53 protein-coding genes and 2 tRNA genes (1 of these 55 only partly in view) are annotated in these 55,914 nt (G+C 69.8%); 16 read left to right on the top strand and 39 right to left on the bottom strand.

Annotated elements, in window-relative coordinates; genetic code table 11:
• Positions 1-39: 39 nt before the first annotated feature.
• The 6 genes from AB0D12_RS18095 to AB0D12_RS18070 form a co-directional block, all read right to left on the bottom strand.
• Positions 40-954, bottom strand: a complete 915-nt coding sequence (locus AB0D12_RS18095; protein WP_362683213.1) for a carbohydrate kinase — start codon at positions 952-954, stop codon at positions 40-42.
• Positions 951-1,943 (bottom strand): zinc-dependent alcohol dehydrogenase family protein, encoded by a 993-nt coding sequence (locus AB0D12_RS18090; protein ID WP_362683211.1) that lies wholly within the window; start codon positions 1,941-1,943, stop codon positions 951-953. Before AB0D12_RS18090 ends, AB0D12_RS18095 begins: the two co-directional genes overlap by 4 nt.
• Complete coding sequence (locus AB0D12_RS18085) at positions 1,940-2,821, bottom strand: carbohydrate ABC transporter permease (RefSeq protein WP_362683208.1); 882 nt, start codon at positions 2,819-2,821, stop codon at positions 1,940-1,942. Before AB0D12_RS18085 ends, AB0D12_RS18090 begins: the two co-directional genes overlap by 4 nt.
• Positions 2,818-3,765 (bottom strand): sugar ABC transporter permease, encoded by a 948-nt coding sequence (locus AB0D12_RS18080; RefSeq protein ID WP_362683445.1) that lies wholly within the window; start codon positions 3,763-3,765, stop codon positions 2,818-2,820. Before AB0D12_RS18080 ends, AB0D12_RS18085 begins: the two co-directional genes overlap by 4 nt.
• 23 nt (positions 3,766-3,788) lie before the next feature.
• The gene (locus tag AB0D12_RS18075) at positions 3,789-5,147 is read right to left on the bottom strand and encodes a sugar ABC transporter substrate-binding protein (RefSeq protein ID WP_362683205.1); all 1,359 of its coding nucleotides are present in this window, start codon (positions 5,145-5,147) and stop codon (positions 3,789-3,791) included.
• Positions 5,148-5,277: 130 nt separating this feature from the next.
• Positions 5,278-6,039 (bottom strand): DeoR/GlpR family DNA-binding transcription regulator, encoded by a 762-nt coding sequence (locus tag AB0D12_RS18070; protein ID WP_362683202.1) that lies wholly within the window; start codon positions 6,037-6,039, stop codon positions 5,278-5,280.
• A gap of 383 nt (positions 6,040-6,422) precedes the next feature.
• Here AB0D12_RS18070 and gndA point away from each other — a divergent pair, with 383 nt between their 5' ends.
• Positions 6,423-7,865, top strand: a complete 1,443-nt coding sequence (gndA, locus tag AB0D12_RS18065) for an NADP-dependent phosphogluconate dehydrogenase (protein ID WP_362683199.1) — start codon at positions 6,423-6,425, stop codon at positions 7,863-7,865.
• A gap of 306 nt (positions 7,866-8,171) precedes the next feature.
• On the opposite strand, the gene AB0D12_RS18060 is transcribed toward gndA, so the two are convergent.
• The 4 genes from AB0D12_RS18060 to AB0D12_RS18045 form a co-directional block, all read right to left on the bottom strand.
• Positions 8,172-8,804 carry an aspartate/glutamate racemase family protein gene (locus AB0D12_RS18060; protein WP_362683196.1) on the bottom strand — a complete coding sequence of 211 codons (633 nt, stop codon included), beginning with the start codon at positions 8,802-8,804 and terminating at the stop codon, positions 8,172-8,174.
• A gap of 28 nt (positions 8,805-8,832) precedes the next feature.
• Positions 8,833-9,177, bottom strand: coding sequence for a GNAT family N-acetyltransferase (locus tag AB0D12_RS18055; protein ID WP_362683193.1), 345 nt, complete (start codon positions 9,175-9,177; stop codon positions 8,833-8,835).
• A gap of 48 nt (positions 9,178-9,225) precedes the next feature.
• Positions 9,226-9,642: an aspartate 1-decarboxylase gene (gene panD / locus AB0D12_RS18050; RefSeq protein ID WP_362683190.1), complete on the bottom strand. Its 417-nt coding sequence runs from the start codon at positions 9,640-9,642 to the stop codon at positions 9,226-9,228.
• A 262-nt stretch (positions 9,643-9,904) separates the two neighbouring features.
• Entirely contained in the window at positions 9,905-10,453 is a 549-nt protein-coding gene (locus AB0D12_RS18045) for a DoxX family membrane protein (protein ID WP_362683187.1), read from the bottom strand.
• Between the two features lie 192 nt (positions 10,454-10,645).
• Here AB0D12_RS18045 and AB0D12_RS18040 point away from each other — a divergent pair, with 192 nt between their 5' ends.
• A complete protein-coding gene (locus AB0D12_RS18040) occupies positions 10,646-11,068 on the top strand; it encodes a DUF350 domain-containing protein (RefSeq protein WP_326653972.1) in 423 nt (140 codons plus the stop codon).
• A 128-nt stretch (positions 11,069-11,196) separates the two neighbouring features.
• On the opposite strand, the gene AB0D12_RS18035 is transcribed toward AB0D12_RS18040, so the two are convergent.
• From AB0D12_RS18035 to AB0D12_RS18015, 5 genes are all read right to left on the bottom strand, one after another.
• Positions 11,197-12,642, bottom strand: a complete 1,446-nt coding sequence (locus AB0D12_RS18035) for an AlkA N-terminal domain-containing protein (protein WP_362683184.1) — start codon at positions 12,640-12,642, stop codon at positions 11,197-11,199.
• An 86-nt stretch (positions 12,643-12,728) separates the two neighbouring features.
• Positions 12,729-13,673: a lytic polysaccharide monooxygenase gene (locus AB0D12_RS18030; RefSeq protein WP_362683181.1), complete on the bottom strand. Its 945-nt coding sequence runs from the start codon at positions 13,671-13,673 to the stop codon at positions 12,729-12,731.
• Between the two features lie 102 nt (positions 13,674-13,775).
• Positions 13,776-15,002 carry an FAD-dependent oxidoreductase gene (locus AB0D12_RS18025; RefSeq protein ID WP_362683178.1) on the bottom strand — a complete coding sequence of 409 codons (1,227 nt, stop codon included), beginning with the start codon at positions 15,000-15,002 and terminating at the stop codon, positions 13,776-13,778.
• The gene (locus AB0D12_RS18020) at positions 14,999-16,396 is read right to left on the bottom strand and encodes an FAD-dependent oxidoreductase (protein ID WP_362683175.1); all 1,398 of its coding nucleotides are present in this window, start codon (positions 16,394-16,396) and stop codon (positions 14,999-15,001) included. The genes AB0D12_RS18025 and AB0D12_RS18020 overlap by 4 nt, the downstream gene beginning before the upstream one ends.
• Positions 16,397-16,457: 61 nt before the next feature.
• A complete protein-coding gene (locus AB0D12_RS18015; RefSeq protein ID WP_362683172.1) occupies positions 16,458-17,903 on the bottom strand; it encodes an FGGY family carbohydrate kinase in 1,446 nt (481 codons plus the stop codon).
• Positions 17,904-18,203: 300 nt separating this feature from the next.
• On the opposite strand from AB0D12_RS18015, the gene AB0D12_RS18010 reads away from it, so the two are divergent.
• Positions 18,204-19,199, top strand: coding sequence for a hypothetical protein (locus tag AB0D12_RS18010; RefSeq protein ID WP_362683169.1), 996 nt, complete (start codon positions 18,204-18,206; stop codon positions 19,197-19,199).
• Between the two features lie 159 nt (positions 19,200-19,358).
• Complete coding sequence (locus AB0D12_RS18005; protein ID WP_362683166.1) at positions 19,359-20,888, top strand: amino acid permease; 1,530 nt, start codon at positions 19,359-19,361, stop codon at positions 20,886-20,888.
• A gap of 69 nt (positions 20,889-20,957) precedes the next feature.
• Here AB0D12_RS18005 and AB0D12_RS18000 read toward each other — a convergent pair whose 3' ends face one another.
• Entirely contained in the window at positions 20,958-23,060 is a 2,103-nt protein-coding gene (locus AB0D12_RS18000) for a PQQ-dependent sugar dehydrogenase (protein WP_362683163.1), read from the bottom strand.
• Positions 23,061-23,263: 203 nt separating this feature from the next.
• Between AB0D12_RS18000 and AB0D12_RS17995 the strand changes: the two genes are divergently transcribed.
• On the top strand, positions 23,264-24,013 hold the full coding sequence (locus AB0D12_RS17995; RefSeq protein ID WP_362683160.1) for an SDR family oxidoreductase: 750 nt from the start codon (positions 23,264-23,266) through the stop codon (positions 24,011-24,013).
• A gap of 60 nt (positions 24,014-24,073) precedes the next feature.
• Here the strand turns inward: AB0D12_RS17995 and AB0D12_RS17990 are convergent, their stop codons facing one another.
• Positions 24,074-24,790 carry a TetR/AcrR family transcriptional regulator gene (locus AB0D12_RS17990; protein WP_362683442.1) on the bottom strand — a complete coding sequence of 239 codons (717 nt, stop codon included), beginning with the start codon at positions 24,788-24,790 and terminating at the stop codon, positions 24,074-24,076.
• Positions 24,791-24,904: 114 nt separating this feature from the next.
• On the opposite strand from AB0D12_RS17990, the gene AB0D12_RS17985 reads away from it, so the two are divergent.
• Complete coding sequence (locus AB0D12_RS17985; protein ID WP_362683157.1) at positions 24,905-25,351, top strand: SRPBCC family protein; 447 nt, start codon at positions 24,905-24,907, stop codon at positions 25,349-25,351.
• Between the two features lie 19 nt (positions 25,352-25,370).
• On the opposite strand, the gene AB0D12_RS17980 is transcribed toward AB0D12_RS17985, so the two are convergent.
• Positions 25,371-26,549 carry an ROK family transcriptional regulator gene (locus AB0D12_RS17980; protein ID WP_362683154.1) on the bottom strand — a complete coding sequence of 393 codons (1,179 nt, stop codon included), beginning with the start codon at positions 26,547-26,549 and terminating at the stop codon, positions 25,371-25,373.
• Positions 26,550-26,697: 148 nt separating this feature from the next.
• On the opposite strand from AB0D12_RS17980, the gene AB0D12_RS17975 reads away from it, so the two are divergent.
• The 3 genes from AB0D12_RS17975 (at position 26,698) to AB0D12_RS17965 (ending at position 29,678) form a co-directional block, all read left to right on the top strand.
• On the top strand, positions 26,698-28,152 hold the full coding sequence (locus AB0D12_RS17975) for an APC family permease (RefSeq protein ID WP_362683151.1): 1,455 nt from the start codon (positions 26,698-26,700) through the stop codon (positions 28,150-28,152).
• A 150-nt stretch (positions 28,153-28,302) separates the two neighbouring features.
• A complete protein-coding gene (locus AB0D12_RS17970) occupies positions 28,303-28,929 on the top strand; it encodes an RNA polymerase sigma factor (RefSeq protein WP_362683148.1) in 627 nt (208 codons plus the stop codon).
• Positions 28,926-29,678 carry a hypothetical protein gene (locus AB0D12_RS17965; protein WP_362683145.1) on the top strand — a complete coding sequence of 251 codons (753 nt, stop codon included), beginning with the start codon at positions 28,926-28,928 and terminating at the stop codon, positions 29,676-29,678. Before AB0D12_RS17970 ends, AB0D12_RS17965 begins: the two co-directional genes overlap by 4 nt.
• A gap of 115 nt (positions 29,679-29,793) precedes the next feature.
• Here the strand turns inward: AB0D12_RS17965 and AB0D12_RS17960 are convergent, their stop codons facing one another.
• From AB0D12_RS17960 to AB0D12_RS17950, 3 genes are all read right to left on the bottom strand, one after another.
• Positions 29,794-32,484 carry an FG-GAP-like repeat-containing protein gene (locus AB0D12_RS17960; protein WP_362683142.1) on the bottom strand — a complete coding sequence of 897 codons (2,691 nt, stop codon included), beginning with the start codon at positions 32,482-32,484 and terminating at the stop codon, positions 29,794-29,796.
• 326 nt (positions 32,485-32,810) lie between these two features.
• Positions 32,811-32,884, bottom strand: a tRNA-Pro gene (locus AB0D12_RS17955).
• A 154-nt stretch (positions 32,885-33,038) separates the two neighbouring features.
• A complete protein-coding gene (locus tag AB0D12_RS17950) occupies positions 33,039-33,554 on the bottom strand; it encodes a helix-turn-helix domain-containing protein (protein ID WP_362683139.1) in 516 nt (171 codons plus the stop codon).
• Positions 33,555-33,661: 107 nt separating this feature from the next.
• Here AB0D12_RS17950 and AB0D12_RS17945 point away from each other — a divergent pair, with 107 nt between their 5' ends.
• The gene (locus AB0D12_RS17945) at positions 33,662-35,086 is read left to right on the top strand and encodes an MFS transporter (protein ID WP_362683136.1); all 1,425 of its coding nucleotides are present in this window, start codon (positions 33,662-33,664) and stop codon (positions 35,084-35,086) included.
• A gap of 52 nt (positions 35,087-35,138) precedes the next feature.
• The gene (locus AB0D12_RS17940; RefSeq protein WP_362683133.1) at positions 35,139-35,612 is read left to right on the top strand and encodes a DUF309 domain-containing protein; all 474 of its coding nucleotides are present in this window, start codon (positions 35,139-35,141) and stop codon (positions 35,610-35,612) included.
• On the opposite strand, the gene AB0D12_RS17935 is transcribed toward AB0D12_RS17940, so the two are convergent.
• Genes AB0D12_RS17935 through AB0D12_RS17925 form a run of 3 tightly spaced genes read right to left on the bottom strand, consistent with a single transcriptional unit; the run spans position 35,601 to position 38,391 of the window.
• Positions 35,601-36,254, bottom strand: a complete 654-nt coding sequence (locus tag AB0D12_RS17935) for an LUD domain-containing protein (RefSeq protein ID WP_362683130.1) — start codon at positions 36,252-36,254, stop codon at positions 35,601-35,603. The genes AB0D12_RS17940 and AB0D12_RS17935 overlap by 12 nt on opposite strands.
• Positions 36,251-37,669, bottom strand: a complete 1,419-nt coding sequence (locus AB0D12_RS17930; protein WP_362683127.1) for a LutB/LldF family L-lactate oxidation iron-sulfur protein — start codon at positions 37,667-37,669, stop codon at positions 36,251-36,253. The genes AB0D12_RS17935 and AB0D12_RS17930 overlap by 4 nt, the downstream gene beginning before the upstream one ends.
• Positions 37,666-38,391, bottom strand: a complete 726-nt coding sequence (locus AB0D12_RS17925; protein ID WP_362683124.1) for a (Fe-S)-binding protein — start codon at positions 38,389-38,391, stop codon at positions 37,666-37,668. The genes AB0D12_RS17930 and AB0D12_RS17925 overlap by 4 nt, the downstream gene beginning before the upstream one ends.
• Positions 38,392-38,463: 72 nt before the next feature.
• Here AB0D12_RS17925 and cobF point away from each other — a divergent pair, with 72 nt between their 5' ends.
• Entirely contained in the window at positions 38,464-39,219 is a 756-nt protein-coding gene (gene cobF, locus AB0D12_RS17920; RefSeq protein WP_362683121.1) for a precorrin-6A synthase (deacetylating), read from the top strand.
• Between the two features lie 37 nt (positions 39,220-39,256).
• On the opposite strand, the gene AB0D12_RS17915 is transcribed toward cobF, so the two are convergent.
• Both AB0D12_RS17915 and AB0D12_RS17910 read right to left on the bottom strand, forming a co-directional pair.
• Positions 39,257-40,030, bottom strand: coding sequence for a cobalt-precorrin-6A reductase (locus tag AB0D12_RS17915; protein ID WP_362683118.1), 774 nt, complete (start codon positions 40,028-40,030; stop codon positions 39,257-39,259).
• Positions 40,031-40,184: 154 nt separating this feature from the next.
• Positions 40,185-41,408: a cytochrome P450 gene (locus AB0D12_RS17910; protein ID WP_362683115.1), complete on the bottom strand. Its 1,224-nt coding sequence runs from the start codon at positions 41,406-41,408 to the stop codon at positions 40,185-40,187.
• A 222-nt stretch (positions 41,409-41,630) separates the two neighbouring features.
• On the opposite strand from AB0D12_RS17910, the gene AB0D12_RS17905 reads away from it, so the two are divergent.
• The gene (locus tag AB0D12_RS17905) at positions 41,631-44,051 is read left to right on the top strand and encodes a hypothetical protein (RefSeq protein ID WP_362683112.1); all 2,421 of its coding nucleotides are present in this window, start codon (positions 41,631-41,633) and stop codon (positions 44,049-44,051) included.
• A gap of 38 nt (positions 44,052-44,089) precedes the next feature.
• On the opposite strand, the gene AB0D12_RS17900 is transcribed toward AB0D12_RS17905, so the two are convergent.
• The 7 genes from AB0D12_RS17900 to AB0D12_RS17870 all read right to left on the bottom strand — a co-directional run bounded on the left by AB0D12_RS17900 (position 44,090) and on the right by AB0D12_RS17870 (position 48,767).
• Complete coding sequence (locus AB0D12_RS17900) at positions 44,090-44,269, bottom strand: hypothetical protein (protein WP_362683109.1); 180 nt, start codon at positions 44,267-44,269, stop codon at positions 44,090-44,092.
• Between the two features lie 414 nt (positions 44,270-44,683).
• Positions 44,684-44,757, bottom strand: a tRNA-Pro gene (locus AB0D12_RS17895).
• Positions 44,758-45,307: 550 nt separating this feature from the next.
• Positions 45,308-45,676 carry an MmcQ/YjbR family DNA-binding protein gene (locus AB0D12_RS17890; RefSeq protein WP_362683106.1) on the bottom strand — a complete coding sequence of 123 codons (369 nt, stop codon included), beginning with the start codon at positions 45,674-45,676 and terminating at the stop codon, positions 45,308-45,310.
• 121 nt (positions 45,677-45,797) lie between these two features.
• Positions 45,798-45,959 carry a hypothetical protein gene (locus tag AB0D12_RS17885; protein WP_362683103.1) on the bottom strand — a complete coding sequence of 54 codons (162 nt, stop codon included), beginning with the start codon at positions 45,957-45,959 and terminating at the stop codon, positions 45,798-45,800.
• A 56-nt stretch (positions 45,960-46,015) separates the two neighbouring features.
• Entirely contained in the window at positions 46,016-46,846 is an 831-nt protein-coding gene (locus AB0D12_RS17880; RefSeq protein WP_362683439.1) for an ABC transporter ATP-binding protein, read from the bottom strand.
• Positions 46,847-46,848: 2 nt separating this feature from the next.
• A complete protein-coding gene (locus AB0D12_RS17875) occupies positions 46,849-47,868 on the bottom strand; it encodes an ABC transporter substrate-binding protein (RefSeq protein WP_362683100.1) in 1,020 nt (339 codons plus the stop codon).
• Positions 47,869-47,903: 35 nt separating this feature from the next.
• Positions 47,904-48,767 (bottom strand): ABC transporter permease, encoded by an 864-nt coding sequence (locus tag AB0D12_RS17870; protein ID WP_362683097.1) that lies wholly within the window; start codon positions 48,765-48,767, stop codon positions 47,904-47,906.
• Between the two features lie 188 nt (positions 48,768-48,955).
• On the opposite strand from AB0D12_RS17870, the gene AB0D12_RS17865 reads away from it, so the two are divergent.
• Together AB0D12_RS17865 and AB0D12_RS17860 are read left to right on the top strand one after the other, a co-directional pair.
• Positions 48,956-50,002: a LacI family DNA-binding transcriptional regulator gene (locus AB0D12_RS17865; RefSeq protein ID WP_362683436.1), complete on the top strand. Its 1,047-nt coding sequence runs from the start codon at positions 48,956-48,958 to the stop codon at positions 50,000-50,002.
• A complete protein-coding gene (locus tag AB0D12_RS17860; protein ID WP_362683094.1) occupies positions 50,002-51,213 on the top strand; it encodes an enolase C-terminal domain-like protein in 1,212 nt (403 codons plus the stop codon). The genes AB0D12_RS17865 and AB0D12_RS17860 overlap by 1 nt, the downstream gene beginning before the upstream one ends.
• A gap of 327 nt (positions 51,214-51,540) precedes the next feature.
• Here AB0D12_RS17860 and AB0D12_RS17855 read toward each other — a convergent pair whose 3' ends face one another.
• Positions 51,541-51,732 carry a hypothetical protein gene (locus AB0D12_RS17855; protein ID WP_362683469.1) on the bottom strand — a complete coding sequence of 64 codons (192 nt, stop codon included), beginning with the start codon at positions 51,730-51,732 and terminating at the stop codon, positions 51,541-51,543.
• On the opposite strand from AB0D12_RS17855, the gene AB0D12_RS17850 reads away from it, so the two are divergent.
• Complete coding sequence (locus AB0D12_RS17850) at positions 51,700-52,896, top strand: acyl-CoA dehydrogenase family protein (protein WP_362683091.1); 1,197 nt, start codon at positions 51,700-51,702, stop codon at positions 52,894-52,896. The two genes, AB0D12_RS17855 and AB0D12_RS17850, sit on opposite strands and share 33 nt — an antisense overlap.
• Positions 52,897-52,974: 78 nt before the next feature.
• On the opposite strand, the gene AB0D12_RS17845 is transcribed toward AB0D12_RS17850, so the two are convergent.
• The 5 genes in view from AB0D12_RS17845 to AB0D12_RS17825 are tightly spaced (at most 7 nt apart) and all read right to left on the bottom strand, a layout consistent with a single transcriptional unit that may run on beyond the window.
• A complete protein-coding gene (locus tag AB0D12_RS17845) occupies positions 52,975-53,550 on the bottom strand; it encodes a GAF domain-containing protein (RefSeq protein ID WP_362683088.1) in 576 nt (191 codons plus the stop codon).
• Positions 53,547-54,161 (bottom strand): ATP/GTP-binding protein, encoded by a 615-nt coding sequence (locus tag AB0D12_RS17840; RefSeq protein ID WP_362683085.1) that lies wholly within the window; start codon positions 54,159-54,161, stop codon positions 53,547-53,549. Before AB0D12_RS17840 ends, AB0D12_RS17845 begins: the two co-directional genes overlap by 4 nt.
• Positions 54,139-54,510 (bottom strand): DUF742 domain-containing protein, encoded by a 372-nt coding sequence (locus AB0D12_RS17835; RefSeq protein WP_362683082.1) that lies wholly within the window; start codon positions 54,508-54,510, stop codon positions 54,139-54,141. Before AB0D12_RS17835 ends, AB0D12_RS17840 begins: the two co-directional genes overlap by 23 nt.
• 2 nt (positions 54,511-54,512) lie before the next feature.
• Positions 54,513-54,947 carry a roadblock/LC7 domain-containing protein gene (locus tag AB0D12_RS17830; protein WP_327327309.1) on the bottom strand — a complete coding sequence of 145 codons (435 nt, stop codon included), beginning with the start codon at positions 54,945-54,947 and terminating at the stop codon, positions 54,513-54,515.
• Between the two features lie 7 nt (positions 54,948-54,954).
• Positions 54,955-55,914, bottom strand: partial view of an ATP-binding protein gene (locus AB0D12_RS17825; RefSeq protein ID WP_362683079.1) — the 3' portion only. It continues 906 nt past the right edge of the window; the window shows 960 of its 1,866 coding nt (coding positions 907-1,866); its start codon lies beyond the right edge, outside the window — the gene reads right to left on this strand; the stop codon is at positions 54,955-54,957.

Below are 55,914 nucleotides of genomic sequence, written 5' to 3'. Positions count from 1 at the left end.
GGCTCGCCCCACCGGAGGGGGATCCGGCGGGGCGAGCGGTCACGCGTGGGCGGGGGCCGTCGGCTCGGTTCCCGTCTGGGTGACGACCGAAGCCGCCACTTGTGCCGCGCACTCGAGCATGCTCACCGCACGGTCCGGGCTCAGCGTGCGATCCCAGCCGGCCCTGGTGCCGAGCCAGGCGAGGACGCCCGCCATGAAGGCGTCCCCGGCGCCGATGGTGTTGACCACATCGACCGGGACGGCCGGTACGGAGACGGGCGCACCGGCCGGGGTGTAGGCGGCGGCGCCGCGGGCGCCGCGTGTCATCACCACCAGGCGCCCCTCCCCGGCAAGCCTGCGGCAGCTCTCGTCCGGATCCCTGTCCGGCCACAGCCGCAGCAGATCCTCGTCGCTCGCCTTCACCACATGGGCCAGCGCGCACAGATCACGGAGCAGCCCCAGGCCCCGGCGGGGATCGATGGTGCGGTCCGCGCGCACATTGGGGTCCACCACCAGCAGCGAGTGCCGGGCGGCCGCCTGCGCGGTCGAGGCGACGGCCTGCGCCGCCGGTTCGACGACCGCGGCCAGGCCTCCCACGTACACCGCGCCGAAGCGGCCGACGTCGGCCGCCCGGTCCGGGAACCGGAAGGTCGCGGTGGACTGGAGGTGGAAGTGGTAGCCGGTCCCCGTCTCCCCCGGATCGGCGACCGCCAGTGCCGTGGGGAGGTCGGAGCGGGCGCAGCGGGTGAGATCCACGCCGGCGTCCGCCAACCGCCGTTCGATGCTCCGCGCGAAGCCGTCACCGCCGAGCGCTCCGGCGAAGGCGACAGGCCTGCCGAGGCGCGCGAGGCCGACCGCCACATTGGCGGGTGCGCCGCCGGGCTGCGCGCGCCTGACGTCCGGCTCGCTCGGCACGGGGACGAGATCGACGAGCGCTTCGCCCAGTACCAGGACTCCGTCGGGCCCGTCGTTCACGGCTCCACCACGATCTTGCGGCCGATGCCCGCCTTGAACCGGTCGATGGCCTCGGGGTACTGGTCAAGCGGCAGCCGGTCGCTGATGAAGACGGACGGGTCGAGCACCCCGGTCGCGAAGAGCGCGGCGGCCCGCTCATAGCTGTGCAGCACCGCCATGGAGCCGGTGATGGTGATCTCTTGGTTGTAGATCCGGTACGGCTCGATCACCGCGGTCGTCGCATAGTCGGCGACCCCGAACTGCAGGAAGGTGCCTCCCTTGGCGACCCGTCCGAGGCCGTCCTGGATGGCCCCCGCATTGCCGGTCGCGTCGATGACGAAGTCCCAGCCGCCCGGCTGCTCCAGCTCCTCGGCGGTGGCCGCCGAGCGGGAGCAGCCGAGCAGCGAGGCCGTGGCGAGGCGGTCCGGATTGACGTCGAGGATGTCCACGCCCGCGGCGCCTGTGCGTTTGGCGAGCTCCAGCATCATCAGCCCCATGGTCCCCGAGCCGTAGATCAGCACCTTGGCGCCGAGGGTGCTGCTGTTGAGCACGTCGTATCCGCGGACCGCGCAGGACAGCGGCTCGATCAGCGCCGCGTCCCTGACGTCGATGTGGTCCGGCAGGCGTACGCAGTTCGCGACGGGGGCGACGGCGAACTCGGCCGCACCGCCGGGCACGGTGACGCCGATGGCGGCCCAGCGGTCGCAGAGATTGCCGCGTCCCGCCCGGCAGTAGCGGCATTCATGACAGTGCAGGGACGGGTCGACCGCGACCTTGTCGCCGACGGCCAGTTCGGTGACCTCCCTTCCGATGCCCACGATCTCACCGGCGAACTCATGGCCGGGCAGGATCGGCAGCGTGGGCGCGAACTCGCCCTGCAGAATGTGCAGATCGGTGCCGCACAGACCGCACGAGGCCACCGAGACGACGACCTCCCGCGGTCCCGGGGTGGGGTCGGGAACCGTCGTGACGGAGACCTTGCCGGGGGCTTCGACGATCGCTGCCCTCATTTAACAGCTCCAAGAGAAAGGCCCTGGACGAGCTTGTCCTGGGCGGCGTAACCGGCGGCGAGCACCGGCAGGGACACAACGACGGACGCGGCGCACAGCTGGGCGAGGAACAGGCCCTGGCTGGTGACGAATCCGGTCAGATAGACGGGCGCGGTCTGGGCGACCACGCCGGTGAGCACGCGGGCGAAGAGCAGCTCGTTCCAGCTGAAGATGAAGCAGATCAGGGCGGTGGCCGCGATCCCGGGAGCGGTCACCGGCGCGACGACCCGGGCCAGCACGGTCGGCAGCCGGGCGCCGTCGACCTGCGCGGCTTCGATGATGGAGACGGGCACGTCCGCCAGGAAGGACTGCATCATCCAGACCGCGATCGGCAGATTCATCGAGGTGTAGAGAATGACGAGGAGCCAGATGTTGTCCAGCATCCCGGCGTTCTTCGCGAAGAGGTAGACGGGCAGCAGACCGGCGACAACCGGGAGCATCTTGGTGGACAGGAAGAAGAACATCACGTCCGTCCACTTGCGTACGCGCCGGATGGAGAGCGCGTACGCCGCCGGGAGGGCGAGGACGAGCACCAGCAGCGTGGAGAAGGCTGACGCGGTCAGGGAGTTGATCAGGGACGGCCAGGGGCTGGGGCCGCCGCCCGCGCCGAAGAACTCCCGGTAGCCGGCGAGGGTCAAGGGCGCGCCGAGGGAGGGCGGATTGGTCGCCGCGTCCGGCTCCGAGTGCAGTGAGGTCAGCAGCATCCATGCGGCCGGCAGACAGAACCCGATGCCCGCCACCCAGGCCAGCAGGCCGAGCGCTGCGGTTCGGCGCCTGGCCCGGCGCGCGGCGGGTGGCAGCAGTGTCGAAGGAGCCGGAGCGGCCGTGGTGGCGGTCATGCGCGGTTCCCCTCCTCACGGAAGAGGGACGAGACCACCCGGAGCGCGAATGTCGCGATGATCATCGTGCCGATCACAACGACGACTCCCGCGGCGGACGCCAGTCCGTACTCGTGGGCTTGGTAGAAGGTCTGGTAGATCGTGTACGGGAGGTTGGCGGTGCCCAGTCCTCCGGAGGTGATCGTGAACACCGCGTCGAAGTTCTGCACGATGTACACCGAGCCGAGCAGGACGCCCAGTTCGAGGTAGCGGCGCAGATGCGGCAGGGTCAGATAGCGGAAGGTCTGCCAGGCGCTCGCTCCGTCGAGGCGCGCCGCCTCCATCATCTCGGCGGGCCTGCTCTGCAGTCCCGCGAGCAGGATCAGCATCATGAACGGCGTCCACTGCCAGACGAGCGCCGCTTCGACGGCCATGAGCGGCATGCCGGATATCCAGTCGGGCTGGGCCGGGGACGTATCGCCGAACAGCTCGCCGATCCAGGTCAGTGCTCCGTTGAGCAGTCCGTACTCCGGGTTGTAGAGCGCGTGCTTCCACAGCAGCGCCGCGGAGACGGGCACGATCAGGAAGGGCGTGATGAGCAGGGTGCGCACCATGCCGCGGCCGAAGAAGGAGCGGTCGAGGAGCAGGGCGAGCAGCAGTCCGAGCACCACGGTGGCGACGACGACGCTCGCGGTGAGCAGGACGGTGGTGAAGACCGAGTCGCGCAGCTCGGGGTCGGTGACCACGGAGGTGTAGTTGGACAGTCCGGCGAAACTGCGCGCGCCGGGGTTGAGGGAGTTCCAGTCGAAGAGCGAGATCACCAGCGTTGCCACGAACGGCAGTTGGGTGACCGCGATCAGGAAGACGAGGGCAGGCAGGAGCGGGGCCCGGGTGGCCCAGGCCCGTACGCCCCCCTTCCGCTCCTTCGGCTGCCGCGCCGGCTTCGACCGGACCTGAGGGTTCAGCGGCTGTGTGGTGACGGAGGCACTCACTGCTGCTCCTTGCCGACCTTCTCGGCCAGCTTCTGGGAGGCGGCCAGGGCCTGGTCGACGGACTGGCGGCCGGCGATGGCCGCGCTGATCTCCTGCGAGACCTTGGTGCCGAGGTCGGTGAACTGGGGGATGCCGACGAACTGGATTCCGGCCGCGGGGCGGGGCTGGGTACCGGGGTTCTCCGGGTTGGCGCTCGCGATGGCCTTCTCGGTGATGTCCGCGAAGGCACCCGCGGCCTTGCGGTACTCCGGGTTGGCGTAGGTGGAGGCCCGCTTGCCCGCGGGCACATTGGCCCAGCCGCTCTTGCCGCCGACCAGTGCCTCGTACTTCTTGCTGGACGCCCAGGAGATGAACTTCCAGGCGCTGTCGGACTTCTTGGACGCCTTCTGCATGCCCCAGGCCCAGGTGTAGAGCCAGCCGGAGCTCTTGGTCTTCTCCACCGGCGCCGGTACGTATCCGATCTTGCCCTTCACCGGGGATCCGGCGGCCTCCAGGGAACCGGCTCCGGCCGTGGCGTCGTACCACATCGCGGTTTTGCCCTGGGTCATGTTGTTGAGGCACTCGGCGTACCCGGACTGGGCCGCGCCCGCCTCACCGTGCTTGCGCACGAGGTCGACGTAGAACTGGGTGGCCTTCTTGAACTCCGGGGAGGTGAGCTTCGCCTGCCAGTCCTTGGTGAACCAGGTACCGCCCATAGTGTTGACGACGGTGGTGAGCGGGGCGATGACCTCGCCCCAGCCGGGGAGCCCGCGCAGACAGATGCCCTTCATGCCGCTCTCGGCGCCGTCCGCCTTGGCCGCGAGATCGGCCACCTGCTGCCAGGTGGGCTGCGCCGGCATCGTCAGTCCCTTCCTCTCCAGGACGTCCTTGCGGTACATGAGGAAGGACGACTCGCCGTAGAAGGGTTCGGCGTAGAGCTTTCCGTCCTTGGCGGTGAGCGAATCCCGCAGCGGCTTGAGGATGTCCTCCTGGTCGAAGGCGGAGTCCTTCGCCGCGTACTCGCCGAGCTCGTGCAGCCAGCCGTTCCTGGCGTAGAACGGCACCTCGAAGTTGCTGATGGTGGCGACGTCGTACTGGCCCGCCTGGTTGGAGAAGTCCTGGCTGATCTTGTCGCGGACGTCGTTCTCCGGGAGCACGGTGAAGTTGACCTTGATGCCGGTCTCCTTGGTGAAGTTGTCCGCGGTCAGCTTCTGCAGCTCGACCATCTGCGGGTTGTTCACCATGAGTACGTTCACCGCCTCGCCCCCGCCGGAGGAGGAGGCACCTGCTCCGCTGCACCCCGCGAGCAGGGCCATGGCGGCCGTGCACGCCCCCACACTCAGGCGGATTCCACGTGGTCGTCGCTGGAGGGGCATGATTTCTCCTGATCGGTCGTAGCGGCACGGTGATCGGTGGTTCAGGGCATGACTGCCCTGCCTCGGCCGGGCTGCTGGTTATCAATACGCTTATGGGGTACGGCAGTTGGGCACCAAGGGCGCGTTGGGGTCAGACGCGGATGACCTGGGGGCCGAGGAGGGAGTAGCGCTGCGCCTCGGCCGAGGGCAGGCCCACGTCGGTGACGATCGCCTCGAAGTCGCCGACGTCGGCGAAGCGGCAGAAGCTCGCCGCGCCGAACTTCGTATGGATTCCGGCGAAGACCCGACGGCGGGCACTGCGCATGGCCTGTGCCTTGACCTCGCTGACCGCGGGGTCGGGTGTGGTCAGTCCGTGTTCACGGGAGATACCGTTCGCGCCGACGTAGGCCAGATCGATGACGAAGTCGGCGAGCATCCCGGTGGCCCAGTGGTCGACCGTGGCCATGGTGCCGCCGCGGACACGTCCGCCGAGCAGCAGCACCGAGGTCTTCTCGGCGTCGGCGAGGACGGTCGCCACCGCCAGGGACGCGGTGACGACGGTCAGTGGCCGGTCCCGCGGCAGCGCTTCGGCGACGAGCTGCGGGGTGAAGCCCTCATCGACGAAGACCGTCTCGGCGTCACCGAGCAGATCGGCGGCGGCCGCCGCGATCCGGGACTTCTGCGGCACATGACGGGTGGTGCGCACGGCGAGCGTGGTCTCGAAGCCGGCGGACTCGACGGGGTAGGCCCCGCCGTGCGTACGCCGGACCAGGCCGTGCTCCTCCAGGGTGTGCAGATCCCGTCTGATGGTCTCCTTGGCCACCCGGAACTGGTCGGAGAGCCGGTTGACGTCGACCGACCCGTCCCGCCGGGCCGTCTCGAGAATTCCTCGTCGGCGTTCCTCGGTGTCCACGGCACACTTCCTTGCTTCTGCTTCTGCCGGTGCTGCGAGCCCGGCGTCCGTTCGGGCTCATGCGTCGTTTGTACAAGCAGGCACGGCCGCTCGACCAGGCTCTTCGCTGAATCTGCTGTGCCCGAATCTGCCCGTTTCAGCGAAGCCGTCGGCGCTGGTCGGGCACCATCGGGCCGGAAACGCGGTGGACGGCGCTGCCCGCTTTCCGCCCTGACGGCGTCCGAACCCTGCCCGCGGGCAGACAATTGAGCCGTGGCGCGATGTGGCCGACCCGGAATGCGGAACAATCCGGAGGGCTTGAGGATCAATGAATGGCTGGCTCCGCCCGTACGTATGTGCAGAGGCGGAGATGGATTTTCCGACGGACATCCAGGAGCACAAGCATGAGTGGAACAGCCCAGATCGGCGTCACGGGGCTCGCGGTGATGGGCCGCAACCTCGCCCGTAACTTCGCCCGCAACGACTTCGCGGTGGCCGTGCACAACCGGACAGCGGCGAAGACGCGGGCGCTGGTCGAGGAGTTCGGTCACGAGGGCACCTTCGTGCCCGCCGAGTCGGCCGAGGAGTTCGTCGCGGCCCTGGAGCGCCCGCGCCGCCTGGTCATCATGGTCAAGGCGGGCGATCCGACGGACGCCGTGATCCAGGAGTTCGCGCCGCTGCTGGAGGAGGGCGACGTCATCATCGACGGCGGCAACGCCCACTTCGCCGACACCATCCGCCGCGAGAAGGAGCTGCGGGGGCGCGGCATCCACTTCGTGGGCGCGGGCATCTCGGGCGGCGAGGAGGGTGCGCTGCACGGGCCGAGCATCATGCCGGGCGGGTCCCCCGAGTCGTACGCTTCCCTGGCCCCGCTGCTGGAGAAGATCGCCGCGAAGGCCCCCGACGGCACGCCCACCGTCGCGCACATCGGGCCGGACGGAGCCGGTCACTTCGTGAAGATGGTGCACAACGGCATCGAGTACGCCGATATGCAGCTGATCGCCGAGGCGTACCACCTGCTGCGCGCGGTCGCGGGCTACTCCCCCGCGCAGATCGCCGAGACCTTCCGCACCTGGAACACCGGACGGCTCGACTCGTATCTGATCGAGATCACGGCCGAGGTGCTGGCCCATACGGACGCGGCGACCGGAAAGCCCTTTGTCGACATCGTCGCCGACCAGGCGGAGCAGAAGGGAACGGGCCGCTGGACGGTGCAGATCGCGCTCGATCTGGGTGTGCCGGTCTCCGGTATCGCGGAGGCGGTCTTCGCGCGCTCACTGTCGGGCCACGCCGAGCTGCGCAACGCCTCGCGCGCCCTGCCGGGCCCGACGGCCGAGCCGCTGAGCGAGGCCGAGGCAGCACGTTTCGCCGACCAGGTCGAGCAGGCGCTGTACGCATCCAAGATCGTGTCGTACACCCAGGGCTTCCACCAGATCCAGGCGGGCAGCGACGCGTACGACTGGGACATCGACCTCGGCACGGTCGCCGCGATCTGGCGGGCCGGCTGCATCATCCGGGCGGCGTTCCTGGACCGGATCCGCGGCGCGTACGACGCGCAGCGCGACCTGCCGAGCCTGCTGTCGGACAAGCAGTTCGCCGAGGAGATCGGCGCGGCGCAGGACGACTGGCGCGAAGTGATCGCGTCGGCCGCCCGGCAGGGCGTGCCGACGCCGGGCTTCTCTGCGGCCCTCGCGTACTACGACGCCCTGCGCGCCGAACGGCTGCCCGCGGCGCTCACCCAGGGCCAGCGCGACTTCTTCGGCGCGCACACCTACCGGCGGACCGACCGGGAGGGTTCGTTCCACACCCTCTGGGGCGGTGACCGCTCGGAGGTGCGCACCGACTGATCCGCGGCTACGCCGGGCGGGTCAACGGCGGGCGGTCAGCCCGCCGGTCCCGGCGCGGGCTCCGGCTCCGGTACGGGGTCGGGGCTCGGGCCCGGCGGCCTCGGAATGGGGTCCGGCGCGGGCCCCGGCGGGGGCGAGGGCGTCGGCACCGGGCCCGGCAGCGGGCCAGGATCGGGTCCGGGCGGGCCCGGCGTCGGGACGGGCGAAGGGGGGACGGGTGGCTGGGTCATGCCGGACCTCCAGAGGTACGGAGTCGCGTTCCCAATGTCTCCCGTTGCGCGTGCCCACGCGCGCCGGGTCCACGCGTCATGATCCGGACGAGGCCACCTCGGCGGCCGCCCGCAGCCCTTGCCGAGGACTGGAGAGGACCGGGACAGCGGTCCTCGTACGGTCGGCGGCGTCCGCCATCGAGGCTTGGGCCAGAACGATGACATCCGCCTCGCGCACCGCGTCGACGGCGGCGGCCACCGTGTTCAGAAAGCCGTCGCGGTCGCCCGACTCGAAGCGCTCCCAGGCGCCGTCGACGAGCAGCGTGCGCAGGTCGATGTGCCGGCCTGCGGCCTCTTCGCGGATCAGCGCGGCTGTCGGCTCCAGGGTGCTGTGCACGGTCGCGACCACGACGACGCGACGCTTCCCGGCTGCCTCCGCGGCCATCGGACGGTCGACGCGCAGCACCGGTACACCCAGCTCGGCGGCGCATGCCTCGGCGACGCCGCCGATGCTGGAGCAGGTGCACAGCACCGCGGTCGCACCCTCGGCGACGGCACCGGCCAGCACGGCGGCGACCGCGGAGGCGACCGCCGCGGGGCCTTCCTCGCGAGCCCTTGCCAGTAGCTCCTCGTGGACGAGGTGACGCAGCGCGAGCCCCGGGTGGTCCTCGTCCCGCAGGTTCTCGAAGACGGGGACATGGACCGGGGAGGTGTGCAGCAGCGCCAGCATGACAGGGATGCTAACGCCGCTGCGGGAGTCACCAGAGCCGGGGATCCGCCTTCAGCTGCTCCTGCGCGGCCCGCACCAGTTCGGCCGGGGCCGCGGGGGCCTCGTCGGGGTGGCGGAGGGCCCACTCGGCGGCGTACTGACACAGCGGTACAACGGGAACGCCCTCACGCGCCGCCATCGCGTAGAACTCCCGCACCAGCGCGCCCGCGATGCCCTTGCCCTCGTGCTCCGGCTCCACCACGGTGTGCACGGCGACCAGGGCGGCCGGGGTCGCATCGAGGGTGAAGTAGACGATGCGGCCGGTGACCTGGCCGTCCTCGTACGCCTCGAGGAGTCCTGCCGGACGGTTGTCGCGGATATCGGGATCTGCCATGGCAGATGTCTCCTTCGGGCGGGCCCGACGCGGACGACGCTCTGCGGATCAGACGGCAGCGTGCGGGCTGCGTTCCGTACGGCTGCCAGGCACGGGCGCGGAGGCGTCCGAGCCGAGGGCGACGATCCGGTTCTCCGCGTCGACATGGACAACGCTGGGCACCAGACTGCGCGCCTCGGCGTCGTCGACCTGGGCGTAGCTGATCAGGATCACCAGATCGCCGGGGTGCACAAGGTGGGCGGCCGCGCCATTGATGCCGATGACTCCCGAGCCGCGCTCGCCCTCGATGACATACGTCTCCAGCCGGGCGCCGTTGGTGATGTCGACGATGTGGACGAGCTCGCCGGGGAGCAGATCGGCGGCGTCCATCAGCGCGGCGTCGACGGTGACGGAGCCGACGTAGTGCAGATCGGCCTGGGTCACGGTGGCCCGGTGGATCTTGGACTTGAACATGGTACGCAGCACGGCGGCACTCCCGGATCTTGGCTCCCTGCCTGCTTTTTGCAGGTCAGGGGCGGTTTCCATACCCAACTGTCTGTCGCATCTTCGGGCAGCCTCGGCAATCAGGGCTGATGCTGACCGATCGCTGACTGGTCCGACACCACGTCAGTTGAGTACAGAGGCGCTTTCGGCAGCCTTCCGCCCCACCCCACGTGGACCGCACCAGACTACGCAACCACTCCCCGCCTGCCCACCCGAGGGTGCGAGCGGGCGACCGGGGTACGGGCTACTCCCCGGAGGCGTCAGTGGAGGCCTCGCCGGACTGCGCGGCGGGCTGCTTCTTGGCCCGTTTGCCGAGGACCGCGGCCGCGGCGAGCGCGCTGCCGAGGAAGGCCACGGCCACGACCCACGGCTGGTCGAAGCGGTGATCGGTCGCGTGGTCGAGGGAGTAGCGCCCGGCCCCGGCGAGTCCGATGGCGGCTGCGGTGAAGCCCAGGAAGGCCGGGTACTCAAAGCCTCCGCCCTGGTTGAAGAACCCGGCGGGCATGTGCACGGCCACCGCACCGGCCATGGCTCCCGCGGCCGCGGCACCGGCCGCCGGGGTGGCCAGGCCCAGAGCGAGCAGTGCGCCACCGCCCGCCTCGCCGAGCCCGGCGGCGATGGCGCTCTCCCGGCCGGGGTGGAATCCCATGGCCTCCATCCCCTTCGCGGTGGCGTCCAGACCGCCGCCCCCGAACCAGCCGAACAGCTTCTGCGAGCCGTGTGCCGCGAGGACCGCGCCGGTGCCGGTGCGCAGAACGAGCAGTCCGAGGTCACGACGGTTGATGCAGGCCATGGAGGGCTCCCAGTGCGGACGAGGTCGGGTGAGGGTGTACGGGATCCACTCTGGCCCGGGTGGGGCCTCCACCCGCTGTGCTGCTGCGCCGTGCGGGTGATGCGGACACCTGATCCACTGACTGGAACTGTGCGGTAGATTTTGCGCGCCCTTGACCAGCGTGAACTACTCGACACGGAGACCACCCCCTCAATGAGCGACATCGTCAACGGACTTGGCCGCGCGAGCGCGTACGGCGCCCTCGGTGTGGTCCTTCTGATCCTCGGCATAGTCCTGATCGACGTGCTGACGCCCGGAAAGCTCGGCAGGCAGATCTGGGAGGACCGCAACCGCAACGCCGCGCTGCTGCTCAGCTCGGCTCTGCTCGGTATCGGCGGCATCGTGTTCACATCGATCTGGACGACGTACGACAACTTCGGGAAGGGTCTCGCCTCCACTGCCGCGTTCGGTCTGCTGGGCCTGGTGATGATGGCTGTGGCGTTCCTGGTGGTGGACCTGGTCACGCCGGGCAAGCTCGGGGCGACGCTGGTCGAGGTGGAGCCGCACCCGGCGGTGTGGGTGACCGCGTCCTGCAATCTGGCCGTGTCCGCGATCGTCTCGGCGTCCATCGCCTGAGGACGGCCCAACCACGCAGACACCCGCCGCGACCAGCAGGGCAGTTGATGTCCTCGGAGCTCGCCCGGAGCCCCCGGGCGGGGCTTTCGGGGGAATCATGAAGCCGCGCCGAGCGGTATCCCCTCAGGTCACGGCGTGTTCCAGAAGTGGTGCATGGCGTACGAACTCCACGGCCGCCACTGTTGCGCATCCTCCGGATCCGCCCCTGCGCGCCGCATCCCCGCCTGTACCGCCGCATCCCCCGCCAGCAGTACATCCGGGTCGCCGAGAGCCCGCATCCGGATGTAGCCCGCTGTCCAGGGGCCGATGCCTGGCAGGGCGAGCAACTGCCGTTCGGTCTCGTCCCGGTCGGCGCCCGGGTCCAGTGCCACCGGGCCCGCTGCGAGCGCGGCCGTCAGCGTACGGAGCGTGGCGCGCCGCGCGTCAGGCATGCCAAGCGCGTCCAGAGAAGCCTCCACCAGGCTCTGCGCCTGCGGGAACAGATGCGTAAGACCGCCGCTCGGCTCGGGCAGCGGCTCCCCGTACGCCGCGACCAGCGCATCGCCCAGCTCCCGCCGGCCGAGCACGGCGCGTACGGCGAGTTCGTGCGGGTCCGCCGCGCCGGGGGCGCGCAGCCCGGGACGGGCAGCGACCAGCGGGGCCAGCGCCGGGTCCGTACCGAGGCGTTCGGCGACGGCGCACGGGTCGGCGTCCAGGTCGAAGAGACGGCGCATCCGCTGTGTGGCCGTCGTCAGATCACGCAGGTCCGCGAGGTGCAGCCGGCACTCCAGCCAGCCGCCCGCGCCCGGCTGTTCGCCCACCTCGGCAATGCCTGGACCGCCCGGCAACCGCAGTGTGCGCCGGTAACTACGGGAGCCACGTCCGCCGACGATCTCCTCAATACCTGCGATCGCGCGGCTGCCCAGATAGTCGAAGACCTCCACGGAGGCGTACGGACCGCGGTAGGCCAGCCGCAGCGGCACTCCGGCCGCGGCCCCGTTCTCCTGGGCGACCGGGCCGAAGCGGGAGGTGCGTCCGGGCCGGGCGGAGCGGAGTTCGCTGGGGGTGGCCGCGTAGATCTCCCGCATGGTGTCGTTGAACTGCCGCACGCTCGCGAAGCCCGCCGCGAAGGCGATCTCCGCCGCCTGCATGGTGGTGGTCTGCAGCAGTACGCGCGCGGTGTGGCCGCGCTGGGCGCGCGCCAGAGCGATGGGGCCCGCGCCGAGTTCGGCATTCAGCTGCCTCTGCACCTGCCGGGCGCTGTAGCCGAGCCGGTGGGCAAGGCCTGCCACGCCTTCCCGGTCCACGATGCCGTCGCCGATCAGGCGCATGGCGCGCCCGACGACGTCGGCGCGGGCGTTCCACTCGGCGGAGCCCGGCACGGCGTCGGGGCGGCAGCGGCGGCAGGCCCGGAAGCCCGCGCCCTGGGCCGCCGCGGCCGTCCGGTAGAACGACACGTTCCGGCGCTTGGGCGTGATCGCGGGACAGCTCGGACGGCAGTAGATCCCGGTGGTGGACACGGCGAAGAAGAACACCCCGTCGAACCGGGCGTCCCTGCTGGTCACCGCCTCGTACCTGCTGTCCTCGATCGTCATACGGCCAGTATGGGCAGCGCGCCGGGGGCTCGGCTGGCGGAAATCGGACGTCGCGTTCGGACGTCGCCTTCCGCCGTCTCGTTCGGCTATCGGCGGCGGAGGAACGCGGACACACCCAGTGCGAGAAGCGCGAGCACGGCGGCCACCCCGCCCAGGAGGACAGCCGTGTTGCCGCCGTCGCTCTCCGCCGACGCCGCGGCCGGCTGCCCGGCGGCCTCGTCGGCCGGCGCAGAACCCGGCGCGGTGACCGGCTGAGAGCTCGCCGGCGCTACGGCAGGCTCGGAGGCGGGCTGCGAGGTCGGCCCGGTGACCGGCTCGGAGGGCGGCTCGGCAGCGGGCTCGGAGCCCGGCTGATCCGCCACTGGCTCGCCGCCCCGCTCCGTACCGCCCGCCAGCACCACGTCGGAGCATGAGTAGTAGGTGTCCGGCGTGCTCGAGTTCCGCCATACCGTGTAGAGCACGTGACGGCCCGTCAGTCCGGCCGGAAGCCGTCCGGTGATCCGGTACGCGCCGTCCGTGAGTTTCGGATCGGTGGCCGTGGCGAAGGGCTCCGCCGACAGATCGGACCACCGCAGCGGCGCGGTCGGATCGTAGCCCTTCTTGGTGAGATACAGGTCGAACGTTCCCTCGTGCGGGATCGTCGTCCGGTAGGTGAGGGTGAACCGGGCACCGGCCTTCAGGGTCGTCGTCGGCCAGTCGGCGCGGGCGATGTTCAGGCCCCTGTACGCGTCGAGGCCCGCGCTGCACAGCTGTCCGTCCGGGACGACCTCGCGGTCTCTGCCCCGTACGTCGGCCACACGCAGGTTGTCCCACTGATCGAACGCCGATCCCCCGTTCGCGGCAACGGCGGCCCGGCAGGCGGCCGACCCGCCCTGGGCACCCTCGGGACCACATGCGGCCACCCGGCTGACGGGATCGGTCGGCGCCCCGTGCGCCTGCGCAGTCCCGGCAGCCACGGCCGTGAGCAGGAGCGGCAGGACACCGGCGAGCGCAGCGGCGGCGGCAGTTCGATGGGCAGTCATCCGCGGCATACCTCCTTGGTGGGCTCAACAGCCTGCCGTGTATTACGGCTTCGCCCGGCCGAGCGTTCACCGAGGACCAACCAACGCCAATCAACGCCCACCAACAACGACTCAGTACGCGGTGATCTCCACAGGGCCGCCGCCCTCATCCGCCCTTCCGATCCAGTCCGCGCGGAGGTACAGTCCCCGGCCGGGCAGCGCGGTACGCAGCATTCGCTGTCGGCGGAGCACCCGGCCGTCCTGGCTGACGGCGAGGACGGGGCGGGCGAGCGACTCGCAGGTGCGCAGAAGGAAGCGGTCCCGCACCGGACGGGGGCCGTCCGGGGCGATGCGGTTCGGCGCCACCCACTGCAGCGGTCCGGCGACCTTCAGCCGCAGCCCGCCGTCCGGCCACCTTGCCCCGGCCAGGTGCCGCAGCACCGGGTCCGCGACGTACCGGCCCTCCTCGGCCGCGGTGCCGGCCGGCTCGACTCCGTGCAGCAGGTTGCCGACGGCGAAGACGCCTGCCTCGGCGGTGCGGAACGCGGTGTCGACCGCGGGGCCCCGGGTGCCGGGGTCGAGCGGTATCCCTCCCCGTCTGGCCAGTTCGTGGTCGGGGATCCAGTCGCCGGTGAACACGACCGTGTCGCAGCCGACGGTGGTGGTTCTGCCGTCCAGATGCCGCAGTCCGACTCCCGTCAGCCTGCCGCGCCCGGTCAGTTCGGTCACGGTGGCACCGGTGAGCAGCGGGACACGGCGGCTCAGCAGCGGGTGCGGCGGCCGGCGCGCCTGGTCGGTCACCATGGCGACGACCTCGACTCCGGCGGCCCACAGCGTGCGTACCGCGGAGAAGGCGATCGGCTCCGCTCCCACGACGATCGCCCGGCTGCCGACCCGCCGGCCGTGGAGGTGGACCTCCTGCTGCAGCTCGCCCGTGGTGAGCACACCCGCCGGCCGGGTGCCGGGCACCAGCCGGGCGCTGCGCGGCCGTTCGCGCGCGCCGGTGGCGAGGACGACGGCGCGCGCGGTGATCCGTTCCAGTCCCGCCGGGCTTGTGGTGTCCAGAGTGCGCGGGCCGGACCAGCCGGTCACGGTGACGCCGGTGCGCAGGTCCGCTCCGGCGCGTACGGCGTCGTCGACGAGGCGGCGGGCGTACTGCGGACCGCTCATCGGACGGCGCAGGTCGCGCGGTCCGAAGCCGCCGTGGCCGCAGTGCCGCGGGATGCCGCCGGCCTGTTGCTCGCGCTCGACGATCTCGACGGCGCCCGCGCCCGCCCCGGCGAGCCGGGCGGCTGCGGCGAGGCCGGCCGGCCCCGCGCCGACGACGAGGACGTCGACGGTACGCGCGGGCCGGCTCATCGGCGTGCCTCGAAGAGCTCGCGCACCGCGGCCCCGCAGTAGAAGCCCTGGCAGCGACCGCCGCGTGCGCGCGTACGGCGCCGGAGTCCGTCGAGCGAGCCCGGCAGGACCGTACTGGCCAGGGCGTCGCGGATCTCGCCGCGGGAGACACGTTCGCAGTGGCAGACGAGCATGCCGTACTCGGGATCCGCGGCGATGAGATCGGCACGCTGGTAGGGACGGGGGAACGCCTCCCCGAGGTTCGGCATGCGTACGGGCTCCAGTTCGCGCGCATCCCCCAGGTCAAGGCCGGCGTCGGCGAGCAGGTCGGTGACGTGGGCGGCGATCGCCATCGATGCGGTCAGTCCCGTGGAGCGGATGCCGCCGACGGCTATGTACCGCTGCCGCGCGTGGGCCCGGATCCGGTAGTCGTCGTGCTCGGTGGCGGCGCGCAGACCCGCGTAGACGGCGGTGATCTCCTCATCGAGCAGCTCCGGCATGATCCGTCGGCCCTTCTCCCTCAGGAAGTCCAGCCCTTCGGCGGTCGATCCGGTGGCTTCCTTGTCGCCGAGGTCCTCGGCGGTCGGGCCGAGCATCACATTGCCGTACACGGTCGGTGCCACCAGTACGCCTTTGCCGAGCGCGGTCGGCACGGGCAGCAGGATGTGGCGGAGCAGTTCGCGGGCGAGCTTGTCGAAGACGATGAGCTGGCCCCGCCGCGGAGTGACGGTGAAGTCGGTGTGGCCGAGCTCGCGGTCCAGCTCGTCGGCGTACAGTCCGGCCGCGTTGACGAGGTAGCGGGTGCGCAACAGGCCGCGGCTGGTGGTGAGTTCATGGTGGCTGCCGCCGCTGGTCACGCTCTCCACCCGGCAGTTCAGATGCAGTTCGACGCCGCCTCGGACGGCTTGGGTGGCGTAGGCGAGTGTGGTGGTCCAGGGACAGATGATGCTCTCGCCCGGGACGTCGAGCGCACCGAGCGCACCCGGCCCCAGGTGCGGCTCGCGTGCGCGCACCTCGTCCGCGCCGATGAGCCGTGCGTTGTGGTAGCCGTTGCGCTCGGCCTTGGCGGCGAGCGCGGGGAGTGCGGCGAGCTGCTCCTGGTCCCAGGCGACGAGGAGCGCCCCGAGCGGTTCGACCGGGATGCCGGTTTCCGCGGCGTAGGTGGCGAGCCGCCGCTGTCCGTCGCGTACGAGCCGGGACTCCAACGAGCCGGGGACGGCGTCGAATCCGGTGTGCAGGATCGCCGTGTTCGCCTTCGACGTGCCATTGCCGACGTCGTCGGAGGCGTCCACGAAGGCGGTACGCAGCCGGTGGCGGGCGAGTTCGCGGGCAATGGCCGAGCCGACCACGCCGGCGCCGACCACGATCACGTCGTGCATCGTGTCCGGCAGTTGCCCGGCGGTCGTCACGGTCATGGTGCTCCTGGTCCTGATCGCGCGTACGGCCCCCGGCCGGGCCTCATGGAGCAGTCGGGATTCAACGGTCAGCAGGCGTACGGTCCAGCAGCGCGGCCACCTCGGCGCGAAAGGCCGCGAGGCGCTCGGCCGCCTGCGCCGCGCTGATCCTCGGCTCATGGACGGCGGACGGTTTCCACGCGGGAATCGCCTGCTCGGCGGTCAGGCCCGGATCCAGGCCCAGCCGCGCCACCGCTCCGACCCCGAGTGCCGTCGCGTCCGGCAACGCCGATACCTCGACGGGCAGTTGGAGCAGATCGGCCTGTGTCTGCATCAGCAGGGCCGAGCGGGTCAGGCCGCCGTCGACGCGCAGACGCGTGAGCGGTGTCCCGAGGTCCGCGGCGACCGCGTCGGTGAGCGCGACGACCTGAGCGGCGATGCCTTCGCACAGCGCACGCACCAGCTGTCCGGGGCCGGTTTCCAGTCCGAGGCCGGTCAGCGAGCCGCGCAGATCGCCGCGCCACCAGGGGGCCGCGAGACCGGCGAGGGCCGGTACGAAGGTGACGCCGCCACTGTCCGGCACGGCCGAGCCGACGGGGTCCAGGTCGGCGGCGCCGGAGATCACTCCGAGGTCGGTGAGCCAGCGGACGGCGGAGGCGGCCGTATAGACCTGTCCGTCGAGGCAGTAGCTGGTGCGCCCGCCGAGCCGCCAGGCAACACAGCTGACAAGGCCGTTGCTCGTACGGCGCGGGCGGGACCCCGTCTGGGCGAGAAGGAACGCACCGGTGCCGTAGGTGCATTTGGCGGTGCCCGGTTCGGTGACGCTCTGGGCGAGCAGCGCGGCCTGCTGGTCGACCAGGAGTCCGGTGAGCGGGATCGCGGTGCCGAAGGCCGTGGTGATGCCGACGGGGCCGTCCGCGTCGACGATCTCCGGCATCCGCTCGCCGGTCAGGCCGTAGATGTCGAGCGCCTGCGGAGACCAGGCGACGCGGTCGAGGTCGAGGAGCTGGGTGCGTCCGGCGGTCGCCGCGTCCGTGACGAAGGCGCCGGTCAGCCGGTGGATCAGCCAGGCGTCGCTGGTGGTGACGACGCCTTCGCGGGTGAGCTCGCGGCGTATCCAGGCCATTTTGGGCGCGGCGAAGTACGGGTCGAGCGGGAGTCCGGTCAGCTGTGCCAGCTCGGCGGTGTGCGGGGCGAGTTCCGCACAGATCGGCTCGGCCCGTCGGTCCTGCCAGACGATCGCGTCGGTCAGCGGATCGCCCGTGGCCGGGTCCCAGGCCAGGACGGTCTCGCCCTGGTTGGCGAGGCCCACAGCGGCGACCGGTTCTCCGGCACGGGCGAGCGCCTGGCGTCCGGCGTCGACGACCGAGGAGAGGAGCGCGGCGGGGTCGACTTCCACGCGTCCGCCGCTGCGGTAGCGGGGGTTCACCGGAGCGGAGCCGGTTGCGATCACACCGCGCTCGGGGCAGATGACCAGGGCCTTCGTACCGGAGGTGCCCTGGTCGACGGCAAGCACTGGGCCTGTCATCGGGCCACCCCGCTCTTCGGTAGAAGTCTTCGGTAGAAGGAATCCGGCAGAGGAAACGCAGAAAAAAGCTTGATCGCTTGAGGAAAGCGTGGAGCAGGTCACGGCCGCCGTCAAGAGCCCCCGGCGGACCTGCGTCCCCCCCAACCGCAATCCCGACGGACCCCTGATGCATCATCAACTTCTTGCCGTTACCCCATGGTTGAGTAAGATCACCGCAAAGCATCGCCTCCAAGCACCGCCTCGACCCCTCACCGTCTCCAGAGGACTTATGACCACCACAACGAGACCTGCAGCGGGCTGATGTCCCACGACGAGTTACGCCCGGTGTACCACCCAGCGGGTCACGACAGTGAGCTGCGCACCGCCATGCAGGACTTACGCACCGGTCGGTGGGTGTCGATGCGGAACCTGCTGACCGCGACCTCCGACTGGGCACTGTGGACCCAGCGGACCCAGGTTCTCGCCGCGGTGGCCGCCGGTTCCGACGCGGTGCAGGCCTGGCGCAGGGAGGAACCCCGCTCGCTCGCCGCGACCGTGATGCACTGCCGGGTCGTGGTGGAACGGGCGCTGCGGGCCCATCGCGAGGGGCACCGGCGTACCCAGGAGCTGTGGCACGAGGCCTGGGAGGCCTGCCGGGTCGCCGGTCACCAGGCTCCGGAGGATCCGGTGCCGTGGGTCTGCCTGCTGGCGCTGGCCCAGCTGGACGAGAAGCAGCAGATGGACGAGCATCGCACGGCACCGCCGGGTCCGATGCTGTTCCCCGGCCCGTGGGGTCTGCTGGCGGAGGCCGACAAGCGCGATCCGTTCAACCGCGAGGCGTACCACCGGATGCTGCAGTTCGTCTACGCGCGCAGGTCCGGCGGTCATCTGTCCGAGGCGGTCAACTTCGTGCAGTGGGCGGCGTCCTCCGCACCTTCCGGGTCGCCGTTGCACGCGCTCCCCCTCTATGTACGCGTGGAGCGCTACCGCCGAGAACACGGCCAGGAGAAGGCCCTGGATCTCCACTGGGTGACGGAGGACGCGGCCCGGGACGCGCAGCGCGCCCTGCACAGCTGGTTCAAACAGGTGGCCCCGGCGGGGCGTTCGCTGCTTGATCTCAACTATCTGTCCCACGCCCTGTGGGGCGCACTCCAATTCCCCGACGCGGCACCGGTGTTCGAGGCGCTGGGCCCGTACTACACCACGCTGCCGTGGGCCTACCGCACAGACAGCCCCAGTGACGCGGGCCTGGCGGAGGAAGTGTTCCTCCGCGCCCGCGGCCGTTGTCTCGCGGCCGCGCGGGGCGTGGGGCCCTGACCGCGCGCCCAGCCCCGCGCCCGACCGCACGGCTGATCCACCGCTCTCCCCCGCACGCCTACGAGAGACACGTCCGCGCGCCCCGCACCACGCCCTGTCCCTGCTCCTACTCCCGTCCCTGTCCGCTCAGTGCATCACCCTTTCCCCGGAGGTTCTTCGATGTCCATATCCCCGCCGAAGTGGTCGAGTTCGGACCAGACTTCCCCGAAGGACGAGGAGGAGCGGCTGCGGGAACTCGGCTATCAGCCGGTTCTTGCCCGCCGCATGGGTGGCTTCGGCAATTTCGCCATCAGCTTCTCCGTCATCTCGATCCTGTCCGGCTGCATGACCCTGTACGGCTTCGGGCTGAACACCGGTGGCCCTGCGGTGATGCTCTGGGGCTGGGCGGGCGTCGGTCTGTTCGTCCTGTGCGTCGGCATGGCCCTCGCCGAGGTGACCAGCGCGTACCCCACGTCGGGTGCGCTGTACTACATGGCCGACCGGCTCGGCGGCCGTAAGTGGGGCTGGTACACCGGCTGGCTGAATCTCCTCGGTCTGCTGGGTGCGATCGCCGGTATCGACTACGGCTGCGCCCTGTTCACCGGGGCGCTTCTGAATCTGCAGTGGGGATTCCATCCCACACCCGGCTCCACCATGATCATTTTCATGTGCATTCTGCTGCTGCACGCCCTCCTGAACCTGTTCGGGGTGCGGCTGGTCAGCCTGCTCAACTCGGTCAGCGTGTGGTGGCACCTCGGCGGCGTCGCTCTGATCGTCGGCGCACTGGCCATCGTGCCCTCCGACCACCAGTCGCCCGAGTTCGTCTTCACCGAGTTCGTCAACGGCACCGGCTGGGACAGTCCCATCTATGTGGCGGCGATCGGTCTGCTGCTGGCGCAGTACACCTTCTCCGGCTACGACGCCTCCGCGCATCTGTCGGAGGAGACCTCCAACGCTTCCGTCTCCGCCGCCCGCGGCATCGTGCGTTCCATCTGGGTCTCCTGGATCGCCGGCTTCGCCCTGCTGGCCGGTCTGACCTTCGCCATCCAGGACTACGAGGGCACGAAGGCGAGTGCCACCGGCGTACCACCGGCCCAGATCCTGCTCGACGCGCTCGGCACCGGCGGCGCCACGGCCCTGCTGCTCGTCGTGATCGTGGCACAGCTGTTCTGCGGCAACGCCGAGGTGGCGGCGGCCAGCCGTATGGTGTTCGCGTTCAGCCGCGACAACGCGCTGCCCGGCTCGGCGCTGTGGCGGAAGGTCAGCAGCCGCACCCAGACCCCGGTCCCCGCGGTGTGGCTGTCGGTCGTCTTCGCCTGTCTGCTGGCCCTGCCGTCCCTCTACTCCACGACCGCGTACGGCGCGGTGACCGCGATCAACGTCATCGGCATCACGCCGGCGTACGCGATCCCGATCTATCTGAAGCTGCGCGCCAAAGACCGCTTCGAACCCGGCCCGTGGAGCCTGGGCCGCTGGAGCAAGCCGGTCGGCTGGGTGGCCGTGGTGTGGGTGGCGTGTGTGACGGTTCTGTTCTGCCTGCCGCAGTCCAACCCGGTGACCGTCGACACGATGAACTACGCCTCGATCGCGCTGGTCGCTGTGCTGGTGCTGGCCACCGTGTGGTGGTTCGTGGCACGCCGCTCGTACGGCACGCCGTCCGCGTACGGATCCGCCCGTGAGCAGGCGGAGATCGCGGAGAACATCGTCTGACGCGTCAGCACCACATTCCACTACGAGGCAGCCAGGGCCCGTCTCAGGAGGGGCCCTGACTGCGTGGTGTCACTTCCCGGCAGGCCTGCCGGTGACCTTGAGGTCGCGCAGGCTGCCCACGTTGTCGAACGAGCCGAAGCCCACCCTGCCCGAGCCGAATGTCTTGTCCACGGCGGTCATCAGCGGGTTCTTCGAGCCGTCGACGTATACCGCGATCTCTCCGCTGTCCGCGCAGTGCACGATGCGGACGTCGTGCCATCGCGCGTCGGCGATGGCCGGCGGAGCTCCGGTGGATCCGTTCCACTGGTGATCGAGCCGCAGCCGGTCCGCCTCATTGACCACGAAGATGCCGTTGTGCGGGTAGATCGTGTTGTCGGACGACAGATGCGCGTAATAGAACTTCGTGTCGGACCGGTAGCCGAACACGATGATCACGTCCCGGTTGCTGATCTCGACCGGGGTGTCCAGCCGGACCTCCGCGTCGATCCGGGTGGAACCGAACCGCGGCCCCGCGGTGAGGACCGCGTACTCGAACGGCCTGCGCGGTCCCGGGCGGGCGACGCCCGCCTCGGCGAGAGTGACCTGGCCGCGCGGGAACTGCCATTTGGCGGGGGTGACGGGCGCCCAGTTCTTCGCGCCCGTCACATGCGTGAGCGTGGTGCCGTGGGTCCTGCAGTCGGCGAACCGGCGGGTCCCGGTGATCTTCCAGATCTTGCCGTTCGCCTTGGACAGCAGATACAGCTCGCCGCGCGCGTCCCGGCCGAAGCGGAGGTCGACCCGGCTGTCACCGGCGAGCTCCGGCAGGGTGACGCGCTTGCCCGTACCGTCGAAGAGCAGCAACTGGTAGGTGTCGGCGAGCTGCTTGCCGCCCCTGCGCATCTCGCTCGCCTCGGAGTACAGCAGCCGGCCGTCGACGAGGTCGCCGTAGAGGTATTTGCCCCACAGCGCCGGCGCGTCGTGGCCGCGGTAGACGAAGCCGCCGACGATCGCGCGCCCCAGGTCCGACCTGCAGTTCCAGCTGGCGGGCGGATCGTGGTCGTACGCGGCGACGGGGTAGGTGTAGCCGTTCTTCGCGTCGTCCTCCGGCAGCGGGAGCAGCCGGTCGCAGGGGTTGACCGCCGCCTTGTCGTAGACGAAGGCGCCTTCGCGCTCGCTCCAGCCGAGGTTGTCTCCTGCCTGCACCTCATAGACGCCTTCGACGGCATGTTCGCCGATGTGCCCGAGGTACATCCGGTGACGGCCGACCGGGTCCCAGCTGAAGCGGTGCGGGTCGCGCATTCCGTACGCGTAGATCTCGCCCAGTGCCCCCGGCATGCCGACGAACGGATTCGAGGCCGGAACCCCGTATTTTCCGTTCGCGCTGTTATTACCGCGCGGGTCGATACGGAGGATCTTGCCGTGCGGCAGCGCCAGGCTCTGCGGCTCGGTGTTGTTGACACCCTGGGCTCCGTCGCCCGTGCCGACGTAGAGAAGCCCGTAGTCCCGGTCGCCGGGCCTCACGGTCGGGTTGAAGTCGATCTGCTGGATGCCGTGGCCGCCGCCGGAGAATCCAATACGGAGCAACTCGCGACGGCTGCCGCTGAAGGTGTCCGCTGCCGGGTCGTCGGCCGTCCACTCGGTAACGATGCCGTGGTAGTTGGTGGTCGCCTGCTGGACGAAGTCCGGCCGGGCGGTGGTGGCGGAGGCCTTCTCGGTGTGGACCGTGTAGAACCTGCCGTTCTTGCGGAAGTCGGGGTCGAAGGTGACGAACCCGAAGCCCTGACCCATGCCGCTGCTGGCGAAGAAGGCGGGGCCGATGGCGGCGGCGACATCCAGATATACGTGCGGCTGTCCGTGCTCGACGAGATAGAGCCGGCCGTTGAGGTCGGGGACCGCCATCCGCCCCGAGCGGTCGGGCAGTTCGCTCAGGAAGTTGATCCGGGAATGGCGTTTGAGACGGGGGTCGGTGACCGGTCCGGGAAGGGGTTCGGTCTTGGGGAAGGAGGCGTACTCCTCGACCACCAGCCCCAGACCGGACTGGATGGGCTTCGTCGGTATCGGGTCATGGACAGGCCCACCGGCTTCGTCTGCCGCATGCGCCGCGCCGGGCGACGCCGTCAGTACGGACAGCAGCAGGGCGAGAGCGAGCACGGCAATGAGGAATGGGGATCTTTTGCTGCGAGGTGCGAGCACCGCTGGTCTCCTTCGACGGGAGGGAGCGAAAGCTCAACCATGTAATCGACGTCTCGGTGCTTGAACAACCGTCGTGCACAGACCAGTTGAGAATGCTGCCTGTCTTGCGGGATCCCGGGAGATTCCTTGACACCACGTGAGGTGATCCGTAACTTCCTGTGCACGAATAAGACCATCGATCACATACGAGAACAGGTGGAACTGTGAGTCCAAGGTGGATCGTGGTGTCGGGCGGCGGTACGGGCATCGGGCTCGCCGTGGCTGAGTCATTCGCCGCGGCCGGCGACGATGTGACCCTTCTCGGCCGCCGCGAAGAGGTGCTGCGCGCGGCGGCCGAGAAGCTCAACGCCACCCACGGCGACTCCACGGCGACCTGGTTCCCGGCGGATCTGTCCGAGCCCGAACAGGTAGGCCGCGCTGCGCAGTTCATCACCGACGGCAGTGACGCGGTCGATGTTCTGGTGACCAATGCGGGAGGCAATGTCGCGGCCTCGCACGACGGCAGCCTCGAAGGCATCGCCGACAGCTACCGCCGCAACTTCGCCGCCAACGTCCTGACATCGGTCCTGCTGACGGAAGCGCTGCTCCCCCACATGCGGCGGCCGGGCGGCCGGATCGTCCATCTGTCGTCGATCGCGGCCCTGCGCGGCCCGGGTTCGTACGGCGGCTCGAAGGCCGCGGTCAACGCGTACACCTTCGATCTGGCCCAGAGGCTCGGCGCGGAGGGCATCACTGTCAACGCCGTGGCGCCCGGGTTCGTCGCCGACACGGAGTTCTTCGGCGACCGCGCCACTCCGGAGTTCGTCGCCTCGCGGGTGAAGCAGTCCCTGACGGGCAAGCCGGGGCTCCCCGCCGAGATCGCGGCGATGGTCCGCTATGTCGCCTCGCCCGAGGCCGCGTATGTCACGGGCCAGATCCTGCACATCAACGGCGGCGCCGCGCTGGGCCGTTAGACGGGCACACGCGTCCCGGCCGGACCGGCGCGCCGCCCGCCGCCTGGCACCTGACGCCCGTCAGTCCAGCCGGAACGCGTCCGCGAGTGCGTCGATCTGGGCGTCGAGCAGAGTCCCCGGATCGTGCCCCATACCGGTGAACTGACCGGCCACTTCGAGGCTGACGGCGCCGTGCATCTGGGACCAGGCGAGCACCGCCCCCGCCAGCGCCCGGCCCACACCGCCTCCTGACGCCGGCAGTTCTGTGTACTGCTCCGCCCAGGACGCCACGGCGGGCTCCCGCTCCGCCCAGGCGGTCATCTGCTCGACGAGCCGGACCGCCGGTCCCGACGGCTCCCCCGCGACAAAGACGCTCAGGAACGGACCGAGCGCCGCCCGCGCCCGCGCCACCGTGTCGGCCGGTGCGCTGTAGCCGGGCAGGGGCGGGCCGGCGATCAGCAGATAGCGGTGCGGCTGCTCAACACCCCAGGCCCGGAACGCGTCGGCCAGCGCGTGCAGCCGAGCGCGCGGCGACACCTCGGCACAGGCCTCCGCGGCGACTCCGATGGCCTCGGCAAGGTCGTCGTACGCATCGCGGATCAGCGCACTGAGCAGGTCGTCACGGTTGGCGAAGTAGCGGTAGAGCGCGGGCCCCGACATGCCCATTTCCTTGGCGATACGGGTCAGCGCGATGGCCGCCAAGCCGCCTTCGGCCAGCTGTCGCAGCGCGGCTTCCTTGATCTCCGCGCGCGTCTGCTCCCTGTACCGGGCCCGTGGGCCCTGTGTCGTCGGCGTCACAGCCACGTCCCTCCATAGATGACGCAACCCATCCTAGCTTCTGTTACGATCCATAACTAACACAACGATGCATCACCACTTCGGGTTCCCGACCATCGTTTTCTGGAGGCTCTGATGACCTTTCCCCACACCATCGACGCGGACGCACCGGTCGTGGTCCGCCGCCGCATCACCGTCGACGCGCCCGCCGCGCTGATCTGGCGCATCCACACGGACATCGACGCCTGGCCCGGCTGGAATCCCGGCATCGAGACGGCGCACCTCAACGGCCCGCTCGCGCCCGGTGCCACCTTCCGCTGGCTGACCGGCGACCTGGACATCGAATCGACCGTCTATGAGGTCGTTCCCGGTGAGCGGGTCATCTGGGGCGGCCCGGCCCACGGCATCACCGGAATCCACCTCTGGACCTTCACGGAGGAGGACGGCCACACCGTTGTCTCGACGGAGGAGTCCTGGAGCGGCGACCCCGTCCTCGCGCAGCCCAAGGAGATGCACAGGCTCCTGGACGAGTCACTCGAAGCCTGGCTCCGGCATCTGAAGACAGCGGCGGAGCGGGCGTAAAGAACCGCCCCCTTGCGCCTCACCCGGGCGCACGCCGTTCGAACACCACGTCCCGTGCCGTGTCCAACGCCGTCGCGACCGCACCCAGCAGGATCGCGTCCTCACCGAGGGCGCTCGGGGCGACCTTGGGGCGCAGCGGCGTAAGGGACTTGAGGGTGTCGCGGACAGTGCGCAGCAGCAGGTCGGCGCTATGGCCGACGCCGCCGCCGAGCACGACCAGGTCGGGGTCGAGGACGGCGGCCACGGCGGCCACGGTGTGGGCCAGGCGTTCGCCCTCCTGGCGGACCGCTGTGGTCGCGGCGGGATCGTCGCGGCGTGCGGCGTCGAAGACGTCCTTGGCGGTGAGCGGTCCGGTCATGCCGAGCGCACGGGCGGCCGCGACGACGGCCTCGCCCGAGACTGCGTCCTCCAGGACATCCGGCTTGTGCCGTCCGGGCCAGGGCAGGAAGCCGATCTCGCCGGCGGCGCCGTGCGCGCCGGTGAACAGCCGGCCCTCGTGGACCACGCCCATGCCCAGGCCGGTGCCGATCATCACGTAGACGAAGAGTCTGCTGCCGACGCCCGCGCCGAACGCGTACTCGCCCAGGGCGGCGAGGTTGGCGTCGTTGTGGACGGCCAGCGGCAGGCCGAGTTGCTCACGCATACGGTCGAAGAGCCCCGCGCGGCCCCAGCCCGGCAGGTTGACCGCATAGCGCACGCGGTGGTTCCGACTGTCGTACACACCCGGGGTCGCGACCACGGCCTGGATCACCCGGTCGCGGTCGACGCCGCTGTCGGCGACGACCCGGTGGGCGGTGCTGACGACGAGGTCGGCCATGGTGGCCGAGGTACGGGCGCGGTTGCGCACGTCGGCGCGGGCTACGACCGAACCGTCCAGATCGGCGAGGGCCACCCGCAGCCAGTCGCGGCCGATATCGATGCCCAGGGCGTATCCGGCGGCCGGGTCGGGGGCATAGAGGACGGCGACGCGGCCGCGTTCGGGGGTATGGGTCCCCACCTCCCGTACCAGGCCTGCCTTTTCCAGCGCGGCGAGAGCGCTGGAGACGGTGGGTTTCGACAGGCCGGTCTCACGCGCGAGCTGAGCCCGGGACGCGGACCCGACCGCTCTCAGCCGGTCGAGCAGCAGCCTCTCGTTGGCGCTGCGCAGCCGCTGCCGGTTCCAGCGCTGCTCGGCGCCCTCCTCGCTGCTGGTGGTCATGCCGTCATTCTCACGCATCCCCTGACGACCTCTTGACGACTCAAGTAAAGGTCCTTAACTTAATCACACCCGGCGCCGTCGTGCAGCCCTGTACTGGCGAAACGGCTACAACTCCCCGCCCCGCCACCTGAGATCAGGGAGGCTCCCCTTGTCCGGAACCCCGCCGCGTACCGAAGGCTTCGCGCGCCGCATCGGCCCGTTCCAGGCCACCGCCATCAATATGAGCCAGATGTGCGGTATCGGGCCGTTCGTCACCATCCCGCTGATGGTCGCCGCCTTCGGCGGGCCGCAGGCCGTCATCGGCTTCGTCGCCGGTGCGCTGCTCGCCCTCGCCGACGGCCTCATCTGGGCCGAACTCGGCTCGTCCATGCCCGGCTCCGGCGGCAGTTACGTGTATCTGCGCCAGGCCTTCCAGTACCGGACGGGCAAGTTCATGGCGTTCCTGTTCGTGTGGACGGCCATGCTCTTCATCCCGCTGATCATGTCCACCGGCGTGGTGGGCTTCGTCCAGTACCTCGGCTATCTCGCACCCGGCCTGGGCCGGACCGCCGGCGACCTGATCGGCCTCGGCGTCATCGCCCTGGTGATCCTGCTGCTGTGGCGCGGGATCGAGCACATCGCCAAGATCACCGCCGTGATGTGGACCGTCATGATCGCCTCGGTCACCCTGGTCATCGTGGCTTCGGCCACCAACTTCAGCTCCGACCTGGCCTTCACCTATCCGGCGCACGCCTTCGAACTCACCAGCAACCACTTCTGGATCGGCTTCGCCGCGGGCCTGACGATCGGTATCTACGACTACCTCGGCTACAACACCACCGCCTACATGGGCGCCGAGATCAAGGACCCCGGCCGCACACTGCCGCGTTCCATCATCTTCTCGATCCTCGGCATCATGGCGATCTATCTGCTGCTGCAGATCGGCACTCTCGGCGTCATCGACTGGCACCGGATGACCGACCCCGGCGACATCGCCTCCACCTCCGTCGCCTCCGCCGTCCTGGAGGAGACTTGGGGCAAGGGCGCCGCCGACACGGTCACCGTCCTCATCCTCATCACCGCCTTCGCCTCCGTCTTCGCCGGGCTCCTCGGCGGATCGCGAGTGCCCTACGACGCCGCACGCGACCGGGTCTTTTTCCGCCCGTACGCCAAGCTCCACCCCAAGCACCGCTTCCCGACGCTGGGTCTGGCCACCATGGGCGTCATCACGGCCATCGGCTTCCTCATCGGCCGCCACACCGACCTCGCCACACTCATCCAGCTGCTGACCACCGTCATGGTGATCGTCCAGGCCCTGGCCCAGGTCGTCGCCCTGACCGTACTGCGCAAACGACAGCCGGCCCTGCGCCGCCCGTACAGGATGTGGCTCTACCCGCTGCCGAGCATCGTCGCCCTCGCCGGCTGGCTGGTCATCTACGGATACGCCGACGAGAACTCCCCCGGCCGCCACCCCATCGAATGGTCACTGGCCTGGCTCGCCCTGGGCTGCGCCGCCTTCCTGGTGTGGGCGCGATACGAGAAGGTGTGGCCCTTCGGGCCCAAGGAGATCTCGGAGGACTACCTCACGCCGCAGGACAGCGGGACCGAAACCATCACGGCCTGACCGGCCGATCCACGGACCGTGGCCGGTGCTCCCCACCTGATCCGCGCCAAAACCCTTCGAACACCTGTGACATTCCCACGGGCCCTGGCGCTGTTATCTGTAGGGGACATCGACAAGGGTGTGCCGTGTCGGCGCGACAAAGAGGAACGAGTGGGCAAGGTGGGGGGCGACCGGCGTGCGGAGACGTACGACGCGGAGCTCGGTGAGGAAGTCGCGCGGGCGCAGAACGGGGACGAATGGGCCTTCGCCGCTGCTTACAGACGCGTACATCCTCCTCTGCTGGGCTATCTGCGTGGCCTGGTCGGGGACGATGCCGAGGACGTTGCGTCCGAGGCGTGGCTCGAGATCGCGCGTGACCTGGGGCGGTTCCGAGGGGACGGCGCGGGCTTCCGTGCGTGGACGGCGCGCATCGCGCGCAACCGGGCCATCGACCATCTGCGCCGGCTGAAGAGCCGACCGCGCGGCACGCTCCTCGAACAGGAGCTGGGAGAGCTGCCTGCCGGGCGGGACACAGCCGGAGAGGCCTTCGAAACCATCTCGACGGAGCGTGCCCTCGCACTGATCGCGACCCTGCCCCGACAACAGGCGGAAGCGGTGCTCCTCCAGACGGTCATCGGACTTGACGGGGCGGCGGCCGCGCGGGTGCTGGGCAAGCGGCCCGGGGCGGTACGGTCCGCCACGCACCGCGGGCTGAGGCGGTTGGAGAAGCACCTGGCGACGCTCGAGCGAAGCCGTGTGACAGATTCGGACTCCCGTGCGCTGGGAGAGGCGACATGACCGAAAACCGATCCAGAGGTGCCATGGACTCCTGGGACGAGCCGCCGACGCCGGCACGGACGCCGACGCTCGATGAGCTGCTCGCTGCCGCCGCCCGCCCGGCGCCCGCCGTACCGGAAGCCGAGGAGCGCGCCGTCGCAGCCTTCCGGGCGACGCGCGAGGAGGGTGCGCCGACAGCGCGCACCCGGCGCATGGACGACTGGCGGCCCGTGGAGCCGCGGGTCCCGAACGGCTGGATCAAGGTGGCACTGGGCACTCTCGTGGCCGGGCTGACACTCGGCGGCGTAGCGATGGCGGTCGGCGCGATCCCGACACCGTTCGGCGATACGCCCGAGAAGCCCGAACCGACGCCCAGCGCTTCCTCGCCTCAGGACAGGGAGACCCCGGGCCGGGCGCACCCCTCCGCCCCCGTGCCATCGGCGGCCGGACCGGCCGCGCGTACTCCCGGCGAGCGTCCGCCCAAGGCCCGGAATCAACTGGCGCAGTGCCGTGTGTACGAGTCGAAGCAGGGGCGGGGCCGGTCGCTGGACAGTACTGCGCGACAGCATCTCGAAGACGCCGCCGGCGGTCCCGACTCCGTTGCCGCGTACTGCGCACGGCTGTTGAGCGAGCAGCCTCTCAACCAGCCGCCCAGCACAGGCCCGTCCAAGGACGACAAGAAGGATCCGCCCGTGCCCGCCGGGCAGCAGAACGGACGGGGGAACGGAAGCGCTCCCGCGCAGAACCCGTCCGGGAGCCAGGCGAACTGACAGACCGACGAAGGTGCATTGCGCGCTCGTGCGCGGCCGGGGCCGCGCGCTCGTGCGCGGCCGGGGCCCCCTTCTTTGTGGGGACCCCGGCCGCGTTCCGTCAGCGGCCGTCGGGCTAGGGGGTCAGCACCAGGCCGATGCGCGCGCCTGCCGGCGCGCCGAGAGGCGTGACGCCGTAGTACACGCCCGACGAGGGGATCACGCCGGACGTGCCGCTGTTGTCGATCTGGAGGATCGCGCCGTTGTTCGCGTCCTCGCCGTCCGCACCGATGGCCAGGTCCGCCCGCGTGTAGCCGGACAGATCGGTCAGTGAAACGGACGAGCCGAGACGGTCGTTGGACTCGGTGTCACCCGGCACACCCGCGGTGTCCTGGTGGTAGGCGACCGACCCCGTGGCCGTCGGTCCCGTGGCCGAACCGCGGAGCAGGATCACCTGGCCCGCGTTGGTCTGGGCGACGCCGTTGCGGGTGATGTCCTCGCCCGGAAGTCCGGTGAGCATGTCGCCGTATCCGTCGAGGTTGATGTCGCCGATGGAGATGGACGCGCCCATGTCGTCGCCGGTCTCGCCGGTGTCGGGGACGCCGGTGGTGTCCTGACTGAGTGTCAGCCTGCCGGTCGAGGTCAGCCCGGTCGCCGAGCCGAACACCGCGGTGACAGCGCCGCCCTTGGCGGTGTGACCGGACTCGGCGGCGACGGGCTGACCGACGGCGAGATCGGCATAGCCGTCTCCGTTGAGGTCACCGGCGGCGAGGGAGCGGCCGCCCTTGGCGTCCAGGATGCCGACCCGCTGCAGACCGGTGGAGGAACCCTTCAGCCACAGCAGGCGTGCGATACCGCCCGGGTCGCGGAAACTGATCGCCACATCGCCGTAGCCGTCCTTGTTGAAGTCACCGGTCACGGCGGAGGAGAGGCTCGTCGCCGCGGTGTACGCGGAGGTGCCGAGGAAGCCTGCCTTCGTGGCGTACTCGGACTTGTCCTCGAACACCCACCAGCGGCCCGGCTTGCCCGGAGCGACGGTAAGAATGTCGGCCTTGCCGTCCGCGTTGAAGTCGCCCACGGTGACGGCAGAGCCGAGCTTCTCGCTGACCAGCCGGTACGCGGGAGAGGTCATGTACTGCTTGCCGGTGTCGAGCCCGGGGCCGTACACGACCGTGACCGAGCCGGTGTCTCCGTGGCCGGAGTCGTCGTCCTCACCGAGCGCGCCGACGGCGAGGTCGGCGTAGCCGTCACCGTTGACGTCGCCGTACGCTGCCGAAGAACCGAAGTTGTCGCTGGTCTCGTTCTCGCCGGGGACGCCGGGTGAGGCCTGGGTGAGGGTGCGCCGGGCCGTGGCCACCGGACCGCTCGTGTCGCCGGGCAGGACACTCACCGTGCCACCGGTGGCCGTGATCTTCGGCAGGCCGACGGCCAGATCCGTGATGCCGTTCCGGTCGAAGTCGGAGGTGGGGATAGCGGAGTTGCGCCCCGCGCTCGCAGCGAAGTCACGGATCGATGAGAGCTTGGCGTACAGGTTCTTGCCCGGGCACGCGGTCGCGAAGGCGTCACGGTGGCCGGAGATCACATTCATCGTGGCCTGCTGGCCCTCGGTCCATTTGCCGGTGTTGCCCTGGGCCGTGAGCGTGACCGTGCCCTTCGGGCTGCCTCCGTACTGGCCGAGCTTCCAGGCGGCGACACGGGCGGCCGACTGCAGAGCGGCTGTGGTCGGCTTTCCGGCAGGCTTCCCGGTGGCGGCATCGCCTTCGAAGTCACCGAGCAGAGCGATGCCGGTGGAGTAAGTGTTGAATCCGTACGTGTGCGCGCCCTTGACCGGCAGGTCGACGCCGCCGGCCCGGCCCTCGAAGATCTGGCCGCATTTGTCGACCAGGAAGTTGTAGCCGAGGTCGTTCCAGCCCTCGGTCTTGACGTGGTACGTCATGATGCCGCGGACCAGGGAGGCCGACTCGGCACAGCTGTAGCTGTTCGAACCGACGGTGTGGTGGATGAAGACCGCCTGCACCTTGTCGATGTACTCGGCGGGGTCGTCGACCATCGACTCGTCGGCGCCCCACTGGGCGCGGCCGATGATCGGCGGCTGCTTCACCGTCGACGGTGGCGCGGTCGGCCTGGTGGGAGTCGGGCTCGGCGTCACTGTCGGCGTCGCAGTCGGGCCGGCCGTGTCGGTCGGAGAGCTCGTCGGTGTGGCCGAGTCCAGGGGAGTCGCGGTGTCGGTCGGCGACGCCGGATCGGTCGGCGACGCCGGATCGCTCGGGGTGACCGGATCGCTCGGGGAGGCGGACGGGGTCTCGTCCACTGCGAACGCGGCGTTGTCCATGACCATGGCGGCCGGGTCCTTGGCCTCGGTCTTGCTCACACCGGGGTCGACCATATGCAGCTTGAGGTTCTTGGGCAGCGCCTTGCCCGAGTCGACGCGTACCTGCACCGCGGTGGACGGTCCGACCCACAGCGGCTCGGACGCTCCGTGTGCCGTGCCCTCGGCCCCGTCCGGCCTGTGTGCGTCCAGTTCGAGCGCCTGCCAGCCGGACCACTTGCCGGTCTCGGCATTGCGCGTACGTACCCGCGCCGTGCCTTCGAACTCGACCGTGGTGTCCCAGCCGATACCGACGAGGGAGAACGGCTCGGTGCTGGTGGCCGGCAGTTCCCGCTCGGTGGCTCCGCCCCTGTCCAGCCGGAGCGTACGGAGTTCAGCCGCCCGCTCCTGCTGATGCGGCTTCTTGGGCAGGTCGGACGGGTTGGCCGTGGCGATTGTGACCACCCCCGCCCCGCCCAGGACGACGGCGCCGACGGTCAGCCAGGCTCGGCGCTTCATGCTCAATGGTCTGTACGCATGCGACGTACGCGGGCTCAAGTGCCCCACCTCTCCAGAAAGTTCACCTGCGGCGCACCCGTCACATGGGCGGCCTGAGATACCCAGCGCACCGCGCTGACGAAACATCACGGGGCAGCGGTTGGATGTGGTGTGGATCACGCATTGTTGGTGCCGTTGCGTCAGGGCGCGAGTGCGAGTACGTCGCCGGGCACCAGCTCGCCTTCGCCACCGAGCGGGCGGGAACACTGCCCGCAGCTGGTCCGTAAAACGATCAGAGGCCGTATCGAATCTCTTCGATACGGCCTCTGATCTGCGACTTCGAAAAGTCGGGACGACAGGATTTGAACCTGCGACCCCTTGACCCCCAGTCAAGTGCGCTACCAAGCTGCGCCACGTCCCGGTGCGCGCTTCTTCCGGATTTCCGGCCGAGCGCGCAAGAGAACATTACCCCACTTCGCGGGGCCGTTGGACGTCCGGCCTGCGGTCATATGCCCCGCGGCGGCCCCGACGGCGAGAGCCTCACACCGTGACTCAAGTGATCGGGGTTCGGCGGGTTACCCCGCGGCCGACGTCTCGACCGGCCCACGCACGTTCCAGCCGGGGGCACGCACATCCAGCCGCACATCCTCAGGGACGACCTCTCCTCCGCAGTGGCGGCAGCTGTGGACCATCTCCAGCTCCTCGCCGCAGGAGTGACTGAAGACCGCCGGCGGCTCGTCGACGAGCCACCTGTCACCCCATGCGCGCAGCGTGGTCAGCACGACCAGCAGGTCCCGGCCCGCCTCGGTGAGGTGGTATTCGAAGCGCGGAGGATGCTCACTGTACGGCCGCCGGACGAGGACGCCGACGGACTCCAGGTGGCGCAGCCGCACGGTGAGTACATCGCGGGGAGCGCCGGTGTTACGGGCGATCGCGGCGAACCGGTGATTGCCGAGACTGATCTCCCTGACGGCCAGCAGCGCCCACTTTTCACCGACGACCTGCAGCGACGCCGCGATCGAACACGGCCTGCCGCGCGAGTCCAGGGCCGGGGCGGGAAGCGTGCCGTCCTCCTTGGTGCGTGCCTTCATGGTCACTAGGTTGCCACATCCAACTCACTGCCTCTAGCATCGCGTCCCGAACAGTTAGTTTGATATCCAAACCATGGCGCGAGTCGGCCGGAAATGAGTGACGAATCATGGTCCAGCAGGCCTCACCCGTCGAGGACACGGCGGCGAGTTCGCGCTTCCGTCTCGTCTTCGCCGTCGTTGCCGCCGGCGTGGCGATGTCCAACCTCGACCTCTTCGTCGTGAACGTGGCGCTCCCCCACATCAGCGGCCACTTCCACGAAGCTTCGCTGTCCTCCGTGTCCTGGGTGCTCAACGCGTACGCCGTGGTCTTCGCCGCGCTGCTCGTCCCCGCCGGCAGCTTCGCGGACCGCAACGGACCGCGCCGCGCGTATCTGCTCGGTGTCTCCGTCTTCACCGTGGCCTCGGTGCTGTGCGCGCTCGCGCCGAGCGTCTGGCTGCTCGTGGCCGCTCGCGTCGCGCAATCGGCAGGTGCGGCGCTGCTCATCCCGGCCTCGCTCGGCATCCTTCTGGCCGCCGCCCCGCCGGAGCAGCGCGGCTCCGCCGTACGCAACTGGGCGGCGCTGGGCGGGCTGGCCGCCGCGCTCGGCCCGGTGGTCGGCGGCGCGCTCGCCCAGGCCGATTGGCGCTGGATCTTCCTGATCAACGTTCCGGTCGGTATCGCCACCGTCATCGTCGGCCGGAGCGCGATCGCGCCCACCGCACGCCGTACGGAGAGCGGCCGCAGCGATCTGCTCGGCGCGGCACTTCTGACCGCCGGAATCGGCGCGGTCGCACTCGGGCTGGTCAAGGCCCCGGACTGGGGCTGGACTTCGGGTTCGCCGGCGATCACGCTGCTGGCGGGGGGCGTGCTGCTCGCGCTGTTCGTCCGGCGCTCGGCGAAGCACCCGGTGCCGGTCCTGCCGCTGCAGCTGCTGCGGACGCCTGCCATGGGCCCTGCCCTGCTCGCGAATCTGCTGTTCGCGGCGGCCTTCGCCGCAATGCTGCTCTCGGCGGCGCTCTGGTGCCAGAACGTATGGCACTGGTCCGCGCTGCAGACCGGTCTGGCGATCAGCCCCGGTCCCGTCATGGTGCCGCTTCTGTCAAAGTACGCGGGCCTGCTGGTGCAGCGCTTCGGCGCGGCCGTCGTGGCCGCGACCGGCAGCGGGCTGTTCGCGATCGGCCTCTTCTGGTGGATCGCGGCCCTGAGCGTCAAGGAGCACGACTATGTGATGGGACTGCTGCCCGGCATGGTGCTGACCGGCGTCGGCGTGTGCTTCACACTGCCCACGCTGGTGGGCGCGGCGGTCACCACGGTTCCTCCGGCGAACTTCGCCACCGGCTCGGGCGTGGTGACCATGGCACGCCAGACCGGCAGTGTGGTGGGTGTCGCGGGGCTCGTCGCCGTGCTCGGCAAGCCGCACGGTGCGGCGGCGGTGGACGCCTTCCGCCACGGCTGGATCTTCACTCTGGTGGCGACAGTGGCCGCGGTGGCCGCGTGCTGCCTGCTCCTGCCGCACTCACGGCCTGCGGCGAAGACTGACGCTGACAGCTGACAGCGGGCGGCTGACGGCGGGCGCCTGTCGGACCACAGTGGACAATTGAGGTGTGGACAAGGCACGGAGGGACCGCGACATCGAGGGGCGCGCACGCAACGCACGTCCTCGCGACGGGCTGGGACGCCCGCTCCCGTACAGAACACCGGGGGTGGAACGGCAGCCCGAGGGTGTGGTGCGTACGCCCGGTGAGACGCTGACGGAGGCACAGCGGCTGCTCGACGCGGGCATGCCGTTCCATGCGCACGAGGTCTTCGAGGACGCCTGGAAGTCCGGTCCCGAGGCCGAGCGTGAGCTGTGGCGGGGGCTCGCGCAGCTGGCGGTGGGGCTCACGCACGCCGCCCGGGGCAATACGGCGGGCGGCGCGCGGCTGCTACTCAGAGGCGCGGACCGGATCGCCGGCTTTCGCGACCCGTACGGCATCGATGTGACCGGGCTGACCGCCTGGGCGCGTGAACTCTCGGCCCGCGTCCAAGGACCGGTGGACGCGGGCGTCGAGGCGCCCCGGCTGACCTCAGCCCTGTAGAAGGACGACCTCGAGGGTGCGCGGGCCGTGGACGCCCTCGACCCGGTCGAGTTCGATGTCGCTGGTCGCGGAGGGTCCTGAGATCCAGGTCAGCGGGCGGGTCGGGTCGAGGAGGGGCATCGCCTGCGGTACGGACGCCACGACCTGGTCCGGGACACGTACGACACAGATGTGGTGGTCGGGGATGAGCGTGATGCGCCGACGGCCCTGTCCGGGACCGGCGTCCAGCACGATCGTGCCGGTCTCGGCGATGGCGAGCGCGCATCCTGTGACGACACTGTCGACGGCGTCGAGTTCCTGCGCGGTGGAGACCGAACGGTCGTGGATTCGGGTCGCGTCGGCGGCGGAAAGCCACTCGGGCGGCAGTCCGGGCGGTACGAGCACAGTCGCGGAGCCGCGGTCCGCGAGCAGCCGCATGAGCAGCAACGGCAGTTCGTCCGCGGTCGTGCGGTGGACGACGGCCCGGTAGTCCGCGAGGTTCTCGTGGAGGAGGTCGAGGACCGCGGCAGGGTCGTCGGGTGTGTGGGTGGCGAGGTAGTCGCGGGTCGGCTCGGGGGCCTCGGGCGCGGCGGCGACAGCGCTGCGTACTCGGGTGAGGATGCGGTCGCGGGAGCTCGTACGGGAGTGGGGTCCGGCGCTCATGTGCGGTTCTTCTTCCACCAGTCACGGAAGGATTCGGCGGGCAGCTCGGGCAGTTCACGGCCGGCGGTCCAGGCCCCTGCGCCCGGCAGTTTCTTCGGGTGCAGCCTTCGGGTCCTGGACGCGGCGCGTTCCCCGGCGGCGAGCGCGGCGGGATGGTCGAGGACCCAGCCTGCGGCCTTGATCGCGGCCTTCTCCAGGCGGTGGCCCTTGCCTCCCTGGTCCGCGACCTTCTCGCGGAGGTGGACGAGAACTTCGGGGATGTCGATGGCGACCGGGCACACCTCGTAGCAGGCCCCGCAGAGGGAGGACGCGTACGGCAGAGAAGCGTCGATCTCGCTCTGGATGCCCCGCAGTTGGGGGCTGAGGATGGCGCCGATCGGGCCGGGGTAGACCGAGCCGTACGCATGCCCGCCGGCCCGCTCGTACACCGGGCAGACATTGAGGCAGGCGGAGCAGCGGATGCAGCGCAGCGCCTGGCGGCCGACCTCGTCGGCGAGGGCGTTGGTGCGGCCGTTGTCGAGGAGGACCAGATGGAAGCTCTGCGGTCCGTCGGCGTCAGCGGTGCCGGTCCACATGGAGGTGTACGGGTTCATGCGCTCGGCGGTCGATGAGCGCGGCAGCGTCTGCAGGAAGACCTCCAGATCACGCCAGCTCGGCACCACCTTCTCGATACCGACCACCGAGATCAGCGTCTCGGGGAGGGTCAGGCACATCCGGCCGTTGCCCTCGGACTCGAAGACCACGAGCGTGCCGGTCTCGGCGACCATGAAGTTGGCACCGGAGATACCGACCTTCGCCCGCAGGAACTTCTCGCGGAGGTGGAGGCGTGCCGCCTCGGCGAGCTCGGTGGGGTTGTCGGAGAGGCCGTCGGGGGCGGGCCGTCCCCAACTGCCCATTCGCTCCTGGAAGATGTCGCGGATCTCGCCACGGTTGCGGTGGATGGCCGGCACCAGGATGTGCGAGGGCCGGTCGTCGCCGAGCTGCACGATGAGTTCGGCGAGGTCGGTCTCGTAGGCCGAGATACCTTCGGCCTCCAGGGCTTCGTTGAGGCCGATCTCCTGTGTGGCCATCGACTTGACCTTGACGACCTCGCGCTCGCCGGTCGCCTTCACCAGACCGGCGACGATCCGGTTGGCCTCCGCCGCGTCGGCCGCCCAGTGCACGGTTCCGCCGGCCTCGGTGACCGCCGTCTCCAACTGCTCCAGATAGCGGTCGAGATAGCGGAGTGTGTGGTTCTTGATCTGCTTGCCGGCCTCGCGCAGCTCCGCCCAGTCGGCGAGCTCCGCCACCGCCAGGGCCCGCTTGTCGCGGATGGTGTGGGTGGCGTGCCGCAGATTGGCGCGCAGCGTCACATTGTGCACGGCTTCCTTGGCCGCCTCGGGGAAGGACGGCATCCCGAGATACGTGCCGCTCATACGTAGGGCTCCTCTTCGGTGCTGGCGAGGATGTCCGCGATGTGCAGGGCGCGCATTGGCACGCCTTTCATGGGCACAGCCTCGCGGCGCAGGATGCCGCCGATGTGCATCAGACAGGAGTTGTCGGCTCCGCACAGCACATCGGCTCCGGTGGAGACGGCATTGCGGACCTTGTCCCGGCCCATGACGGCGGAGACCTCGGCGTTCTTGACGGCGAAGGTCCCGCCGAAGCCGCAGCACTCCTCGGCGCCGGGCAGTTCGCGCAGCTCCAGGCCCTTCACCGCGTCGAGGAGCTTCCGCGGCCGTTCACCGAGATGGAGCATCCGAAGACCGTGGCAGGAGGGGTGGTAGGTGACGGTGTGCGGGAAGTAGGCGCCGACATCGGTGACGCCGAGGACATCGACGAGGAACTCGGTGAGTTCGTATGTACGGGAGGGGAGCGAGGTCTCACCGAACTTCGGGTAGTGGTCACGCACCATCGCCGCGCACGATCCTGACGGCGTCACGACGTACTCGTACCCCTCGAAGGCCCGCGTCGTCCGCCTTATCAGGGGCTCGGTCTCGCGCCGGTAGCCGGTGTTGAACTGCGGCTGTCCGCAGCAGGTCTGCGCGGCCGGAAAGTCCACCTCCACCCCCAGCCGCTCCAGGAGTCTCACCGTCGCGATGCCCGTGGCCGGATAGAACGCGTCATTGACGCAGGTGACGAAGAGTGCGACACGCATGGTCGGAGGATATGCCGCTATCGGCGGCCCCGGTAGGTCCCACGAACCGCCGGATGCGGCAGACTCGACAGGGTGAGAAAGATCTATGTGATCGGCATCGGGGCGGGCGACCCCGACCATCTGACGCTGCAGGCGGTCAAGGCGCTGAACAAGGCGGATGCGTTCTTCATCCTCGACAAGGGCGAGGAGAAGTCGGATCTGACGCGACTGCGGCACGACATTCTGGACGCGCACATCGAGGACCCTTCGTACCGGCTGATCGAGGCACGCGATCCGGAGCGGGACCGGAAAACATCGGACTACTCCCCCGCGGTCGACGACTGGCGCCGCCGCCGGGCCGACCTCTATGAGCGGTTCATCGCCGACGAGCTGGGCGTGGACGAGTGCGGGGCGTTCCTCGTCTGGGGCGATCCGGCGCTGTACGACTCCACCCTCGGCATCCTGGAGGAAATCCTCGAACGGGGCGCGGTCGCGTTCGACCATGAGGTCGTTCCCGGTATCAGCAGTGTCTCGGCGCTGCTGGCCAGACACCGCACCGGTCTCAACCGGGTCGCACGTCCCGTGCAGATCACCACGGGCCGGCGGCTCGCCGAAGGCTGGCCGGACGGCGTCGACGATGTGGTCGTGATGCTCGACGCCCGGCAGGCCTTCACCCGCCATCTCGACCAGGACCTGTTCATCTACTGGGGCGCCTATGTGGGCACCGAGGACGAGATCCTGGTGTCGGGGCGGCTGGCGGAGGTCTCCGACCGGATCGAGGCGCTGAGGGCCGAGGCGCGCGCCCGCAAGGGCTGGATCATGGACACCTATCTGCTGCGCCGCGGCTGAGGGGTCCGAGCGGTCGGAGTGGTCGGAGCGGTCGGAACTATCCGAGCCGTCCGAGCTGTCCGAGCAGTTCGAGCTGTCCGAGCAGTTCGAGTACGCCCGCCACGTCCGGCGCGAGGGGCACCCCGGGCGGCGCGGGCGGACGGCGGACCACCACCACGGGCATGCCCAGCTCGCGCGCGGCGGTGAGCTTGGCGGCGGTGGCGGGCCCGCCGCTGTCCTTCGTCACCAGGACGTCGATGTCGTGCGTACGGAGCAGCTCCCGTTCGCCCTCGAGGCTGAACGGCCCGCGGTCCAGCAGGACGCGGGAGTGGCGGGGCAGCGGCGGCTCGGGCGGCTCCACCGACCGTACGAGAAAGTGCAGTTGATCGAGGCCTGCGAAGGCGGCGAGGCCGAGACGTCCGGTGGTGAGGAAGACGCGCCGACCCAGCGCGGGCAGCTGCGCGGCGGCGTCGACGAGCGAGACGGCCGAATGCCAGTGGTCCCCGGGGCCCGCGCTCCAGCCGGGCCGCCGCAGCGCGCAGAGCGGGATACCGACGGCTGCCGCGGCCTGCGCGGCGTTGGCGCTGATGACGGAGGCGAACGGGTGCGTGGCGTCGACGACGGCATGGACGCGGTGCTCGCGCAGCCAGTCGGCGAGACCTTCCGGGCCGCCGAAACCGCCGATGCGTACCTCTCCGGCGGGCATCCGGGGCTGTGCCACCCGACCGGCGAGCGAGGTGGTGACACGGAGGCCGCCGCGCCCGGTCAGCTCGGCGGCGAGCTGTCGGGCTTCGGCCGTGCCGCCGAGGATCAGGATGTGCGTGCCGGGCATGGGACCGAGGCTACTTCGCCCGTGGATCGCGTACGCACTCGCCCGGCCTGGGACGAGGACACGGCACGCGCGGTCATGACCCGAGGTGTTAGTGCCATGTCACACGTCGCCCCACGCCCAGGGGGCCGGCACACTCTGCCCGAAACGGATCAGGTCACCAGGCCAGATGGAGCGCTTCGGGCGAGCGATGGATCAGGGTGGGCCGCATCACGATCGGCAGGCGGTCCTCGTCGATCCGCAGACCGGGCAGCCTGCGGGCGAACAGCCCGATGGTCAGCCGGAGCTGCTCACGGGCGAGCTGGGAGCCGGGGCAGCCGTGGGTCCCGTGGCCGAAGGCCACATGCTGCCGGGAGACCGGCCGCATGATGTCGAAGACCTCGGGCCGCTCGTAACGGTCCTCGTCGCGGTTGGCCGATCCGTAGGCCACGAACACCGTTGCCCCGGCGGGGAGTTCAGTGCCCGCAATCGTCACGGCCCGGGTGGTGGTCCGTCTGAAGCCCTGGACCGCGGTGTCGTACCGCGCGGCCTCCTCCACGGCTGCCGGTATCAACGCCGGGTCGGCGCAGATCAGTTCCCACTGCCGTCGGTCGCTCAGCAGATGGAGCAGCGTCGTACCGATGAGTGCGGTGGTCGTGAGATGCCCGGCGATCAGGAAGTTCTGGAGGTTCGACACCAGCTCGTGGCGCTGGTCGAGGGTGAGATCGCCGCTGCCGGGCGCGAGCGCGGCGACCATCGCCGAGCAGAGGTCGTCGCGCGGGCTCTTCCGCCGGTCCCGTATGTACGTGTCGAGAAGCTTCTGCAGCGCGACAACGTCTTCGGCGGCCCGGACCTGCTCGTCCGGGTCCAGCGGTCGGAACAGCAGCTCTTCGGCGCGGTAGCCGCTGTGCACCGCGGCCGGCACATCCGCCGGGTCGAGCCCGAGCAGCCGCCCGATCACCTGACCGGGCAGCTGTCGCGCATACGCCTCCATCAGCTCGGCTCCGCCGTCCGGCGCGAAGCCGTCGACCAGCGCCTCGGCGCGCTCGGCGGCGTACGGCACCAGCGCGGCGATCCGGCCGGCGGACAGTCCGCTGTTGAGCGGGGCCCGGTGGCGCTGATGGGCGGGGCCGTCGGTGGAGACGACGGTGGGGCGCTTTCCGTAGCCCTTGGCCAGCACCTCCAGCGCGGCCGGCGAGGGCATGACGTCGGGGAGCAGCGCGCGCACCGACGAGAACTCCTCGGGCCGCCGCAGCACTTCCCGTACGTCCGTGTCGCGCGCGACGAGCCAGGCATCCAGTTCGGGAACGAAGGTCAGGCCCTCGGCCCGGCGCGCCTGCGCGTAGAGCGGGTAGGGATCGCGTTGCAGCTCGTCGAGCCTGGCGTGATCTTTGCTCGCCACGCGGCGCCTCCGGGGCGGAAGGAAGGTTCCTGCACTGTGGGCGCACCGGTCGTCCGGTTGTTCGGCCGCGGCACGTCCGGCCATGGTGCCCGAGCCCCGCCGCATCGGGAAGGGGCACTGTCCGCAGAGCGCACATTGGCGTAATGGGCCCTGTACCAAAGGCGGATGGCCGGTCTACGGTCTCCGGTGGCCGACAGACGCACAACGGGGGTGCACTCGATCATGCGCGGGATCACTGGAGTACGGTCCTGGACGCGGGCGTCGGGGTGGCGGCGGTGGACGACCGCCTTCTGCCTGGCAGCGTTCGCGGCAACTCCCCTGATCGGACCCGGATGTGATCTCGTTCCCACCGCTCAGGCTGCGGCGCGGTCGACGGCCGAGGGGGGCAAAGGGGGCCTTGTCCCGTACTACGCGGATCAGTTCAGCCAGGAGGGCTTCGACTTCCGCGACCGGCTGGGCACCGAGTACAGGGGCGCGTACATTCGCGAGAAGCGCCAATTCGCCAACGGCTACAGCGAGTTCGCCAACGTGGCCGCCGCCCTGGTCGATCCGCGCGGGCGCACCGACGATGAACTCGAGGACCTGCTGGGCACGGGGCGGCCGGAGGAGGCCCCGGCGTACGACTTCAAGCTGGTGCCCCTGGAGGATTGGAAGCGCTATCTGCGGCCCGAGGACTATGGGGAATTGCGCGCGCAGGGCGTGAAGAACCTGCTGATGGTGCGGGCGATGAGCTTTCCCGGCGTGCGGGAGGGACGGAAGAAGACGGGCCTGCACTCCGAGAAGCTGATCAAGAACGTGCTGCAGCAGAACAGGACCGGCAAGGCGGCCCTGAACCCGCTGTCCTGGTACACCGATCGGGGTCCGTGCGAGGAGTGCGACGAAGAGGTCATCGAGGACGGGACTCCGGTCTACCACACGCAGGAATACGGCCTGAGCCGAAAGGAGCGGGCCCTGCGGGATGCCGAGCTGAAGAAGGCCGACATCGAACTTGGAAAATTCACGAACAGTCAGAAGCGGCTCGTCGAGCGGGCGGAGAAGGCGGCCAAGCTGCCTGCCGGACAGCGCGCGAACGAGAGGAAGGTGATCAAGAGGGAGATGGAGAAGGTGGCCGGCCGCCGGAAGGCCGCGGAGGCCCGCAGGCAGCAGATCGTGAACCGTTACAAGGACATCGAGAGTGTCCGGGCTGCCACGGCCAGCGGCAATCTGCGCAAGGACATCGACAAGGCGCGCAAGGCCGACGCCGCGGCCAAGTCCGTGTTCGTCGCCGCTCGGACGGACTGCCCGACGCCGCAGGCACAAAGCCTCGGACTCCCGGGCGCCGCCTCCCATGTCCGGCTCGCGGCCTTCTCCGCGCGGCGGACCGCCGACTGCGGTGACGCAGACGAGCAGGCCAGGGGCGGTCTGGTGCGGGGCCTGACCATGCTGCCCCAGGCGCCCGGCGGCATCGACTTCTCCCGCCTTGAGCTGCGCTACCTCGCCGATCCCGGGTCGGACGGCGGTGGTCTGCGCTATGCGTTCAAGGCTCCCTTGACGGCATCGGGCAAGGGAAGCGGATCGACGGGGTTGACCGGCGCCAGGGAGTCGTCCGAGGCCTTCTTCACCTGGCTGGAGTTGGAGCCGTCGACATTCTGGGTCAACCTCAACCCCAATGAGCCCGACCGCATCGTCGACTCCCGGCTCGGCCGGACCGACGCGGGACGGGTGTTGCTGCAGGCGGATCTGCTGCTGAAGAAGACAACCGGCACGTTCATCCACCCGGACACGAAACTCGGCGCGGAGTACTGGGGGTCACTGTCGGGCGACTGCATGTCGTTCCGTACGTGGATCGTGCCGACGCCGGCGACGGTGCACGAGGAGGGGGATGAACTGCACATCCTCGACGCGCCGTTGGATGTGCAGATGGAGACGCAGTATCTGAAGTCGCGCGGCGGCAACGCGGCGGTGTCGTGCCCGAAGCAGTCTGCCTCGGTGCAGGAGCACAACGAGGCGGTGTTCCGGCGACTGATCCTGCCCAAGGTGGTCAAGGCGGTGAACACCGCCCCCGAGTACGCCGAGCTGCGGCGTGTGTATCTCAGCCGAGTCGCGGCCGAGTGGTACCGCAAACTGAGCGTGCGCAAGAAGACGGCGTACGGAGAGATGATCGACAAGGGTGACATCAGCGCGTACACCACGCAGAAGAAGTGGACGCCGCATGACACCTTCGACCAGTACGTACGCTCGTACACCAAGGGCGAGTTCAAGGTGACGCACCGCACCCGTGAGGGCAACACCGAATACACGAAGACGTACATCTACGGGGGCGTCGACTTCACCTCCGTCCGCTACACCTCGATGTCGGCCGACCGGATGAAGGAGCGCTGGCCCACGCTGACCCGGGACGTGAGCCGGTCGCTGGCACAGCCCGTGACGGACACCGGACAGGGGCAGGTGTGGCTCGGCGGAGGCGCGCCGGCGGCGGACGCGGCTACGGAGGCCGACGCAGGTACGCATGCCGACGCGGGCAAGGAAGCCGACGACTCGGACGGCGGGGAAGTGTCGGCAGGGGATGTCGCGTCCGAGGCGATCCGATGGCTGCCGGCGGTGGCGCTGCTCGCCGGGTTCTTCGTGCTGCGGCGGAGGGTGCGCCGGCGTCGCGTCCGCTGACTCGGCTGCGGCGTAGGCCGCAGCACCGCCTCGGGCGCTCACTGGCCGCGCAGCGAAGCCGTGAAGCCCGCCGAGCGCGAGCCCGGCAGCCGGGGCAGCGTGGCGGTTGGACCGCACACCGCCACCTCGATCAGGAGCAGTCCCGCGGTCATGGTGACCTGCTCCAACCGCACATCCATCCCGGGAAACAGCGCACCCTCGGTTGAGTAGACCCCCATGAACGCCGCATGCCCCGGTGGGACGATCCTGCATTCCGCCCTTGACCTGGGGATTCAGGAACTGCGGACAACGCCCCGATTTCGACCACAGGTACTCGATCCAGCGCGCCAGTCGGTTGCCGATGCCAACGACCGGAGCCGCCCGCGAAGCCGTCGACCACACCCTTACCCTGGCCGAGAAGCGAGACGACCGACGGGCCCGGAGGGAGCGGCTGGGACCATCGCGAGACCACATCCAGCAGCTCCGCGAAGCTCTCGGGCGGCTCCACTCCCCCACCCCGCACGGCTTCTGCCCCGGCGCCGACGATCCGCAGACCGGCCGGGCGACCACATGGCGACCACCACGCCCCCGAACACACGAAAGGCCGCCCTCTCATAGATGAGAGAACGGCCTCCGACCTGCGATAAGCAGAGTCGGGACGACAGGATTTGAACCTGCGACCCCTTGACCCCCAGTCAAGTGCGCTACCAAGCTGCGCCACGTCCCGGTGCCCGTCTGACCTGGGGTTTCCCCGGGCCGCACGCGCATGAGAACAATACCGCACTTCGACCGGTGGTCACGAACCCGTTTCCACCTCTGAGCGCGCTTGACCTCGACCATTTCCCACAGGAGTAGCCGCCCGGCTTCGGCGCGTACGACTCCCCGCCCGGCCATCACCCCGCCGGCTGCCGGTTCCCGCCCGCCGAGATCGGCAGCGGCCGCTCGGACACGGGCTGCCGCCGACCGCGGGAACCTCGGACTGCGGCCGAAGAGGCCGGCCGGAACCTCGAGGGCCTCTACGCCGCCTCCACCGCGCCGCATCCGGGGCGGCCCCGAGCCGTCGTCGCCCGCGTCGAGCCCAGGAACGCCCTCGCCTGGAAGACGAGGGATTTTGATCATGGACACCCTGCGCGACCGGTTCGCCCCGACGACATCGCGACTACCGGACCAAGATCCACGGTTGACTCTCGTGCCGTCCGAGATCAGCAGGGACGGCTTTCGACGGAGCGGAGCGCCGGCAACCGGACCGGGTGATCAACGCGGGTATCCGGAAGCGGCTAGCTCGTCGGCGCCTGCCCCAGCTCGGGGTGGGTGTCGACCAGTCTGCGGGGTGCGGCCTGACGCCAGGAGTCGAGCAGGATCGCATACAACTCCTCATCGTCCTCCACGGCCGCCAACCGCACCCGCAGCCAGGCGTAGTTGTCGTCGTGCCCCGCGCGTATGAAGAACTTCTCGGGCTCGGAGGCGATCAGCCCTTCCCGGTCCCCCTTGGGGCACTTCACACCCATCGCCTTGTCGTCGTCATCGAGCGAGGCGAAGATCTTGCCGCCGCTCTCCAGGCGGAACGTGGGCATGCCCCAAGCGAGCTTCTCCATCGCGCCGGGGAGGGAGAGCGCGAGCCTGCGTACATCGTCAGCAGTGGCCATGCGAAGACGGTACGACGCGGCACTGACACTGGCCCCGCCGTTGCCGCACAGGGCCCTTCCGACCCATTGACCCCCTGTATAGCGGGAACCTACGCTGTGCGACGTATTCAGAAAGCGCTTTCTACATCAGGCCGGATTCCGGGAGGCGGCACGGAAGTTCAACAAGGCCGGGCTCGCCGCCCGCGCGTCCGGCCTCGGTCCGCTGCTCTTCCACCATCACGGCCTGGACCACCAGGTGGTCGAGGGCGAGAACGTACTGGACGTACTTGGGCGACTCCGACAACAACGCGAGTGTGCGTGCCAGGGGTCGCGGGGCAGGCGGGAGTTCTCAAACCCGCCCTAGTCCTGTGCGGACGCCGCGCCGAGCAGACCCCGGATATGGCTGGTGGCCGCGCGGAACTCCGGCCGCCCCATCGTCTCGGTGTAGTCGCGGTCGGCCGGCAGTCCCACGTCGATGATCTCGGTGACGGTGCCGGGTCGCGGGCTCATCACCACCACCCGGTCGGCGAGATAGCACGCCTCGGAGATGGAGTGGGTGACCAGCAGCACGGTGGTGCCGGTCTCCCGCCAGATGCGGTTGAGCTCCATGTTCATCTGCTCACGGGTGAGCGCGTCGAGCGCGCCGAACGGCTCGTCCATCAGCAGCACCGGCGGCTCGTGCAGCAGCGCTCGGCACAGCGCCACCCGCTGCTGCATTCCGCCGGAGAGCTCATGCGGATAGGCGTCCTCGAAGCCGCCGAGCCCGGTCATCGCGATCAGTTCGTCCGCGCGCCTGCGAGCCATGTCGCCCGGCATCTTCCGCATCTCCGCCTGCAGAAGGATGTTGCGCCGCGCGGACCGCCACTCCAGCAGAGCCGCGCGCTGGAATACGTAACCGATGTCGTGCCGCGGCCCCCGCACCCGCTCGCCATTCAGCCGTACGTCGCCCGCCGACGGCTTCAGCAAACCGACGACCAGCTTGAGCAGCGTCGACTTGCCGCAGCCCGACGGGCCGACGATGGCAACGAACTCGCCCACCGCGACATCGAGGGAGACCCAGCTGAGCGCGGTGACGTCCCGGTTCTTGGTACGGAACCGTACGGCGACGTCCTCAAGGCAGACCGCCGCCGTGGGCTCCTGGCTCTCCTTGGTGATCACCACCGGCTCCCGCACCGTCGAGTCTTCGGCCATCGTCATCCCTTCAGTGCGGTGGCGCTGTCCCAGTACTCCGCCACGGACTTGGGGCTCTTGACGAGACCCGCCTCGGCGAACACGTCGATGGTCTGCTGCCAGTCGGCGTCGGTGTTGATTCCGGGGGCCTTGCCCTGCGTCGCCCGGGTGTGCAGCAACGTCACGGTGGTCTTGAACTGCTCGGACAGGACTTCCTTGGGCGGGAGTTGCTGGCTCGCGCCCTGCATCGCGGCGACGGCCGGGACCGGCGCCTTCTCGGCGGCGGCGAAGGACTCGCTGACCGCCTTCACCATGCGCGCCGCGACATCCTTCTTGGCGGCGAGGAACCTCTGACCGGTGATGAGACCGTTGGAGTAGAAGTTGAGTCCGTTCTCCGAGAAGCGCAGATACGCCACCTGCTTCTTTGCCTTGTTCTGCATGGTCGGGCCCTGGTCGCTGGCGTATCCGAGCAGCCCGTCCGTCTTGCCGGAGATCACCGCGGCGATCTTGCCCGCCGGGTCTGTGTTCTGGACCTTGACGTCCGACTCCTTGAGCTTGTTCTTCTTCAGGAAGATCGGGAAGGTCTTGGAGAGTGCGTCGCCCGCGGTACCCGCGATGGTCCTGCCCTTCAGGTCGGCGGGCGTCGTGATGCCCTTCGACTCGAAGAACTGCACGGACGAGGGTGTGGTCTGCAGAAAGACGCCGAGACTCTTCACCTTGACGCCGGAGTCGACGCCGGAGAGTACGGCGGGCGTGTCGGCCCAGCCGAAGTCGGTCTGACCGGCGCCTGTCGCCTGCACCGTCTTCTGGGAGCCCTGTCCCGCTCGGATATTGAGATCGATGCCGTACTTCTCGAATATCTTCTGCTGCTTGCCGTAGTAGAACGGCGCATGCTCGCCGTACGGATACCAGTTGAGCGTCAGCGTCACCTTGTCGAGCTCCTTGCCGGAGTCGCTGGTGGTCTTGTCCGAGCCGTCCTCACCACAGGCCGTGGCGACCAGGAGCAGCGGAACGAGGCCGATCATCAGTCTGCGCGCAGTCATGGCTGGTCCTTCTCGTCGGCGTGGGTCGTGCCGGGCTAGTAGGTGGTGGTGACGCTTCCGTCCCGGCGGCCCGCGTGCCACGGAAGGAGGAGCTTCTCGGCGATCTCGACGAAGGCGAAGAGGACCACGCCGATCAGTGACATCACGAGCAGTCCCGCGAAGAGCATCGGGGTGTCGAGGTTTCCGTTGGCCTGGAGGATCACATAGCCGAGTCCTTCGTTCGCGCCGACGAACTCACCGACGACGGCGCCGGTCACGGCGAGCGTGACGGCGACCTTGAGGCCGGAGAAGAGATGCGGCAGCGAGGCCGGGAAGCGAATCTTGACGAAGGTCTGCCAAGGGCGCGCGCCCATCGTCGACGACAGCTGGAGCATCTCCGGATCGACCGCCTTGAGTCCGGTCACCATCGAGATGACAACCGGGAAGAAGGCGATGAGGACGGCGATGAGGATCTTCGGCGCGATCCCGAAACCGAGCCAGACGACGAACAGCGGCGCGATGGCGATCTTGGGCACGACCTGGGCGAAGAGCAGGATCGGGTAGAGAGTCTTCTCGACGGTGGACGAGTAGACCATGATCACTGCTGCGAGCACGCCGACACCGACGGCGATCACAAGGCCCAGCAGCGTCTCGTAGGTGGTCACCCAGCTGTGCTGCCAGATGTAGTCGGTCTTCCCGGTCAGCACGTCGAGCGTCGCGCCGGGTGAGGGGACGAGATAGGGCTCGACCAGTTCGGCCGCGGCAATCACCCACCACGCACCGAAGCAGACCAGCAGCAGCGCGACGGGCCGCCAGCTCTGCTCGAGTGCACGGACGGCCCGCTCCCCCGCTCCCGGCTTGTTCCGCTGTGCAACTCCCGCCACTTTTACGGGTGCTGCCTCGGTGGCGCTCTGGCTCACGGTCAACTCCTCTGGACTCCGGAGCGGTTAAGAGGCGCTGTCTGGGGCTGTACTGTCTGGAAAACGCTTTCAGAAAGCGCTTTCTGATAAGGTGTCGCCACGCTAATGACTGCCTGTACGCACGGTCAATAGGTCGTCCCGAAGTTTCGGGGGGTGCAGTGAGTGAACGGCAAGCAACACCTGTCCATGTGACGCTGGACGTCGTCGCGCGCAGAGCCGGCGTTTCCCTGGCCACCGCGTCGCGGGCCCTCAACGGCACCACCCGGGTCCGGGAGGATCTGCGCCGGCGCGTACGCGCGGCCGCCGATCTGCTCGGCTACATTCCCAATGCCCATGCCCAGGCGCTCGCCAGCGCCTCCAACAACATCGTGGGCCTCATCTGCCACGAGGTCGGCGACCCGTACTTCGCCGCCATCGCGGGCGGTGTGATGCGGGCGGCAGCGGAGCAGGACCTCCTCGTCATGCTCGCCAGTACTTTCCGCGAACCGGCGCGGGAGATCGCGTACGTCTCCACGCTGCGCGCCCAGCGCGCTCGCGCCATCCTGCTGATCGGCTCGGGCTTCCAGGACCGGGAGTGGGAGCGGGCGCTGGCGGGGGAGCTGGAACCGTATGTCCGCGCGGGCGGCCGCGTCGCGGTCGTCAGCAGGCACCGCAGCCTGCGGGTGGACGCCGTCCTGCCCGAGAACCGGGCCGGGGCGGCGGCGCTGGCGCGCGCGCTGCTGGACCTGGGACACCGGGAGTTCGCGGTGCTGAGCGGCCCGCCCGCGCTGACCACCGTCTCCGACCGGCTGGCCGGGTTCCGGGAGGGTCTCGCGGAGGCGGGGATCGCGCTCGCGCCGGAGCGGGTCGTACTCGGTGCCTTCACCCGCGACGGCGGGTACGCGGCGGCCCGCGAACTCCTCGCCCGCTCCACCCGGCCCACCTGCGTCTTCGCCGTCACCGATGTGATGGCCGTGGGGGCGCTGGCGGCATTCCGGGAGGAGGGCGTACGGGTACCCGGGGACGTCTCCCTCGCGGGCTTCGACGACATCCCTCTCGTACGAGAACTGTCCCCGCCGCTCACCACCGTCGCGCTGCCGCTCACCGCCATGGGCCAGGAGGTCATGGCCCTCGCCCTGCGCGAACCGCGCGGTCCGCGGTCGCGGGTGCTGCGGGCCGGCGGAGAGGTCGTCCTGCGCGCGAGCGTCGCACCGCCATCACCACCGCCCGACTCCCCTACGGAAAGGACCCGTTGATGGCCCCGCACACGGCTCCGCAGACGGCCATGCACCCGGCCCCACAGGCGGCGCCGGCGTTGAACCCGTCGGTGAAGATCGAGCGCGTCGAGACCTTCGCCGTCGCACTGCCCACCCGCCGCTCCTTCGGCGTGTCGGGCGGCGCGGTCGCCGTCGCCGGGCAGCCGTCCCTGCGGGTACTGGTGAAGGTGAGCGCCGACGGGGTGCACGGCTGGGGCGAAGCGACGCCGATCCCCGCCTGGACCTACGAGACCGCCGAATCCATCGTCACCACCGTCGACCGCTATCTCGCGCCGGCGATCGTCGGCAGGCCCGCCTGGAACCTGGACGCCGTGGACAGCGCCTTCGACCGGGCCGTCAACCGCGGCTTCACCATCGGTGCGCCTCTCGCCAAGAGCGCGGTGGACGTGGCACTGCACGATCTGCTGGGGCGGGCCGCAGGGGTGCCGCTGGGCGTGCTCTGGGGGCAGCGCAGGTCCGAGACGATCGAGCTGGGCTGGATCGTCTCGGGACAGTCGCCGGCCGAGGCCGGCGACAGTGTGGCGGAGGGCTCGGACGCCGGGTACCGGGCGTTCAAGGTCAAGATCGGGCTGCATGACGAGGACACCGACGCGGCAGTGGTGGCCGCGGTGCGCGCGCACGCGCCGACTGCGCCGGTCTGGGTGGACGCCAACCAGGCGTACACCGTGGACGCGGCACTGCGTATGGCGCGGCGGCTGGACGCCATCGGGATCAGCGCCTTCGAGCAGCCGCTGCCGGCCAATGACATCGCGGGTCTGCGGCGGCTGCGTGAGCACTCCCCGGTGCCGGTGGCGCTCGACGAGAGTCTGCGGCACCCCACCGATCTTGCGACGTTCGTCCGGCTGGAGGCGGTGGATGTGGCGATCGCCAAGGTGCAGCGCAGTGGCGGTCTCACGCTGTCACGGCGGCTGTGCTCGCTCGCGGAGGACTGCGGGGTGCGGCTGATGGGGTCGGGGCTCACCGACTCGGATCTGGGACTTGCCGCGTCGCTGCACCTCTTCGCCGCGTACGGGATCAACACTCCGGTCGATCTCAACGGCCGTCAGTTCATCGACTCCCCGTACGCGACTGAGACGGTGCGGGTGGAGAAGGGAGTGGCTCAGGTGCCGGATTCACGGGGGCTGGGGGTCGAGGTGGACGAGTCGGTGGTGCGTGCGTTGGCCGTCGACGTACTGGAGCACCGGGCGTGACGGCGCCCGGCTGTTGTACGCGCTGGGGCGCGCGCCGCTGGCACCCCCGGCGTGCTCCGAGCGCCGGATGTGCACCTCAGACCGCCGGTCCCCCGCTGGTCTGCCGGGCCGGAGTGCGTTCTTTTCGGTCCAGGTCTGCGCCGTATCGGTTCTGCTGGTGTTCCTGGATGTCACTACTGCGCATGTCTGAGGAGGCTCTTTGTCCCTCAGTGCCATATGCCCACGAAACCTTTGCCGTTGGCACGTGGCAGAAAGGCGCACAGGGGGAATGCCGTACGGCAGGACCGGACGGGCCCGTACCACACGGAACACAGCCTTAATCAAACGTCAACGGTCCCCGTTTTGGACAGAGTTGGCGTCGATCTTGTGCCACCCTGAAACGATCAACACCATGATGTGGTCGGCCTGTTCGGGACGAGACCACTGCCGATGCACCACCTGCTCGAACAACCGCCCGAGCAGGCGATGAGCAGAGGAAGGCTCCCGATGGACGGTTACTTCGCCGGTCGACTGCATCATCAACTACGTGATCAAGTGCGTGACTTCGCAGAGAAGGAGATACGTCCGCGGATCCCCGTGATGGAGGCATCCCGTGCCGTCCACCACGAACTGTCCCGGCTCGTCGCCCGGCAGGGCTGGCTCGGCGCCACGATCGGCAAGGAGCACGGCGGGATGGGGATGGGGCACCTCGCCAAGACCATCATCATCGAGGAACTGTCCCGGGTCAGCGGCGCGATGGGTGCGATGGTGCAGGCCTCCCAGCTGGGCGTTGCCAAGATTGTCCACTTCGGCAGCGCCGAGCAGAAGAAGACCTGGCTCCCCTCCATCGCCGCCGGCGACTGCCTCCCGACGATAGCGGTCACCGAACCCGAGTCGGGCGGCCATGTACTGGGCATGAGTGCCACCGCCGTACGGGACGGCGACGACTACGTTCTCAATGGCCGAAAGGTGTTTGTCGGCAACAGCCATATCGGTGATCTCCACGGTGTGGTGGTCAGGACCGCACCCGGGTCCAGGGGGTTGACCGCCTTCCTGGTGGAGTCGGGCCGGCCGGGCTTGAGCATCGGCGAGCAGCAGCCGACCATGGGCCTGCACGGCTTCAGCTTCGGCGAGCTGCACTTCGACAACTGCCGTGTCCCCGCGCCGTACCGGCTCGGCGAGGAGGGCGACGGGCTGGCCGTGGCGTACTCCTCCAGCGTGCTCTACGGACGCGCCAATCTCACCGCCGTATCGCTCGGCATCCACCAGGCGATCCTGGAGGAGACCACGAGGTTCTGCTCGGATCGGCAGCGCTATGGCAAGCCGCTCCATGAACTGCCGTCCATCAAACTGAAGTTGGGGACGCTGCAGTCCCGGCTGATGACCTCCAGGCTCGCCGCGTACCACGCCGTGCATCTCCTCGACGAGGGGCTGCCGTGCGATGCGGAGCTGATGAACGCCAAGCTGGTCAATGTCGAGTCGGCGATCGACTCCGCGCGCAACGCCATGGAGATCCATGCCGCGGCAGGGCTCTTCACCGACCGCCCCATCGAGCGGTATCTGCGGGACGCGCTCCATATGTTCGCCCCGGCCGGCACGTCTGACGTACAGCTGCTGCGCCTGGCGGAGGTGGCGCTGGGTACGGCGAAGGGCCAGTGGTCGCAGCGGTTGTCCGACGTGGTCCGGCTGGAAGCCGCCGTCTGACCCGGCCCGCGGCGCATGACGTCCCCGGGAGCGCACGAGGCAGCCCGGGGACGTCACTTCACAAGGATCAGAGGGACTTCAGATGCCGCCGTCCTCACGCCGGTGGATCTGGTCGATCAGTTCCGCGGCCAGCGACTTGATGGTCTCGAGCCCCGCCCGGCCCCAGGGCCGGGGCTCGGTGGCGACAACACAGATCGTGCCCAGCGCGATCCCCGTACGGTCGATCAGCGGCGCACCGAGATAGGAACGGATGCCGATCTCGTCCACGACCGGGTTCCCGGCGAACCGCGGATAGTCGCAGACGTCCTCCAGGACCAGCGCCTTGCGCCGTACGACCACATGCGGGCAGTAGCCGTGGTCTCGCGCCATGAACCGGCTGACATCACCGCCGCCCGCCGCGGCCGTCGCACCCAGGTCGGTTCCGGAGTGCGTACCGGCCGGGGTGTGCAGTCCGGCGAAGAACTGCCGGTTCTCGTCGATGAAGTTGACCATGGAGTACGGCGCGCCGGTCACCTCGGCGAGCTTGTGCGCGAATTCGTCGAAGGCCGGGTCCGGCCGGTCCCCGAAGCCCAGCTGACGCAGCCGCCTTACACGGACGGGCGCTTCGCGGTCGACGGGAGTGAGCAGCAGATGGCCGGTCGGGTCGTACGTCATGTCGGTGCTCCGTAGCTCGGTGCCGGGGCCGGCACCGCGGTGGTGGTGAGCAGATGCTGGACGAGGGTGACCAGGGTCCCTATCCCCGAGCTGGCGATCCGCGCGTCGCACAGCACGACCGGCACCTCCGGCTTGAGGTCGATCGCGGCCCGTACCTCTTCCGGGTCATAGCGGTAGGCGCCGTCGAACTCATTGACGGCGACGACGAATCCGATGCCGCGCCGCTCGAAGAAGTCCACCGCGGAGAAGGAGTTCTCGAGACGGCGCGTGTCGGCGAGGATGACCGCGCCGAGCGCGCCTTCGGAGAGCTCGTCCCACATGAACCAGAAGCGCTCCTGGCCGGGCGTTCCGAAGAGATAGAGCACATGACTTCGATCCAGGGTGATCCGGCCGAAGTCCATGGCGACGGTTGTGGTGGTCTTGGACTCGATGCCGTCCAGGCTGTCGGTCGCCACGCTGACCTGGGTCAGCAGCTCCTCCGTACTCAGTGGTTCGATCTCACTGACCGCTCCCACGAAGGTCGTCTTGCCCACCCCGAATCCGCCCGCGACAAGGATCTTCAGCGCGGCGGGAAAGGCATCGGCAAGCTCAGAGTCGTCGTCGTAGGCCATCCAGCACCGCCTCCAGCAAAGATCGGTCGGTGGGTGAGTCGTGGCAGCGGGGCGCCCGCGCCGTGACGGCCCCGCAGTCCACGAGATCGGAGAGCAGCACCTTGGTGACCACGGCCGGGAGCCTGAGGTGCGCCGAGATCTCGGCGACCGAGGTCGGCCCGTCGCACAGCCCGAGCGCCAGGGCGTGCTCGGGGCCGAGATGCGTCTGCGGCACGCTTCCGGTGGCCATCACCAGGGAGAGGAGATCCAGCGCGGCCGTGGGACGGGTGCGGCCGCCACTCACCGTGTACGGGCGGATGAGCCGGCCGGCCGCGTCGTCGAGCAACGGCCCGTCCTTGGGGGCCGGCACGTTCACTGCCCCGCAGCGCTCGGTGCCCCCGCCGACTGTCTGGCCGGGGTGGTCAGGTACGGGCGTACGCTCTTGACCAGCATCGCCATCTCGTATCCGAGGACCGCGGCATCCGCCTCGCGCCCGGCGAGCACGGCGAGGCAGGTGCCGGAGCCGGCGGTGGAGACGAACAGCAGCGTGGAGTCGAGCTCCACGACCACCTGGCGTACCTCGCCACCGTCACCGAAACGCGCTCCGGCGCTGCGGCCCAGTGAGTAGAGGCCGGAGGCGAGTGCCGCCATATGGTCGGCGCTGTCGGCGTCCAGGCCGTGCACCGACTTCACCAGCCCGTCGGAGGAGAGCAGCACCGCATTGCGTGTGTACGGCACACGCTGGACCAGGCCGCTGAGCAGCCAGTCGAGGTCCGAGACATGGCCGTTCGGCACATCGCTCACCATGGTGCATCTACTCCTTGGGGGTGTTGTCGTGGCGCAGCGGGGCGGGCTGTGGGGCGGGGTCCGCGACGGACTGGGACTCGGCCAGGCCGATGCCGCGTTGGAAGGCCGCCATCAGGCCCGGGTCGTGGAGGGTGTTCTCGTCGTCCTTGCGGGGCGACGGGGCGTCTCTGAGCTGGGGGACGAGGTGTTCCTGGCTGCGGCGCTTGGGCAGTTGGGGGCGGCCCATGGGGCTGGGCAGCGTTCCGTCGGAGGGCGGTGCCGCCGTGGTGTGGACGGGCTGCTCGGCGGACGAGGTCTCCGCGGGAGCCGAGTGGTTGACGCCGGGGCGGGCGGCGGCCGGGTTGGGACGGTCGCTCTGGTCTCCGCGTAGGGGGAGGAGGCCTGCGCCGAGGTTGGCGTGCACCGGTGGGCGCTGCGGCTGTTGAAGCTGCGGCTGTGAGTCCGATTGCGGTTGGTGCTGGGGTTGGGGTTGGGGTTGGTGAAAGGCCGGTGGCTGGTGCGGCATTGAGTGAAGCTGCTGCGGGATCAGGGGTGAGGTCGAGGGCAGGGCCCCGGCCGCCTGACCCGCGTCGGGCTGGGCCGTGGGGCGGTCTGCGGTCTCGCGCCCCGCGGCGGCCTCGGCCGGCGAGAGTCCATCGGGCTCGGCACCGAGGAGTCCCTGCGGCAGTACGAGAACGGCCTGGACGCCGCCGTAGATATTGGACTGGAGCCGTACCGCGATGCCGTGTCTGCGGGCGAGCGCGGAGACCACGAAGAGGCCGATCCGCCCGTCCTGCAGCATATGGGCGACATTCACCTGGTCGGGGTCGGCGAGCAGGGCGTTCATCTTGTTCTGTTCGACGGCGGGCATACCGAGACCACGGTCCTCGACCTCGACGGCGAGTCCGGCCGTGACGTGCTGGGCGCGCATCAGCACCTGAGTGTGCGGGGCGGAGAACAGCGTGGCGTTCTCGACCAGTTCGGCCAG

The sequence above is a fragment of the Streptomyces sp. NPDC048479 genome (genome assembly GCF_040651435.1).
GTDB lineage: Bacteria > Actinomycetota > Actinomycetes > Streptomycetales > Streptomycetaceae > Streptomyces.
This window is presented reverse-complemented; position numbering and strand designations above follow the sequence as displayed.

Bases quoted from the DNA above. Each gene is read 5' to 3' on its own strand.
- AB0D12_RS18090 (WP_362683211.1), bottom strand. From the start codon at position 1,943: ATGAGGGCAGCGATCGTCGAAGCCCCCGGCAAGGTCTCCGTCACGACG.
- AB0D12_RS18085 (WP_362683208.1), bottom strand. From the start codon at position 2,821: ATGACCGCCACCACGGCCGCTCCGGCTCCTTCGACACTGCTGCCACCC.
- AB0D12_RS18075 (WP_362683205.1), bottom strand. From the start codon at position 5,147: ATGCCCCTCCAGCGACGACCACGTGGAATCCGCCTGAGTGTGGGGGCG.
- gndA (WP_362683199.1), top strand. From the start codon at position 6,423: ATGAGTGGAACAGCCCAGATCGGCGTCACGGGGCTCGCGGTGATGGGC.
- AB0D12_RS18060 (WP_362683196.1), bottom strand. From the start codon at position 8,804: ATGCTGGCGCTGCTGCACACCTCCCCGGTCCATGTCCCCGTCTTCGAG.
- AB0D12_RS18055 (WP_362683193.1), bottom strand. From the start codon at position 9,177: ATGGCAGATCCCGATATCCGCGACAACCGTCCGGCAGGACTCCTCGAG.
- AB0D12_RS18045 (WP_362683187.1), bottom strand. From the start codon at position 10,453: ATGGCCTGCATCAACCGTCGTGACCTCGGACTGCTCGTTCTGCGCACC.
- AB0D12_RS18040 (WP_326653972.1), top strand. From the start codon at position 10,646: ATGAGCGACATCGTCAACGGACTTGGCCGCGCGAGCGCGTACGGCGCC.
- AB0D12_RS18035 (WP_362683184.1), bottom strand. From the start codon at position 12,642: ATGACGATCGAGGACAGCAGGTACGAGGCGGTGACCAGCAGGGACGCC.
- AB0D12_RS18030 (WP_362683181.1), bottom strand. From the start codon at position 13,673: ATGCCGCGGATGACTGCCCATCGAACTGCCGCCGCCGCTGCGCTCGCC.
- AB0D12_RS18025 (WP_362683178.1), bottom strand. From the start codon at position 15,002: ATGAGCCGGCCCGCGCGTACCGTCGACGTCCTCGTCGTCGGCGCGGGG.
- AB0D12_RS18020 (WP_362683175.1), bottom strand. From the start codon at position 16,396: ATGACCGTGACGACCGCCGGGCAACTGCCGGACACGATGCACGACGTG.
- AB0D12_RS18015 (WP_362683172.1), bottom strand. From the start codon at position 17,903: ATGACAGGCCCAGTGCTTGCCGTCGACCAGGGCACCTCCGGTACGAAG.
- AB0D12_RS18010 (WP_362683169.1), top strand. From the start codon at position 18,204: ATGTCCCACGACGAGTTACGCCCGGTGTACCACCCAGCGGGTCACGAC.
- AB0D12_RS18005 (WP_362683166.1), top strand. From the start codon at position 19,359: ATGTCCATATCCCCGCCGAAGTGGTCGAGTTCGGACCAGACTTCCCCG.
- AB0D12_RS17985 (WP_362683157.1), top strand. From the start codon at position 24,905: ATGACCTTTCCCCACACCATCGACGCGGACGCACCGGTCGTGGTCCGC.
- AB0D12_RS17980 (WP_362683154.1), bottom strand. From the start codon at position 26,549: ATGACCACCAGCAGCGAGGAGGGCGCCGAGCAGCGCTGGAACCGGCAG.
- AB0D12_RS17965 (WP_362683145.1), top strand. From the start codon at position 28,926: ATGACCGAAAACCGATCCAGAGGTGCCATGGACTCCTGGGACGAGCCG.
- AB0D12_RS17960 (WP_362683142.1), bottom strand. From the start codon at position 32,484: ATGAAGCGCCGAGCCTGGCTGACCGTCGGCGCCGTCGTCCTGGGCGGG.
- AB0D12_RS17950 (WP_362683139.1), bottom strand. From the start codon at position 33,554: ATGAAGGCACGCACCAAGGAGGACGGCACGCTTCCCGCCCCGGCCCTG.
- AB0D12_RS17945 (WP_362683136.1), top strand. From the start codon at position 33,662: ATGGTCCAGCAGGCCTCACCCGTCGAGGACACGGCGGCGAGTTCGCGC.
- AB0D12_RS17935 (WP_362683130.1), bottom strand. From the start codon at position 36,254: ATGAGCGCCGGACCCCACTCCCGTACGAGCTCCCGCGACCGCATCCTC.
- AB0D12_RS17930 (WP_362683127.1), bottom strand. From the start codon at position 37,669: ATGAGCGGCACGTATCTCGGGATGCCGTCCTTCCCCGAGGCGGCCAAG.
- AB0D12_RS17925 (WP_362683124.1), bottom strand. From the start codon at position 38,391: ATGCGTGTCGCACTCTTCGTCACCTGCGTCAATGACGCGTTCTATCCG.
- AB0D12_RS17915 (WP_362683118.1), bottom strand. From the start codon at position 40,030: ATGCCCGGCACGCACATCCTGATCCTCGGCGGCACGGCCGAAGCCCGA.
- AB0D12_RS17905 (WP_362683112.1), top strand. From the start codon at position 41,631: ATGCGCGGGATCACTGGAGTACGGTCCTGGACGCGGGCGTCGGGGTGG.
- AB0D12_RS17900 (WP_362683109.1), bottom strand. From the start codon at position 44,269: ATGGGGGTCTACTCAACCGAGGGTGCGCTGTTTCCCGGGATGGATGTG.
- AB0D12_RS17890 (WP_362683106.1), bottom strand. From the start codon at position 45,676: ATGGCCACTGCTGACGATGTACGCAGGCTCGCGCTCTCCCTCCCCGGC.
- AB0D12_RS17880 (WP_362683439.1), bottom strand. From the start codon at position 46,846: ATGGCCGAAGACTCGACGGTGCGGGAGCCGGTGGTGATCACCAAGGAG.
- AB0D12_RS17875 (WP_362683100.1), bottom strand. From the start codon at position 47,868: ATGACTGCGCGCAGACTGATGATCGGCCTCGTTCCGCTGCTCCTGGTC.
- AB0D12_RS17860 (WP_362683094.1), top strand. From the start codon at position 50,002: ATGGCCCCGCACACGGCTCCGCAGACGGCCATGCACCCGGCCCCACAG.
- AB0D12_RS17850 (WP_362683091.1), top strand. From the start codon at position 51,700: ATGGACGGTTACTTCGCCGGTCGACTGCATCATCAACTACGTGATCAA.
- AB0D12_RS17855 (WP_362683469.1), bottom strand. From the start codon at position 51,732: ATGATGCAGTCGACCGGCGAAGTAACCGTCCATCGGGAGCCTTCCTCT.
- AB0D12_RS17845 (WP_362683088.1), bottom strand. From the start codon at position 53,550: ATGACGTACGACCCGACCGGCCATCTGCTGCTCACTCCCGTCGACCGC.
- AB0D12_RS17840 (WP_362683085.1), bottom strand. From the start codon at position 54,161: ATGGCCTACGACGACGACTCTGAGCTTGCCGATGCCTTTCCCGCCGCG.
- AB0D12_RS17830 (WP_327327309.1), bottom strand. From the start codon at position 54,947: ATGGTGAGCGATGTGCCGAACGGCCATGTCTCGGACCTCGACTGGCTG.